Source organism: Lysobacter silvisoli (assembly GCF_003382365.1).
GTDB lineage: Bacteria > Pseudomonadota > Gammaproteobacteria > Xanthomonadales > Xanthomonadaceae > Lysobacter > Lysobacter silvisoli.
Window position 1 is genome coordinate 111593 of record NZ_QTSU01000005.1, and the last position, 57077, is coordinate 168669.

49 protein-coding genes (2 of these 49 running past the window's edge) are annotated in these 57077 nt (G+C 68.7%); 30 read left to right on the top strand and 19 right to left on the bottom strand.

The window, feature by feature from the left end; translation table 11 throughout:
- From DX914_RS19330 to DX914_RS20795, 4 genes are all read left to right on the top strand, one after another.
- On the top strand, positions 1 to 597 hold the 3' portion of the coding sequence (locus tag DX914_RS19330) for a phosphoribosyltransferase-like protein (RefSeq protein WP_115861907.1). The gene continues 504 nt to the left of window position 1, outside the view; the window shows 597 of its 1101 coding nt (coding positions 505-1101); its start codon lies off the left edge, out of view; its stop codon occupies positions 595 to 597.
- 44 nt (positions 598 to 641) lie between these two features.
- Positions 642 to 2525 carry an ORC-CDC6 family AAA ATPase gene (locus DX914_RS19335; protein ID WP_147300738.1) on the top strand — a complete coding sequence of 628 codons (1884 nt, stop codon included), beginning with the start codon at positions 642 to 644 and terminating at the stop codon, positions 2523 to 2525.
- A gap of 2 nt (positions 2526 to 2527) precedes the next feature.
- A complete protein-coding gene (locus DX914_RS19340) occupies positions 2528 to 3730 on the top strand; it encodes a hypothetical protein (protein ID WP_115861911.1) in 1203 nt (400 codons plus the stop codon).
- 163 nt (positions 3731 to 3893) lie between these two features.
- On the top strand, positions 3894 to 4007 hold the full coding sequence (locus tag DX914_RS20795) for an NAD(P)-binding protein (RefSeq protein WP_425480710.1): 114 nt from the start codon (positions 3894 to 3896) through the stop codon (positions 4005 to 4007).
- Positions 4008 to 4063: 56 nt separating this feature from the next.
- On the opposite strand, the gene DX914_RS19350 is transcribed toward DX914_RS20795, so the two are convergent.
- The 6 genes from DX914_RS19350 to DX914_RS19375 all read right to left on the bottom strand — a co-directional run bounded on the left by DX914_RS19350 (position 4064) and on the right by DX914_RS19375 (position 9022).
- Positions 4064 to 4660 (bottom strand): hypothetical protein, encoded by a 597-nt coding sequence (locus tag DX914_RS19350; RefSeq protein WP_115861913.1) that lies wholly within the window; start codon positions 4658 to 4660, stop codon positions 4064 to 4066.
- An 83-nt stretch (positions 4661 to 4743) separates the two neighbouring features.
- Positions 4744 to 5064, bottom strand: a complete 321-nt coding sequence (locus DX914_RS19355) for an antibiotic biosynthesis monooxygenase family protein (protein WP_115861915.1) — start codon at positions 5062 to 5064, stop codon at positions 4744 to 4746.
- 60 nt (positions 5065 to 5124) lie between these two features.
- On the bottom strand, positions 5125 to 5715 hold the full coding sequence (locus DX914_RS19360; protein ID WP_115861917.1) for a DUF1294 domain-containing protein: 591 nt from the start codon (positions 5713 to 5715) through the stop codon (positions 5125 to 5127).
- A 98-nt stretch (positions 5716 to 5813) separates the two neighbouring features.
- Positions 5814 to 6305 carry a LuxR family transcriptional regulator gene (locus DX914_RS20320; RefSeq protein WP_115861919.1) on the bottom strand — a complete coding sequence of 164 codons (492 nt, stop codon included), beginning with the start codon at positions 6303 to 6305 and terminating at the stop codon, positions 5814 to 5816.
- A gap of 233 nt (positions 6306 to 6538) precedes the next feature.
- Complete coding sequence (locus DX914_RS19370) at positions 6539 to 7174, bottom strand: hypothetical protein (RefSeq protein ID WP_115861921.1); 636 nt, start codon at positions 7172 to 7174, stop codon at positions 6539 to 6541.
- 183 nt (positions 7175 to 7357) lie between these two features.
- On the bottom strand, positions 7358 to 9022 hold the full coding sequence (locus DX914_RS19375) for a GGDEF domain-containing protein (protein WP_158549407.1): 1665 nt from the start codon (positions 9020 to 9022) through the stop codon (positions 7358 to 7360).
- Between the two features lie 105 nt (positions 9023 to 9127).
- Between DX914_RS19375 and DX914_RS20325 the strand changes: the two genes are divergently transcribed.
- From DX914_RS20325 to DX914_RS19400, 6 genes are all read left to right on the top strand, one after another.
- On the top strand, positions 9128 to 9829 hold the full coding sequence (locus DX914_RS20325) for a hypothetical protein (protein ID WP_158549408.1): 702 nt from the start codon (positions 9128 to 9130) through the stop codon (positions 9827 to 9829).
- 28 nt (positions 9830 to 9857) lie between these two features.
- Positions 9858 to 10262, top strand: a complete 405-nt coding sequence (locus DX914_RS19380; RefSeq protein ID WP_115861925.1) for a DUF1761 domain-containing protein — start codon at positions 9858 to 9860, stop codon at positions 10260 to 10262.
- 10 nt (positions 10263 to 10272) lie between these two features.
- Positions 10273 to 10899, top strand: a complete 627-nt coding sequence (locus tag DX914_RS19385) for a 2-hydroxychromene-2-carboxylate isomerase (RefSeq protein WP_115861927.1) — start codon at positions 10273 to 10275, stop codon at positions 10897 to 10899.
- A 108-nt stretch (positions 10900 to 11007) separates the two neighbouring features.
- The gene (locus tag DX914_RS19390; RefSeq protein WP_115861929.1) at positions 11008 to 11955 is read left to right on the top strand and encodes a DegV family protein; all 948 of its coding nucleotides are present in this window, start codon (positions 11008 to 11010) and stop codon (positions 11953 to 11955) included.
- A gap of 251 nt (positions 11956 to 12206) precedes the next feature.
- Complete coding sequence (locus DX914_RS19395; protein ID WP_115861931.1) at positions 12207 to 15686, top strand: amidohydrolase family protein; 3480 nt, start codon at positions 12207 to 12209, stop codon at positions 15684 to 15686.
- Between the two features lie 179 nt (positions 15687 to 15865).
- Positions 15866 to 16210 carry a hypothetical protein gene (locus DX914_RS19400; protein WP_115862102.1) on the top strand — a complete coding sequence of 115 codons (345 nt, stop codon included), beginning with the start codon at positions 15866 to 15868 and terminating at the stop codon, positions 16208 to 16210.
- Positions 16211 to 16392: 182 nt separating this feature from the next.
- Here DX914_RS19400 and fghA read toward each other — a convergent pair whose 3' ends face one another.
- The 5 genes from fghA to ppc all read right to left on the bottom strand — a co-directional run bounded on the left by fghA (position 16393) and on the right by ppc (position 21967).
- Entirely contained in the window at positions 16393 to 17223 is an 831-nt protein-coding gene (gene fghA, locus DX914_RS19405) for an S-formylglutathione hydrolase (RefSeq protein WP_115861933.1), read from the bottom strand.
- A 2-nt stretch (positions 17224 to 17225) separates the two neighbouring features.
- Positions 17226 to 17543, bottom strand: a complete 318-nt coding sequence (locus DX914_RS19410) for a hypothetical protein (RefSeq protein WP_196778969.1) — start codon at positions 17541 to 17543, stop codon at positions 17226 to 17228.
- 1 nt (position 17544) lies between these two features.
- The gene (locus DX914_RS19415) at positions 17545 to 18654 is read right to left on the bottom strand and encodes an S-(hydroxymethyl)glutathione dehydrogenase/class III alcohol dehydrogenase (protein WP_115862104.1); all 1110 of its coding nucleotides are present in this window, start codon (positions 18652 to 18654) and stop codon (positions 17545 to 17547) included.
- An 80-nt stretch (positions 18655 to 18734) separates the two neighbouring features.
- Entirely contained in the window at positions 18735 to 19010 is a 276-nt protein-coding gene (frmR, locus tag DX914_RS19420; protein WP_115861937.1) for a formaldehyde-responsive transcriptional repressor FrmR, read from the bottom strand.
- 218 nt (positions 19011 to 19228) lie between these two features.
- The gene (ppc, locus tag DX914_RS19425) at positions 19229 to 21967 is read right to left on the bottom strand and encodes a phosphoenolpyruvate carboxylase (RefSeq protein ID WP_196778970.1); all 2739 of its coding nucleotides are present in this window, start codon (positions 21965 to 21967) and stop codon (positions 19229 to 19231) included.
- A gap of 178 nt (positions 21968 to 22145) precedes the next feature.
- Between ppc and DX914_RS19430 the strand changes: the two genes are divergently transcribed.
- Positions 22146 to 22913, top strand: a complete 768-nt coding sequence (locus DX914_RS19430; RefSeq protein ID WP_158549409.1) for a tetratricopeptide repeat protein — start codon at positions 22146 to 22148, stop codon at positions 22911 to 22913.
- 283 nt (positions 22914 to 23196) lie between these two features.
- On the opposite strand, the gene DX914_RS19435 is transcribed toward DX914_RS19430, so the two are convergent.
- Positions 23197 to 24576, bottom strand: a complete 1380-nt coding sequence (locus tag DX914_RS19435; protein WP_425480707.1) for a glutamate--cysteine ligase — start codon at positions 24574 to 24576, stop codon at positions 23197 to 23199.
- Between the two features lie 135 nt (positions 24577 to 24711).
- Here DX914_RS19435 and DX914_RS19440 point away from each other — a divergent pair, with 135 nt between their 5' ends.
- From DX914_RS19440 to DX914_RS19450, 3 genes are read left to right on the top strand one after another with little or no spacing between them, the layout of a single operon-like run.
- Positions 24712 to 26307 (top strand): peptide ABC transporter substrate-binding protein, encoded by a 1596-nt coding sequence (locus DX914_RS19440; RefSeq protein ID WP_147300740.1) that lies wholly within the window; start codon positions 24712 to 24714, stop codon positions 26305 to 26307.
- Positions 26304 to 27221 carry an ABC transporter permease gene (locus tag DX914_RS19445; protein ID WP_115861947.1) on the top strand — a complete coding sequence of 306 codons (918 nt, stop codon included), beginning with the start codon at positions 26304 to 26306 and terminating at the stop codon, positions 27219 to 27221. The genes DX914_RS19440 and DX914_RS19445 overlap by 4 nt, the downstream gene beginning before the upstream one ends.
- 51 nt (positions 27222 to 27272) lie before the next feature.
- The gene (locus tag DX914_RS19450) at positions 27273 to 28304 is read left to right on the top strand and encodes a LacI family DNA-binding transcriptional regulator (protein ID WP_115861949.1); all 1032 of its coding nucleotides are present in this window, start codon (positions 27273 to 27275) and stop codon (positions 28302 to 28304) included.
- Here the strand turns inward: DX914_RS19450 and DX914_RS19455 are convergent.
- From DX914_RS19455 to DX914_RS19465, 3 genes are all read right to left on the bottom strand, one after another.
- Entirely contained in the window at positions 28301 to 29986 is a 1686-nt protein-coding gene (locus DX914_RS19455; RefSeq protein WP_231118338.1) for an alpha-amylase family glycosyl hydrolase, read from the bottom strand. The two genes, DX914_RS19450 and DX914_RS19455, sit on opposite strands and share 4 nt — an antisense overlap.
- On the bottom strand, positions 29983 to 31461 hold the full coding sequence (locus DX914_RS19460) for an MFS transporter (RefSeq protein WP_115861953.1): 1479 nt from the start codon (positions 31459 to 31461) through the stop codon (positions 29983 to 29985). Before DX914_RS19460 ends, DX914_RS19455 begins: the two co-directional genes overlap by 4 nt.
- An 85-nt stretch (positions 31462 to 31546) precedes the next feature.
- Positions 31547 to 34312: a TonB-dependent receptor gene (locus tag DX914_RS19465; protein ID WP_115861955.1), complete on the bottom strand. Its 2766-nt coding sequence runs from the start codon at positions 34310 to 34312 to the stop codon at positions 31547 to 31549.
- 334 nt (positions 34313 to 34646) lie between these two features.
- On the opposite strand from DX914_RS19465, the gene DX914_RS19470 reads away from it, so the two are divergent.
- Positions 34647 to 36263: an alpha-glucosidase family protein gene (locus DX914_RS19470; protein ID WP_115862106.1), complete on the top strand. Its 1617-nt coding sequence runs from the start codon at positions 34647 to 34649 to the stop codon at positions 36261 to 36263.
- Positions 36264 to 36269: 6 nt separating this feature from the next.
- On the opposite strand, the gene yihA is transcribed toward DX914_RS19470, so the two are convergent.
- On the bottom strand, positions 36270 to 36875 hold the full coding sequence (yihA, locus tag DX914_RS19475; protein WP_115861957.1) for a ribosome biogenesis GTP-binding protein YihA/YsxC: 606 nt from the start codon (positions 36873 to 36875) through the stop codon (positions 36270 to 36272).
- Positions 36876 to 37028: 153 nt separating this feature from the next.
- On the opposite strand from yihA, the gene DX914_RS19480 reads away from it, so the two are divergent.
- From DX914_RS19480 to DX914_RS19495, 4 genes are all read left to right on the top strand, one after another.
- Positions 37029 to 37892 (top strand): c-type cytochrome, encoded by an 864-nt coding sequence (locus tag DX914_RS19480; RefSeq protein WP_115861959.1) that lies wholly within the window; start codon positions 37029 to 37031, stop codon positions 37890 to 37892.
- Positions 37893 to 38104: 212 nt separating this feature from the next.
- Positions 38105 to 38782: a thiol:disulfide interchange protein DsbA/DsbL gene (locus DX914_RS19485; RefSeq protein ID WP_115861961.1), complete on the top strand. Its 678-nt coding sequence runs from the start codon at positions 38105 to 38107 to the stop codon at positions 38780 to 38782.
- Positions 38783 to 38915: 133 nt separating this feature from the next.
- Complete coding sequence (locus tag DX914_RS19490; protein WP_115862107.1) at positions 38916 to 39773, top strand: thiol:disulfide interchange protein DsbA/DsbL; 858 nt, start codon at positions 38916 to 38918, stop codon at positions 39771 to 39773.
- Between the two features lie 48 nt (positions 39774 to 39821).
- Positions 39822 to 40559: an endonuclease/exonuclease/phosphatase family protein gene (locus DX914_RS19495; RefSeq protein WP_196778979.1), complete on the top strand. Its 738-nt coding sequence runs from the start codon at positions 39822 to 39824 to the stop codon at positions 40557 to 40559.
- A gap of 24 nt (positions 40560 to 40583) precedes the next feature.
- On the opposite strand, the gene DX914_RS19500 is transcribed toward DX914_RS19495, so the two are convergent.
- Positions 40584 to 41603 carry a sugar kinase gene (locus DX914_RS19500; RefSeq protein ID WP_115861965.1) on the bottom strand — a complete coding sequence of 340 codons (1020 nt, stop codon included), beginning with the start codon at positions 41601 to 41603 and terminating at the stop codon, positions 40584 to 40586.
- Between the two features lie 191 nt (positions 41604 to 41794).
- Here DX914_RS19500 and DX914_RS19505 point away from each other — a divergent pair, with 191 nt between their 5' ends.
- Genes DX914_RS19505 through DX914_RS19515 form a run of 3 tightly spaced genes read left to right on the top strand, consistent with a single transcriptional unit; the run spans position 41795 to position 46507 of the window.
- Positions 41795 to 44599, top strand: a complete 2805-nt coding sequence (locus DX914_RS19505; protein ID WP_115861967.1) for a TonB-dependent receptor — start codon at positions 41795 to 41797, stop codon at positions 44597 to 44599.
- 22 nt (positions 44600 to 44621) lie between these two features.
- Positions 44622 to 45758 (top strand): pectinesterase family protein, encoded by a 1137-nt coding sequence (locus DX914_RS19510; protein ID WP_115861969.1) that lies wholly within the window; start codon positions 44622 to 44624, stop codon positions 45756 to 45758.
- On the top strand, positions 45755 to 46507 hold the full coding sequence (locus tag DX914_RS19515) for a rhamnogalacturonan acetylesterase (protein WP_115861971.1): 753 nt from the start codon (positions 45755 to 45757) through the stop codon (positions 46505 to 46507). The genes DX914_RS19510 and DX914_RS19515 overlap by 4 nt, the downstream gene beginning before the upstream one ends.
- A 7-nt stretch (positions 46508 to 46514) precedes the next feature.
- On the opposite strand, the gene DX914_RS19520 is transcribed toward DX914_RS19515, so the two are convergent.
- Positions 46515 to 47840 carry a pectate lyase family protein gene (locus DX914_RS19520; RefSeq protein WP_147300741.1) on the bottom strand — a complete coding sequence of 442 codons (1326 nt, stop codon included), beginning with the start codon at positions 47838 to 47840 and terminating at the stop codon, positions 46515 to 46517.
- Positions 47841 to 48009: 169 nt separating this feature from the next.
- Between DX914_RS19520 and DX914_RS19525 the strand changes: the two genes are divergently transcribed.
- From DX914_RS19525 to DX914_RS20650, 8 genes are all read left to right on the top strand, one after another.
- The gene (locus tag DX914_RS19525) at positions 48010 to 48834 is read left to right on the top strand and encodes a 2-keto-4-pentenoate hydratase (RefSeq protein WP_115861975.1); all 825 of its coding nucleotides are present in this window, start codon (positions 48010 to 48012) and stop codon (positions 48832 to 48834) included.
- Complete coding sequence (locus DX914_RS19530) at positions 48831 to 49823, top strand: TRAP transporter substrate-binding protein (RefSeq protein ID WP_115861977.1); 993 nt, start codon at positions 48831 to 48833, stop codon at positions 49821 to 49823. Before DX914_RS19525 ends, DX914_RS19530 begins: the two co-directional genes overlap by 4 nt.
- Positions 49824 to 49832: 9 nt before the next feature.
- Positions 49833 to 50387, top strand: coding sequence for a TRAP transporter small permease (locus DX914_RS19535; protein ID WP_115861979.1), 555 nt, complete (start codon positions 49833 to 49835; stop codon positions 50385 to 50387).
- Entirely contained in the window at positions 50387 to 51667 is a 1281-nt protein-coding gene (locus tag DX914_RS19540) for a TRAP transporter large permease (protein WP_115861981.1), read from the top strand. The genes DX914_RS19535 and DX914_RS19540 overlap by 1 nt, the downstream gene beginning before the upstream one ends.
- Positions 51668 to 51836: 169 nt before the next feature.
- The gene (locus DX914_RS19545; RefSeq protein ID WP_115862109.1) at positions 51837 to 52859 is read left to right on the top strand and encodes a LacI family DNA-binding transcriptional regulator; all 1023 of its coding nucleotides are present in this window, start codon (positions 51837 to 51839) and stop codon (positions 52857 to 52859) included.
- Between the two features lie 173 nt (positions 52860 to 53032).
- Positions 53033 to 53878, top strand: a complete 846-nt coding sequence (gene kduI, locus DX914_RS19550) for a 5-dehydro-4-deoxy-D-glucuronate isomerase (RefSeq protein WP_115861983.1) — start codon at positions 53033 to 53035, stop codon at positions 53876 to 53878.
- Positions 53879 to 53888: 10 nt separating this feature from the next.
- On the top strand, positions 53889 to 54647 hold the full coding sequence (gene kduD / locus DX914_RS19555; RefSeq protein WP_115861985.1) for a 2-dehydro-3-deoxy-D-gluconate 5-dehydrogenase KduD: 759 nt from the start codon (positions 53889 to 53891) through the stop codon (positions 54645 to 54647).
- Positions 54648 to 54684: 37 nt separating this feature from the next.
- Positions 54685 to 55125 carry a cupin domain-containing protein gene (locus tag DX914_RS20650; protein ID WP_331250659.1) on the top strand — a complete coding sequence of 147 codons (441 nt, stop codon included), beginning with the start codon at positions 54685 to 54687 and terminating at the stop codon, positions 55123 to 55125.
- An 800-nt stretch (positions 55126 to 55925) separates the two neighbouring features.
- Here DX914_RS20650 and DX914_RS19565 read toward each other — a convergent pair.
- Positions 55926 to 57077, bottom strand: the end of a protein-coding gene (locus tag DX914_RS19565) for a TonB-dependent receptor plug domain-containing protein (protein ID WP_115861989.1). 1755 nt of this gene lie beyond the right edge of the window; 1152 of the gene's 2907 nt are visible here — the last part of the coding sequence; the start codon falls outside the window, past its right edge — the gene reads right to left on this strand; the stop codon is at positions 55926 to 55928.

The window sequence follows — 57077 nt, forward strand, 5'->3', positions numbered from 1 at the left end:
GACATGCTTGAAGAGCTCAAAGACGCTCTAGAACAAGCAGGATCGAATAGCGAGCAATCGCGATTCAACCTAATCTGGCTCTTGGACGACTTCTCTGGTAGCGGAAACACGTACATTCGCTATGACACCAAGAACCGCAGGTTCAAGGGAAAGCTTCAGAAAATATACTCGCGACTGCATCGTGGCGATCTGGTTGATAGAAGCAACTATGAAGTCTATTTGCTCCTTTACGTTGCCACACGACAGGCTATTGACCACATCGAGTATTGGGCTGAACGATTTACCTCGGAAAAGGGCTACAAGCCGCTGCAGTTGCGCGTGTTGTGCCCAATCGAGAACGAAGTCCGCTTGGTTGACAGCATGAGCGCCCCGTTACTGAAGCTGATCCACGCACAGAAGAACTATGACGAACGAGCGCACGATAAACACACGCTCGTCGGCGGAACTGAAGACGCCAGACTGGGCTTTGCTGGATGCGCGCTCCCGGTCGTGCTAGCGCACAACACGCCCAATAACTCCATATATCTGCTCTGGGGGCCTGAATTGCTTAAGCCGTTCGGGCTCTTTCCGCGCGTAAGCAGACACCGCGAATTCTGATGGCCTATCGAGCAAACCCCTTCCTAGAGCGCATGTCGGAGCGAATGACCTCCGACAACGATTTTGTTCGGCTGTTCTCGCCAAAGATTGTTGAAAGGCTCGAAGACGACACATTCGAAGGAGGCGTACACATTCTTCGCAGTTCGCCCGGCGGCGGTAAAACCACACTGTTGCGCGCCTTCACACCACCAGCACTCAATGCGTTCTGGAGCGCTAGGAAGACGCCGGATCTTGCAGATTCTTACCAGCGACTAGTCGCCAGGGGAGTGCTCGACCAAAGCCATGGCCCTCAGCTGCTCGGCGTGCTGCTCTCATGCGCTGCGGGCTATGCAGACCTTCCGCCAGGTGCCGACATCGAACAAGACACGCTGTTCCGGGCCTTGTTGGACTGCCGCGTCGTCCTTCGCGCCGTCAGGAGTATCGGGCTACTAGCCGGGCTCGGGCCCGACGATGATCTCGCCCAGATCACCCTCAGCTACGACCCTAGCGTGGCGGATCTTCGGGGCATACCCCTCTTGCGTGACGCAGCACAAATGGCGCGTTGGGCTGAGGAAGTGGAGCAGAACGTCTACACATCGCTCGACTCGTTCCGGAAGCCCGATGACAGCAGCATGCCAGCGCACTTTCGCTTTGAGAGCGTGCTGTGGCTCCAGGCGGTCGCTTTCGAATTTCAGGGGCGGGCACTCGCACCAAAGCGGCTTCTGATGATTGATGACGTACAACGACTTCGAAAGAAGCAGCGGGACCTACTGATCGATGAGTTGACCGTGCTACGCCCAAGCATCCCGGTCTGGCTTTCCGAGCGCACGATTGCAATGGGCGATGACGACTTACTTTCACAAGGAGTCAGAGACGGAAGGGAAATTCGACACTACAACCTTGAGGAGATGTGGTCGCTCTCCAAGGGCGGCGCGCAGTCCTTCGTCGGGTTCGCACAGAACATCCTAGATCGGCGCATGAAGCGCCAGGACACGGTCGCCTCCAGCGCATTCTCGCAATGCCTCCGCACTGAATTCAATGCGCAGGAAATACGCTCTATTTTCGACAAAGCCGTTTCTCAGTACACCGAGAGCTCAAGTCGGCTCCGTGGGCGCGCGCGCTACGAGGGATGGTTGGCGAAGGCAGACAGGTTGACCGAGGATCCCAGCTGGGAATCCCTACTGGATCTCTACTCGATACAGATCCTGCTCTCTCGCGATGAGAAACGACGTCAGATGACCTTGGATCTATCCTTATCCGACGAGGAATTGGAAGAGCGCGATAGCTCACAAGTCCGAGGCGCGGCCGAACTGTTTGCTAGCCAGGGCGCAGGGCTGCCCTACTATTTTGGGCTTGATCGCCTATGCGCGATGGCATCGAGCAACGTTGATGAACTGCTGTTCCTCGCCTCCGAACTCTATGTCGGCCTTCAGGCCCGCCAGGCAGTCAGAAAACCCGATCTCATTCTATCGCCGTCCGACCAGGAGAAGCTACTTAAGGCTGCGGCAAAGAAGAAGCGAAACTTTATCCCAAGGAACCACAGCCGAGGCTCCAACGCTCAACGCCTATTGGACGCGGTGGGTGCATTCTGCAAAGACAAGACCTTCGCACCTAACGCTCCGTATGCCCCTGGCGTCACTGGCGTTCGTTTGAGCCAACAAGAGCTGCATCGACTCAACAATCCGCGACCATCAGTGGGACAGAGCGGCATGGCTCTTCGTAAAGTTATCGCCGAGTGCGTCGCAGAGAACTTGCTGATCATCCGCAATAGTTCGGCAAGCACCTCGCGGGATAGCGGCCAGGTGTTTTACCTGAATCGCACCTTGTGCGCACATTACGACCTTCCACTTCAGTTCGGCGGATGGCAGGACGTGACGGTGGTGAATCTGGAGGAATGGATGAACCTGGGCGTGGTACAAACCAGACGCCGACGGCTGGAGAGCCTATGAGAATGCTTTGGGAACAGTACGTCTATCGGCGGGGAAACGAAGTGTTCGAGCTCTGGGACGGCCTGTTCTCTGGCAGAGACATCAAACCGCTTTACATCGGCGGCCGTGGTTTCGACGTCCGATCGCAAGCGGTTCTGGCTGCGTTTGTCGCGAGTGTGAAAGGATCCGCTGTGTCCGTACAGGATGCGAAGCAACTGCTGATCGGTTTTAGCGGTTATCGTTTAGACGACGATATCAAAGCACTAACCGAGACCAACACCACCGAACTTACTCGGATTTTTTCGGAGATCGGCACAACCGAAGAACTTCCCTTCGGCGGCCCGACAGAAGGCGACGAGGAAATCAGCACAAGCAATGCGCTCCGTGCTGGCGTCGCGAAAGTGCAGGCGCAGCTTGACGGCTATACCGATGTGATACTCGACATTAGCTCTCTTCCTCGGATTGTGTACTTGACGCTTCTGACAAGCCTCTTGAATCACTTCATTCCCAACAAAGAGATTGATCCAGAGCGTGAACATCCCTTGGTGGCCAGCGGAGTGAACTTTCAAGTCCTGGTGGGCGAGGACGCGGCGCTAGATGCGCACATTCGTGCGGAAGACCCTAGCAACGAACTGGTCCTTATCCCCGGTTATTCCGCGGTGCTGCAGCTCGGAAGCCTTTTGGAACTGCCGCTCGTGTGGTTCCCGATCCTCGGCGAGAATCGAGTGAACCAGCTTGAGAAGGTCCTCAACTCCGACTACATCCCCGCCAGGGCAGAGGTGTGCCCAGTGGTACCCCATCCGTCGAAGGACCCTCGACGAGCTGACCGTCTACTGGTGGAGTATAGCGGCCCGCTTTTCGACACGGGCCTGACCACGACATCAAGCGTTCTGTATGCGCATGAGTCTCACCCATTCGAGGCCTATCGGCAGTTGTTGAGTGCGATGCGTCGCTATCGAGACAGCATGTTGATTCTTGGAGGGTGCCGACTTGTGGTAACACCACTTGGCAGCAAACTCATTACCTTAGGTGCCGGCCTGGCTTGCTTTGAGATGCACCCGGAAAACCTAAGCAAGAAGTACGGCGTCGGCATCCCATACGCCGAACCAACGCGCTATGTCGCGTCTGCCGAAAAGCTGACCCGATCGTCGCCCATAATTTCTGCGCTGGTACTGACGGGTGAGGCGTATGGAATTACTCCGGCCACGGCCAGTACGCCTGCTTGAGGCAACTGCATCAAGAACAGTGATGAGAGCGTGCTTTTCTGAAGGCTCGCGCGAAAGGGCCGTGCTCTGTTCGAGGGGAAGCAGGGGTCAGCGCGCACCTTTCTAGAGTACTCTGCGAAAGTTCACTCGGCCCACAGAGAACACGCACCGATGAAAAATCGCCATCAACGGCGCCGGCATCGCCGGCACGGCACTCGCCTACTGGCTGAGCAAGCAAGGCCACGACGTGCTGTTGTGGAGCGGGCGCCCGCGCTGCGCCCCCGCGGGTTCGTGGTGAACCTGTGGGGCATCGGTTACGACGCGCTGGAACGGATGTAGGAAACGGGGTCAGAGTCATTTTTCAGCTAACTGCTGAAAGGCCACCATCGCCGGAGCCGCACAGCTCTCCAACTTGTCCAGCGACCGCGCCACCGCATCCTGCAGCGGGTGATCCAGCCCAACGAAGGACCAATCGGTCTGGTTCCCCTGGCCATCCGTAACGCTCAGGGCATGGATGGTCCCGTGCATGACGGTAAAGGCCGTCGGATCGTCGAACGCGAAACCGATGGGAATGCTTTGGGAGGCCAAATGGGCGTAGACCTCTTGTGCTGCGGGGCAGGCGCTGTGCTGGATGAGGACGGCGCAAGTCCTCTTCCAATCGCCCACCGCCAAAAAGAGTTCCGGCGGCGCGGTGGATTGACCGAAAGGCCCGTCTAAGCGACGACGGAAGTGGGCCAGCATACCGGGCCCCTGCCCCGTGTCCGGAAGGCGCCCGATACGGATGTCCGTGAGGCCGATTTCTAAGGAGCGATCCGGCCAGAAGAGCACCTCGGACAGTCCCCGGTCGTAGCAACCCGTCCCCAATGAGGACCATTCCAAAGGGCGACGCTCTTCGCTGAGGCTCGCACAGCTCGATAGCGTCAACGCGAGTAGGGCAATACCAGTCTTCATGAGGTCACAGCACCTGTGTTGATGGACTGGCGATGGGCTCGATCTGATGGAGACGGGACGCGGAACGACCTGTTGCGGGGCCCCTAACGAAGCGGCGCCAGAAAGTCCGCGACAGGCTCTAGGATCACCTCAGGCAGACTCTCTGCGATGCACGACCGCATCCGGTCCCAGGCGTCCGCATCCACCGAAGGACGCGCCAGCCCTTCGGCCTTCGCCGCCGCCGACGGCCACTGCGTGTAGCTGTACCAAACCTCGTCCGGCCCGCGGTGCAGTCGCGAGCCGAGCGAGCCGCGTTCGGCGCGCAGCAACTGCGTCACCCGCGACCAGGCGTCGATGAAGGTCTGTTCGGTGCCGGGATGCAGGCGCCAGCGGTAGAGGGCGCAGAACGGAGTTGGGTTGCTCATGCTCGTGTCTCGCGGGAATGGCGCGGTTTCACCTTAAGCCGCTTCATAGCCGGCGCCCACTCAGCCGCCACCCAAGGTGCCGCTGTGCAGCAGCCAAGCGACCGCGGCCAGGTTGAGGATTACGGTGAACCAAAACACCGACTGAAACGACGCCTTTACGGTCTTGTGCCGCGAGCGTTGCTGCGCGATGAGCGCGCCGGGCCAGCCGCCCAGCAGGTCGATCAGGTGCAGGGTGCTTTCGGGGGTGCGCTGCGCGCCTCGGCCGGCGGCGCTTTTGTCGGCGGTGTACGCGAAGTACGACACCACGCTGACTACTCCGTAGCCCGCGGCGATCAGGATGGGGATGAGCCCGACGTAGGCGCAGGCCGCTACCGCCAGCAGGAAGGCCACGCCGATCGCCAGCCTGGGGATGGGCAGCGGCGCTTTGCGCACTTCGATCTTCTGGCCCGCGTAGCGCACGTCCACCGCATTGGCGCGGCCGCGGTCGTCGGTGGTGACGGCGTAGGAGATCAGGTCGCCGTCGACCGGGCGGCGCGAGCCGTACTGGAAGGCCTTGATGTGGACGAAGGCACGGGTGCCGCCGCCGTGCGGCACGACGAAGCCGTAGCCTTTGTCTTCGTTCCAGTCCGAGATGCGGCCGACCCACCTCATGCGTCGCAATGCCCCCTGCCCCGCGACCCGGCTTTCGGGCCGACTTTACACCTGCGGGCGGGCGATGGTGGGCACGGCGCCCTGGTCGGGCGGCGCGGTCAGGGCGCGGCGGCCGCGCGCGAGAAATGCGCGATGCGCATCTTCGGGGTGCCGTCGGAGGTGAAGTAGGTTTCGGTTTCGGTGAGCACGTTGCCGTCGTCGCTGACGGTGTAGACGCGGGTGGAGCGGGGGATTTTTTCGTAGACGAACTGCATGACCAGGACGTCGGGTTTGGGCATGTAGGCGGCGAGGACGTCGACCCAGTAGGTGCCGGTGGCGCGGCCGGGGGTGCCGTCGAGGGCGAGGGTGGATTCGGAGTGCATCTTGGCGCCGGCCTGGTCGACGATGTCGACGCGGGTGGTCCATTGGTGGTTGGCGGCGGTGCGGAATTCGAGGTCTACGCGCTGGGGGCGTACGGCCGCGGGCATGGGGAGGGTGGTGACGTCCAGGGACCAGCGGCCGATGAGGGGGGACTGGGTGGACGGGGCGGCGAAGGCGGGGGCGGCTGCTAGTAGGGCGGTGAGGGCCAGTAGGGGGGCGAATCGGTGCATGGGGGGTGCCTCGCGATTTGGCGGTGAGTCTGGGGGGACTTTACTGGTCGCGGTGGGGTGGCGGTGTTGAGGGTGGTGCGGTGCGGCTCAAGGGGGTACCGGTTTGTCGCAGGGTGAGGCTAGGTGGGTGCTTCGTAAGTGGCGACGCAATGGGGTCAGTTCGCGTGCCCTCACCCCAACCCCTCTCCCGCGAAGCGGGGGAGGGGCTCAATAGCGCTAGGGGCTTGGTGCTGTTACTTGCCCTTCATGGCGAAGGTGCTCAGCACCTTGCGGTAGGCGGCGGAGTAAGTGCCCAGGTAATCGGGGCAGCGGGCCTGGGGGTCGTTGCGTTTTTGTTCGGCGCAGGCGGCCGATTCTTCGGCCACGCGGTCGATGGACTTCATGGCCAGGATCAAGGAGCGCCAGGAGATGCCGACTTCGTAGACGGCGCGCGAGCGCTGGTCGATGCACACGGCCAGGAAGGTGTACATGCGGCCGTCCAGGGCGAAGGGCTTGTCCGTGGGTGTGGTGGCGCAGGCGGGGTTGAGGTCGGTGAGGGCGAAGTCGGCGCTGGGGTAGCGCTGTGTGGCGGCGTCGAGCGCGGTTTGGCCGGCGTCGGCCTGGCCTTTGTAGAGCACGCTCAGGGCGTAGGTGTCGTAGCCGCTCAGGCCGATGACCATGACGGTGTTGCGCTTTTCTTTCTTGTCGCGGTACTGCTCCCACTCGATATCGCTGTAGGTGTTGCTGGGGGCGAGGTAGGAGAAGCTGTAGTGGTCTTTGTCGAGCTGGCCGGCGGATTCGAGCGAGCCGACGTGTTTGTAGTTTTCGGTTTGCGCCGTGGCGGTGGCCGATGCGGCCAGTAGCGCCAGGGCGCAGAGGTGCTTCCCCATTGTTGTGTTTCCCCTGTGTGCCGGCTGCGGTGCGGGCGGTGGGCAGTATGTGGGGTGGGTGGGGGAGACGGGTAGCGGGGGAGCGTCGTGGGTGCGCAGTCGCGGTCGCAGCTTGCGCAGCTCCTACAGCGGGCAGCGTGGTGTTCGGCGGGCGCGGGGGCGTGGTCGCGGCTTACGCCGCCCCTACCCCAAGGCGGTGGGGGTGAGTTGGGTGTCGAGCAGGACGACGCGGTTGCGGCCTTCGTGTTTGGCGGTGTACATGGCGGCGTCGGCGCGTTGGATCAGGCTGGCGGCGCTGTCGTCGGGGCCGCTTTCGACCACGCCTATGCTCAGGGTCAGGGCGACGGGCATGCCTTTGACTTCGCCGCAGCGGCGTTCGACCTTGCGGCGGATCTGTTCGGCGGTGTCGCGCGCGGCCAGGCGGCCGATGCCGGGGAGCAGCAGCAGGAATTCCTCGCCGCCGATGCGGCCCAGCTGGTAGGCGGGCATGGTTTCGGAGTGGATGCTTTCGGTGACGGCGCACAGGCAGGCGTCGCCCACGGGGTGGCCGTAGCGGTCGTTGATGGCCTTGAAGTGGTCCAGGTCCAGGAACAGCACGGACAGGGGCTGGCGCTTGCGGCGCGCGTCGGCCACGGCGCGGTCCAGGCGGTTGATGATGCCGGCGCGGTTGAGCACGCCGGTGAGGGCGTCGTGTTCGGCGTGCAGCTGGGCCACGTCGCGTTCGCGGCGGAAGGTGAGCATGCGGTCGGCCAGGCCCAGCACCAGCACCACGGCGGCGAAGGCCTGCATCATCGGCAGGCCGTATTCCAGCAACGGGGTGAGCGGCACGCCGGCGCTGAGCTGCATGGCGCGCGCGGTGGACACGGTGACCAGCGGCACCCAGGCGATCAGCACGAAGCCGGCGTGGCGGCCGCCGCGCAGCCAGACCAGGAACAGGGCGATCACCGCCAGCAGGTTGGCCAGCATGAGCAGGCCGTTGCCCAGCGGCGGGAACCAGGCCTTGTTCGCGGGCCAGGGCGATACCAGCAACGCCAGCATGAGCAACGGCAGCCAGGCGCCGACGACCAGCAGCGCGCGGGTGAGCCAGGGCGCGCGCGGGCGCAGGTCGGCGAATTCGATCAGGAACAGCACGGTGACGATGGTGGAGGACGTGGCCACGAACCAGATGCCGGCCACGCCGAAGCGGCCCAGCCAGGCCAGCGCCGGCAGGGTGTAGGCGTCGCCGTAGGCGCACAGCACGTACAGCAGTTGCAGCAGCATGCTGGCGGAGAACAGCAGGTAGACGCGCTCGCGCAGCTGGGTCCAGAACAGCAGCACCACCAGCGACACGGCGATCAGCACGCCCATGCTCAGCCACAGCACGCGTACGTGGGCGTGGTCTTCCACGGCGTAGTCGGCGCTGGTGCGCACGGCCACCTGCAGCGGGTAGCGCGCGCCTTGCACGCTCACGTAGACGGGCCCGGCGGCGGTCAGCGGGAAGGCCAGCGCGCGGCGCGAATGGGCGGGGCTGGGGTCGGCGTCGAAGATGGTGGCGGTGCGCGGCAGGTAGTCCGGCGGCGCGGCCACGGTCACCTGGGCGCTGAAGGGGTGGTAGACCAGCAGCACGCGCGACTCTTCGGAGGACTCCGGGCGCAGGCGCCAGGCGCCGCGGCCGTCGCGGGCGCTGCGCAGCTGGCGGGCGTCGGGTTCGGCGGTGAACGCGCTGTCGGGCAGGTCGCGCAGTCGTTCGGGCGAGGTCAGCGGCTGGGGCTGGGCCAGGCGCTCCACGCGCACGATGCCGTCGGCCCACGCCGGCAGGCAGGGGAGACACAGCAACAGCCAGCACGCCGCGATCCAGACTGGTTTCATCGGCCCCCCGCGTCGCTGCCAGTGTCGGCCCGGGCCCGGCCCGCCACAAGCCCCCGCCCGCCGCCGTATGCTGTGCGCTCCCGCCCCGCCGCCAGGACCCACGCCATGCCCGCTGCGCTGACGCCGCTGCTGATGGCCGCCGCCCTGGCGCTGCAACCGCCGGGGCAGTTCCATGGCGACGAGCCGGTGGGCCGCGATGGCGAGACCTGGCTGGCGCTGCGCGTGGCCGACGGCCGGGCGTCGCTGACCCAGACCCGGCTGCGGGTGGAGGCGGTGGAAGACCCGATCGGCGACGAGCCCGGCGAGCGCACGGGCAAACGGGTGGCCTCGGCGCTGGAGCCGGACCCGGACGCCGAGGGCGCCCAGGTGGTGGCCTACCTGCGCGGCGGCGGCCTGGGCGCCGGGCCGGTGAGCGCGGCGCGCATGCTGCAGCGCGGCGAAGCCGGCCATGCGCCGGACGACCGCTTCGAATTTGCCGGCGCTGCCTACCGCATCCGCAGCGAGTGCTCGCCCGACGACGATGGGGCCTTCGCGCGCTCCTGCACGATCCGGCTGGTGGCGCCGGGCACCGAACAGGTGCTGGCGCACATGCCGGGCCTGCGCGAGCAGGGCGTCCTGCGGCTGGGCGACGACGCCTCGCCGACGTTGATCTTCGCCGGCGACCTGGACCGCGACGGCAAGCTCGACCTGATCTTCGATCTCACCGACCATTACAACGTGTCGCGACCGACGCTGCTGCTGTCGTCGCAAGCCAGGGAAGGCGAACTGCTGCACGCGGTATCCACTTACGAATCCGTCGGCTGCTGACGCCGGCCCGCCCTGGAGAGCGCCACCCATGACCCTGCCCCCGATGGAATTCAACTGGCTGGCGGTGATCGCCGCCGCCGCGTCCGCGTTCCTGCTGGGCGGGATCTGGTACGGCCCCTTGTTCAAGAAGGCCTGGTGCCGCGAGGCCGGCATGGACCCGGACAGCAAGCCGGGGCACCCGGCGCGCATCTTCGCCATCGCCTTCGGCTGCAGCCTGCTGTCGGCGCTGATCTTCGCGCTGATGCTGCCGACGAACGCGCGCGCGGCCGACGGCTTCGGCCTGGGCTTCGTGGTCGGCCTGTTCTTCGTGGCGATGAGCTTCGGCATCAATTACGCCTTCGCCCAGCGCAGCCTGAAGCTGTGGATGATCGATTCGGGCTACCACATCCTGCAGTTCATCGCCTACGGCACCATCCTGGCCGCGTGGCGCTGAGGCCATCGCCATGCATATCGACTGGTACTTCGATTTCATCTCGCCCTTCTCCTATTTGCAGTGGCAGAAGGTGAAGCCGCTGACGCGCAGCGCGCATACGCTGCGGCCGGTGCCGATCGTGTTCGGCGCGGTGCTGCATGCGCTGGGGCAGAAGGGGCCGGCCGAGATACCGGGCAAGCGCGAGTTCACCTACCGCCACGTGCTGTGGCAGTCGCGGCAGGAAGGGGTGACGCTGCGCTTCCCGCCCGCGCACCCGTTCAATCCGCTGGCGGCGCTGCGCCTGTGCCTGGCCGCGGGCGCCACGCCCGAGGCGGTGGACGCGGTGTTCGACTGGATCTGGGGCCAGGGCCGCGCCGGCGACAGCGTGGAAGCGCTGGCGCCGCTGGCGGCGGCCTTGGGCGTGGCGCCCGAGGCGATCGGCGGCGAGGCGGCCAAGGCCGCGCTGCGCGCCAACACCGAGGCGGCGATCGCCGCCGGCGTGTACGGCGTGCCCACCCTGGCCTTCGACGGCGCCATGTTCTGGGGCAACGACGCGCACGCCTTCGCCCTGGCCGCACTGGCCGACCCCGGCGTGCTCGAGGATGCGGAAATGCGCAGAGTCAGCACATTGCCGGTGGCGGTGCAGCGCCAAGCCTGAACGCCGTCCCCCGAGGCGATTCCGGCTCTAGACACGGCCTTGCCGCCCTGCAGGTATGCTGGCTGTCACAATTCGAAACGTCTTGGCGCCAACACCCGGGGGGGGACTATGCGCATCGGACTCGTGGTCGACTCGGCCTGTGACCTGCCGTCGGAATACCTGCAAGCGCACGATATCCACCTGTTGCCGGTCACGGTCCGCATCGGCGAGGCCGTGCTGACCGACCACCGCAACCCCGAAGCCACCCTGCACTTCCTGCAGACCCACCTGGCCGAACGCGGCTTCGAGGCCGAGACCACGCCGTTCACGGTGCAACAGGTGCGCGACCTGTTCGTGAGCCAGCTGGCGATCGACTACGACTACGTGTTCTGCATGACGATCACCAAGACGCGCAGTCCGATCTACGACAACGCCAACCAGGCCAGCTTCGCGATCCTCAACGACTACAAGCCGGTGCGCATGGCCGCCGGCAACAACACCCCGTTCGCGCTGCGGGTGATCGATTCGCAGAACCTGTTCGCCGCGCAGGGCATCCTGCCGGTGGAGGCCGTGCGCCTGCGCGACGCCGGCGAGGGCGCGCCCAAGATCCGCGCGCGGCTGGAGAACCTGGCGCTGCACACCCAGGGCTATCTGATTCCGCGCGATCTGAACTACATCCGCGCGCGTACCCGGGTGCGCGGCGACCGCAGCGTGAGCCTGCTCAGCGCCACGCTGGGCACCATGCTCGACATCAAGCCGGTGTTGCACTGCAACCGCGGCGAGACCGGGCCGGTGGCCAAGATCAAGGGCTTCGAGACCGCGGCGCAGAAGCTGTTCGAGCATTGCGGCAAGCGCGTGCGCGGCGGGCTGATGACGCCGACGATGTGCCTGAGCTACGGCGGCGAGCTCGAGGAGATGCGCGCCCTGCCCGGCTACGAGCGCCTGCGCGACACCTGCCGCGAGCACAACGTGGAGTTGTTCGAGGCGGTGATGAGCCTGACCAGCATGGTCAACATCGGCAAGGGCGGTGTGGCGGCGGGGTTTGCGGCGGAGGGTGGGAGCAAGTTCGAGGATTGAGGGGGATGGTGCTGCGGGGGTAGGAGCAAATCCCCCCCTAGCCCCCTTTTTTCAAAGGGGGGGGAACTGCTGGCGTGGTGAATCGAAACCACCTTGCAGCCCGCCTTTTGCTTTTGGCTTTCCTCGTTTGGAAAAGGGGGATTGAGGGGGATTGGCTTTAGTGCCCCGTCACACCCGCACACGACTTTCGACCCGGGGCCGGCGCCTCCGCTGCGGTTAGGCTCAGCCTTCGTCCGCACACCACCGACCCGATGCCCAACCACCGTCTGCTCGCCCTGGCGCTCGCCAGCGCCCTCGCCGCCACCCCGGCCCTCGCCCAGAACCCGCCCGCGCCGCAGCCGGCACCGCCTGCACCGCAGGACAAGGACCAGGCCGACAAAGCGCAGCTCGAACAGGACGCGCTGGAACCGGCCGGCAACGATCCGGCGCGCGCCTCGGCGCAGACCGCCAAGGGCGCCAGCAAGCCCGGCGACGGCAAGGACGACAAGAAGTGGGACGTGTCGGCCGCGCACGGCCCGACCAAGAGCGTGCGCTTCGACACCGACGAAGGCACCTGGATGGACGTGGACGTGTCGCCCGACGGCCGCGAGATCGCGTTCTCGCTGCTGGGCGACCTGTACCGCCTGCCCATCGCCGGCGGCAGCGCCCAGCGCGTGACCAGCGGCCCGGCCTGGGACGTGCAGCCGCGCTGGTCGCCCGACGGCCGCGAACTGGCCTTCACTTCCGACCGCGGCGGCGGCAACAACCTGTGGCGCATCCGCGCCGACGGCAGCCAGCCGGTGCAGGTGACCAAGGAAGACTTCCGCCTGCTCAACAACCCGGCCTGGACGCCCGACGGCCAGTACCTGGTCGGCCGCAAGCACTTCACCGGCGAGCGTTCGCTCGGCGCCGGCGAGCTGTGGCTGTATCACGCCGCCGGCGGCGGCGGCGGTCTGCAGCTGACCAAGCAGAAGAACGACCAGCAGGACCTGGGCGAACCGGCGGTCTCGCCCGACGGCCGCTACGTCTACTACTCCGAGGACGTGAGCGGCGGCCCGACCTTCCAGTACAACAAGAACGTCCACGACACCGTCTACGCGATCAAGCGCCTGGACCGCCAGACCGGCAAGAGCCAGACCCTGGTGGCCACGGCCGGCGGCGCGGTGCGGCCGCAGCCTTCGCCGGACGGCAAGTCGCTGGCGTTCGTCAAGCGCATCCGCGACAAGAGCGTGCTGCACGTGCTGGACCTGGACAGCGGCCTGGTGCGCCCGGTCTGGGACGGCCTGTCGCACGATCAGCAGGAGGCGTGGGCGATCTTCGGCCCCTACGCCAATTTCGATTGGACGCCGGACTCGCGCGCGGTGGTGATCTGGGCGCAGGGCAAGCTGTGGCGCGTGGACATGGCCAGCGGCCAGGCGCGCAACCTGCCCTTCAGCGCGCAGGTCGAACAGACCGTGACCGCGCCGCTGCGCTTCGAGCAGACGCTGGACGAAGGCCGCTTCACGCCGAAGATGATCCGCGACGTGGCCACCAGCGCCGACGGCAAGACCCTGATCTTCCACGCCGTGGGCCACCTTTGGCGCAAGCGCCTGCCCGACGGCGCGCCCGAGCGCATCAGCCGCGACGACAGCCGCTACGAGTACCAGCCCAGCTTCAGCGCCGACGGCCGCAAGCTGCTGTACACCACCTGGTCCGATCAAGACCTCAGCGCGATCATGGTGGCCGACGCCAGCGGCGGCGGCGCGCGCAAGATCACCCGCGAGCCGGGCTTCTACTACGGCGCGCGCTTCTCGCCCGACGGCCGCCGCATCGTCTACGCCAAGACCGGCGGCAGCGGCCTGACCGGCAGCCTGTGGTCGCGCGAGCAGGGCATCTACGTGATGCCGGCCGACGGCGGCGCGGCGGTGCGCGTGGCCGAGAGCGGCGAGGCGCCGCAGTTCAGCGCCGACGGCAGCCGCGTGTACTACCTCACCGGCGGCGGCCTGAAGAAGAAGCTGATGTCGGTGGGCCTGCACGGCGAGGAGCCGCGCGAGGTCTACAGCCTGAAGTACGTGGACTCGGTGAGCCTGAGCCCCGACGGCAAGTGGATCGCCTTCACCGAACTGTTCAACGCCTACGTCGCGCCGCTGGTGGCCACCGGCACCGCGGTGGAGCTGTCCAAGGACAGCAAGGCCATGCCGGTCACCCAGGTCAGCGCCGACGTGGGCAGCTACCTGCACTGGAGCGCGGATTCGCAATCGCTGCATTGGATGGTGGGCGACCGCTATTACTCGCGCGATCTGCGCCAGAGCTTCGCCTTCCTGCCGGGCGCGCCGAAAGAGTTGCCCAAGCCCAGCAACGACGGCGGCATCGCCGTGGGCCTGAGCGTGCCGGTCAACGCGCCGGCCGATACGGTGGCCTTCACCCACGCGCGCATCGTGACCATGCGCGATGCCGAGCGCGGGCAGGAGGTGATCGAAGACGGTACGGTGGTGGTGCGCGGCGACACCATCGTGGCCGTGGGCCCGTCGGCCTCGGTGGCCGTGCCGGCCGGCGCGCGCAGCATCGACGCCAGCGGCAAGACCATCGTGCCCGGCTACGTGGACGTGCATGCGCATGCCGCGCATTTCGGCCAGGGCGTGGTGCCGCAGCAGAACTGGGCCTACTACACCAACCTGGCCTTCGGCGTGACCACCATGCACGACCCCTCGGCCACCACCGAGTTCGTGTTCTCCGAGGCCGAGCTGGTCAAGGCCGGCAAGATGGTCGGCCCGCGCGTGTTCTCCACCGGCACCATCCTGTACGGCGCCGACGGCGACTTCAAAGCCGTGGTCAATTCTTTGGAAGACGCGCGCAGCCACCTGCGCCGGATGAAGGCCAACGGCGCGTTCTCGGTCAAGAGCTACAACCAGCCGCGCCGCGAGCAGCGCCAGCAGATCGATCAGGCGGCGCGCGAGCTGGGCATGCTGGTGGTGGAGGAAGGCGGTTCCACCTTCCACCACAACATGACCATGGTGCTGGACGGCGTGACCAGCATCGAGCACAACCTGCCGGTGGCGCCGCTGTACAAGGACGTGGTGGAGCTGTGGCGGCAGACCGACGTGCGCAACACGCCGACCCTGGTGGTGAGCTACGGCGGCCTGTCGGGCGAGTACTGGTGGTACGCGCGCGACAACGTGTGGGAAGACAAGAAGCTCAACCGCTACTTCCCGCGCGAGACCCTGGACGCGCGCTCGATCCGCCGCGAGACCGCGCCGGATTGGGATTACTGGCATATCGAGGTGGCCAAGTCGGCCAAGAAGCTGCGCGACGCCGGCATCAAGATCCAGGTGGGCGGCCACGGCCAGTTGCAGGGCCTGTCGCCGAATTGGGAAATCTGGATGCTGACCCAGGGCGGCTTCAGCAACTTCGAGGCGCTGCGCGCGGCGACCATCGACGGCGCCGACCTGCTCGGCCTGTCCAAGCAGCTGGGTTCGCTGGAGGTGGGCAAGCAGGCCGACCTGGTGGTGCTCAACGACAATCCGCTGCAGAACATCCGCGCCACCATCGACACGCGCTACGTGATGGTCGACGGCCGCCTGTTCGACGTGGACGCGGACATGGCCGAGATCGGCAACCAGGGCGAGAAGGCGCCGAACTTCTATTGGCAGCGCCACCGCGACGGCCAGACCTTCGGCGTGGAGTTCGGCCCCACCGCGATCTGCCACTGCCCCAAGGGCCATGGCGCGCATGCGCCGCATAGCCTGCTGGACGAGGCCGGGCACGAGGATTGAGGCAGGGCGGGCGCGGCGGAAGGGGTGCCGCCGCGCCTGTTGCCAGGACCGGCCCTCGTCCGGGGCTCGGGCCCGGCCGGCCGGCGACCGAACGGCGGTCGCCGTACGACGCGCCCCGTTCACAATCCAAGAAGGTTTGCCGTCCTAGGCTTAGGACAGTTCCCGCACGAGACGCCATGATGGCCACCCGCTACTACCTCAGCCTTCCCGACGCCCAACGCGCACGCGGCAGCGAGCCCGCGTTGTCGTTCACCGCGGTCAGCGCCGAAGGCTTCGCCGAGCAACTGCAGGACGCGTTGCGCAGCGACCGCCTGTTCGAACGCTGGCGCGCGATGCAGCCCGACCCGGACGAGGTCGATGCCTCGCTGGGCGCGACCGATCCCGGGGCCACCGTGGACGGGCAGCAGGACGATCTGCATATCGATCTGGTGCTGACTTCGTCGATCCCGGGGACGGTGCTGAAGCACCGGATGCGCCTGCTGGCGGGCGCGGGGTGGGAGCTGCGGGACGTTACGGCGGCTTGAGGGCAAGGCAAATCCCCCCTAGCCCCCCTTTTTCAAAGGGGGGAACCGCAGCAAAGGGGGCGCACCCTGGTTTTCCCCTTGCTTGTCTTCCCCCTTTGAAAAAGGGGCACTGAGGGGGATTTGCTTTCGCGATGCCGGCAGCGAATCGCAGGTTCAAATCCTGCCCCCGCTACCAGCTTCGCCTACCCTCGCAACGCCGCCGCATGATGCGCCACATGCTCGCCGATGAAACTGGCGATGAAGTAGTAGCTGTGATCGTACCCGGCCCGCATCCGTAGCCGCAGCGGATGCCCCGCCGCCTCGCATGCGGCGCGCAGCCGCTCAGGCTGCAGCTGGCTGGCGAGAAACTCGTCGCCTTCGCCTTGATCGACCAGCAGGGGCAGCCGCTCGCTCGCGCCGGCGACCAACTCGCTGGCGTCCCATTCGCGCCATGCCGCGCGATCCTCGCCCAGATACGCAGCGAACGCCTTCTCGCCCCACGGCACGCGCGAGGGCGCGACGATGGGCGCGAACGCCGACACGCTGCGGTAGCGCCCCGGGTTGCGCAGCGCCAGCACCAGCGCGCCGTGGCCGCCCATGGAATGGCCGCTGATGCCGCGCGCATCGGTCGCTGGGAACTGCGCTTCGATCAGGGCCGGCAGCTCCTGCGCCACGTAGTCGTGCATGCGGTAGTGCGCGGCCCAAGGCGCCTGGGTGGCGTTGAGGTAGAAGCCCGCACCCTGGCCCAGGTCGTAAGCCTGCGCATCGGCCACATCGGCGCCGCGCGGGCTGGTGTCCGGCGTGACCAGGATTAGCCCGTGCTCGGCGGCGTAACGCTGCGCGCCGGCCTTGGTGATGAAGTTCTGCTCGCTGCAGGTCAGGCCCGACAGCCAGTACAGCACCGGGCAGCGGCCCTGCTGCGCCTGCGGCGGCAGGTAGACGCCCAGGCGCATCGTGCAGTCCAGCACCGCCGATTCGTGCTGCCAGACGTCCTGGATGCCGCCGTGGCTGGCGTGGGATTCGATTCGTTGCATGATCAGGGTCGCAGCTTGGATCCGTTCGGATTGATCGCCAGTTCGTCCACGCGCTGCGGGTAGAACGGCTTTTTGTGTTCCATGTCGTAGTACAGCAGTCCGTGCAGGCCGACCACGTCGCGCTTGGGCACGCGGTGGCGCCACATGCGCTCGAAAACGGGTTTGAGCGCCTGGGGTGGATGCCGCTTCAGTACCTCATCGACAAAGGCGACATCCTGCCCGGGCGGGAACAGCAGATCGAAGTCTGCGTCCTCCACGGCGAATATGTCGTAGACGCAGTTGATGGCGTTGTCGACGACCTGAACGTTCTTCATCGCCACGTCAGTAATGGATCACGGTGCGGATGGACTTGCCTTCGTGCATCAGATCGAAGGCTTCGTTGATGCGCTCCAGCGGCAGGGTGTGGGTGATGAAGGGGTCCAGGTCGATCTCGCCCTTCATCGCCTGCTCGACCATGCCGGGCAGCTGGGTGCGGCCCTTGACGCCGCCGAAGGCCGAACCGCGCCAGACCCGGCCGGTGACCAGCTGGAACGGGCGGGTGCTGATTTCCTGGCCGGCGCCGGCCACGCCGATGATCACCGACTCGCCCCAGCCCTTGTGGCAGCACTCCAGCGCGGCGCGCATGACCTGCACGTTGCCGATGCATTCGAAGCTGAAGTCGACGCCGCCGTCGGTCATCTCCACCAGTACGTCCTGGATCGGGCGTTCGTGGTCCTTGGGGTTCACGCAGTCGGTGGCGCCCATCTGTTTGGCCAGTTCGAACTTGCCCGGGTTGGTGTCGATGCCGATGATGCGGCCGGCCTTGGCCTGCACCGCGCCCTGGATCACTGCCAGACCGATGCCGCCCAGGCCGAACACCGCGACGGTGTCGCCGGCCTTGACCTTGGCGGTGTTGTGCACCGCGCCGATGCCGGTGGTCACGCCGCAGCCGAGCAGGCAGACCTTCTCGAGTTCGGCTTCGGGATTCACCACCGCGAGCGAGATTTCGGGCACGACGGTGTACTCGCTGAAGGTGCTGCAGCCCATGTAGTGATGGATGGGCTGGCCCTGGTAGCTGAAGCGGCTGCTGCCGTCGGGCATCAGGCCCTTGCCCTGGGTGGCGCGCACGGCCTGGCACAGGTTGGTCTTGCCCGACAGGCAGAACTTGCACTGCCGGCATTCGGCCGTGTACAGCGGAATCACGTGGTCGCCGGGCTTGACGCTGGTGACGCCCTCGCCCACTTCGACCACCACGCCACCGCCCTCGTGGCCCAGCACCACCGGGAACAGGCCTTCCGGGTCGTCGCCGCTGAGGGTGAACGCGTCGGTGTGGCAGACGCCGGTGGCGTGGATGCGCACCAGCACCTCTCCCTTGCGCGGCGGCTCGACGTCGATCTCGACGACCTGCAACGGCTGGCCGGCGGCGAAGGCGACGGCGGCGCGGCTCTTGATGACGCGGTTCATGGCAAGACTCTCCTGCGATTGCGGCTGCGGCGCGCGAGGGCGACGCGGCGGTGGACGGTGCGGCGGAACTATTTGAGGTACGAACGCACCAGCGCGGCGACTTCGTCGATGCTGGCGCTGCGGTGTTGCGGCGAGGACACGGCCTGGCCGAATTCCTCGCGGATATGGCTTTCCAACACTTCCGACATCAGCCCGTTGATGGCGCCGCGGATGGCGGCGATCTGCTGCAGCACGGCCGCGCATTCGCTGCCCTGCTCCAGCGCGCGCTCCAGGGCCTCGGTCTGGCCCTTGATGCGGCGGACGCGAGTGAGGACGCGTTTTTTTTCTTCCGGGGAGTGCGGCATGGGGCTCCGAGCGGGGTCGGGCTGGATACTGGGGGATAGTATCAGAGTGTGCCGCGAGTGCGGGGCAAATCCCCCGCGCTCAGGTATGACCCGACCACGTGCAGCGCTATGCGCCCGCCCCCTTTTGCAAAGGGGGCGCCGATTGGCTGCGCTGCTCCGTAGTACGTTCCCCCCTTTGAAAAAAAAGGGGGGGGTTAGGGGGCTTTGCTCTTACCGCCCTACCCCGTGTTCTGCACGCCTGCCGCAATGCCATTGACCGTCGCCACCAACGCCTGCTGCAGCGCATCGTCCGGCCGCCCCGCCGCGCGCCAGCGCGCCAGCAGATCCACCTGCAACAAACTGATCGGATCGACGTAGGGATTGCGCAGGCGGATCGACTGGCGCAGGCGGTGGTCGCCGGCCAGCAGTTCGCTACTGCCCTTGATCGCCAGCACCGCCTCGCGCGTGCGCTGGAACTCGGCGGCGATGCCGGGGTGGAAGCGCGCGTGCAGGTCGCCCTCGGGCAGGCCGGCGGCGAGCAAGGAGTAGCGTTCGAAGATGGCCGGGTCGGACTTGGCCAACACCATCTCCAGGTCGTCGATCAGGGTGTTGAAGAACGGCCAGTCGCGCGCCATCTCGGCCAACGCCTCGCGGCCGTGGCGCTGCAGTGCGCGCTCCAGCGCGGTGCCCACGCCGTACCAGGCGGTGAGCCCGGCGCGGTTCTGCGACCAGGCGAACACCCAGGGGATCGCGCGCAGCGAGCCGATGTCGCCGCTGCCGGCGCGCTTGGCCGGACGCGAGCCGATGCGCAGCCGCTCGATCACATCGATGGGCGTGGCGGCGCGGAAGTAGACCGGGAACGACGCGTCCTCGTGCACCAGCGCGCGGTAGTGCGCGCGTGCATCGGCCGACAGCTCCGAGGCGATCTCGCGCCAGGCCGCCTCGCGCGGTTCCGGCGGGCGCGGCCGCAAGGTGGCGCGCAGCACCGCGCCGGCGGTCTGCTCCAGGTTGCGCAACGCGATCGCGCGGATACCGTACTTGCGGTGGATGACCTCGCCCTGCTCGGTCAAACGCAGGAAGCCGTCGACCGACCCGCGCGGCGCGGCGATCACCGCGCGCTCGGTCTTGCCGCCGCCGCGGCTGATCGAACCGCCGCGGCCGTGGAAGAAGGCGATGCGCACGCCGCTGTCGGCGGCCAGCGCGGTCAGCGCCACCTGCGTCTGCTGCAACGCCCAGCGCGAGGCCAGCATGCCGCCGTCCTTGGCACTGTCGGAGTAACCCAGCATCACCACCTGACGGCCGCCGCGCGCGTCCAGATGGGCGCGGTAGACGGGGTCGGCGAACAAGGCGCGCAAGGTGTCGGCGGCGGCGTCGAGGTCGTCCACGGTTTCGAACAGCGGCGCCACGTCCAGCGGCACGCGGCCGTGGGCGTCGGCGCAACCGGCCGCGCGCGCCAGCGCGAGCACTACCAGCGCATCGGCGGCGCTGCGGCTCATGCTGACGATGTAGGGGCCGAAGGCGCGTTCGCCGTAGCGCGGGCGCAGGCGCGCCACCGCGCGGAACACGTCCAGGCTGGGCTTGGCCGCGCCGTTGCCGTCGGTCTTCACCGGCGCGCTGCCATCGAGCAGCGCGTGCAGGCGGCGCGCGCGCTCGTCGGCGGAGCGGCGCTCCCAGTCGGCGTCGCCGAGCAGGGCGGCGAGTGCGGCGTCGTGCGTGGCCGAGTCCTGGCGCAGGTCCAGGCTCGCCAGTTGGAAGCCGAAGCATTCCGCGCGCCGACGCAGACGCCGCACCGCGAAGCCGCCGGCGTGACCGCCCTGGTTCGCGGCCAGGCTGCGCTCGATCGCGTCGATGTCGGCGATGAATTCAACCACGTCTCCGTAGCCGTGCACGCTCTCGTCGGCGGTGGCCTGCAGGCGCGCCGACATCAGGCTGAGCAGGTTGCGGTAAGGCATGTCGGCGTGGCGCGGCTTGAGCGCGGCGGCGGCCTTGGGCAGCTGGTAGCGGTAGTCCTCTACCCGCGCCAGCACCGCTTCGTCCACGTTCACGCGCGTGATCGACTGGCTCAGCAGTTCGCCCAGCGCGTCCAGGTCGCGGCGATAGGCGCGCAGCACCAGCGCGCGTTGCCCCGCCAGCGTGGCGGCGATGGTGTCGGCGCCCACGTTGGGGTTGCCGTCCATGTCGCCGCCGACCCAGGTGCCGAAGCCCAGCACTTCGGGCAGCGCGGGCGCGTCGCCATAGGCTTCGCGCAGCGCTTCCTCGAACATTTCGTAGAATACCGGTAGCACGCGGTAGAGCACGTCGGACAGGTAGAAGCCCACGTGCTCGAATTCGTCGGCCACGCTGGGCTTGGCCGCGGGCGCCTCGGCGGTCTGCCAGCTCGCGGTCAGGGCCAGGCGGATGCGTTCGCGGTCGGCGCGGCGCTCGGGCGGGGTGCGGCCGCGGTCGATGTCGGCGACCAGGCAGCCGACGATCTGGCGCTCCTTCTCCAGCAAGGCGCGGCGCACGGCCTCGGTGGGGTGGGCGGTGAACACCGGTTCGATGCGCAGGCGCGGCAGCAGTTGGGCCAGTTCGTCGGCACCCACGCCTTCGTGGGCGAGCGTGAGCAGCACGTCGCGCAGGCCGCCGGGCTGGGCGCCGGCGCCGCTGCGCTCGTAATCGCGGCGGCGGCGGATGCGGTGCACGCGCTCGGCCAGATTGACCGCCTGGAAGTAGGTCGCGAACGCGCGCACGAGGTCGGCGGCCTGATCCAGGTCGATGTCGGCCAGGGCGTCGGCGAGCGCGGCGATGGGACGGTCGGATTCGCGCCGGCGGATCGCGGCGCGGCGCAGGCGCTCGACCGCGTCCAGGAACGCCGGACCGCGCTGCTCGGCCAGGATCTCACCGACCAGCGCGCCCAGGGTTTTCACGTCTTCGCGCAGCAGGGCGTCGGTGGGCGCGAAGTCGATCGCACGCAAGGGTTCGTCGCTGGAGTCGTTCATGACGTTCATCCGGCTAGCTATAGCAGCAACTTGTGCGTTGCAGCAAATCCGGAGCACGGATTTGGTTGCATTCGTAACAAAATCCGCCACACATTCGATGCGCCGAGACGAGCTAGCCAGCGCAACGCCGGCAGCCGACACTAGCGATCTGCGCGAATCGCGCCAAGGGGAAAACCGTATGCCGTTTTTGGGTTTGGGCGCCCACGTCCTGGTGGCGCTGTTCTTCGCCGTCCACGCCGTGCGCAGCGGGCAGGAGCGCTACTGGCTCGGGATCCTCTTCATGTTCCCTCTGCTGGGCAGCGTGATCTACGCGCTGACCATCTGGCTGCCGGAGATGCGCTACACCCGCCAGGGCCGCGCCCTGGTCGGCGGGGTCAAGCGCGCGCTGGATCCCAGCCGCGAACTGCGCGAGGCGCAGGAGGCCTTCGCCGACGCCGCCACCACCGACCGCCGCCTGCGCCTGGCCGATGCGCTGCTGATCAGCGGCCGAGCGTCGGAGGCGGCCACTCACTACGAATCCGCGCTCAAGGGCATCCATGCCGACGACGCCGACATCCAGGTCAAGCTGGCGCAGGCGCTGCTGGAATGCGGCCATGCGCCGCGCGCGCGCGAACTGCTCGACGATCTGATCAAGCGCAAGCCCGACTACCGTTCGCCCGAGGGTCATCTGACCTATGCGCGCGCGGTCGCAGCCGAAGGCGACCGCGCCAAGGCGCGCGAGGAGTTCGACGCGCTGGTGGGCTACAGCAGCGGCTTCGAGGCCCACGCCTACTATGCGCAGGCGCTGGCGGATTGGGACGAACGCGAACGCGCGAGCGAGTTGTGCGCGAGCGCGCTGGCCAAGGCCAAGCGCCTGCCGGCGTATGCGCGGCGGATGAACAAGCCGGCGCTGGATCGGATCGGGCAGCTGGCCAAGCGGTTGGCGGCGGGCGAGGCTGGGCGGTGATGTTTGGTCGGGAGCGAGGTTCACGCACGCCCGCACCGCCTCGATACGTCATCCCCGCCAAGGCGGGGATCCAGGGACTTTAGAGTCATGCCTGGATGAAGCCCTGGGTTCCCGCGTTCGCGGGAACGACGGTGGGCGGGTTCGCAGCGAACTCCGAGCCGTCATCCCCGCGAAGGCGGGGATCCAGGGACTTCAGAGTCATGCCTGGATGAAGCGCTGGATCCCCGCGTACGCGGGGATGACGAGCAAAAGAAGTGACGCGGCCGCCAGCGAGCGAGGCCGCTCAGTAAGCAAACTCTTTGAACACCGGATCCACGCTGCCCCCCCAGGCGCCGTGGAACAGCTCCAGCTTGCGCTCGGCCGGCGTCTGGCCGCGGTCGGCGAACTCCAGCAGCGGTTCCAGGTAGATCGACTCGTCGGCGCCGTTGTGGTTGAGCTGGCCGCGCCGCTTCAGGCCGTGCGCGGAAATCTCCAGCGCGCGCTTGGCCAGGTCGAGCACGGTGCCGTCGCGGAACGGCAGCTTGAGCGCGTGCTTGGGCACGCCGTCGCGCAGCGCGTGGCGCTCTTCGGGGGTGAAATCCAGGACCAGGTCCCAGGCCGCGTCCAGCGCGCTGCTGTCGTACAGCAGGCCGACCCAGAACGCCGACAGGGCGCAGATGCGGTTCCAGGGGCCGGAGTCGGCGCCGCGCATTTCCAGGTACTTTTTCAGCCGCACTTCCGGAAACGCAGTGGTGGTGTGGTCGGCCCAGTCCTTCAGCGTGGGGCGCTGGTCCGGGTACGCCGGCAGCTTGGCGTCCAGGAAGTCGCGGAACGACTGCCCGGCGGCGTCGATGTACTGGCCGTCGCGGTAGACGAAGTACATGGGCACGTCGAGCAGATAGTCGACATAACGCTCGTAGCCGAAACCGTCCTCGAACACGAAGTCGAGCAGGCCGGTGCGGTCGCGGTCGGTGTCGGTCCAGATGTGCGACCGGTAGGACAGGTAGCCGTTGGGCTTGCCCTCGGTGAAGGGCGAGTCGGCGAACAGCGCGGTGGCGATGGGCTGCAGCGCCAGCGACACGCGGAACTTCTTCACCATGTCCACTTCGTTGCGCACGTCCAGATTGACCTGCACGGTGCTGGTGCGGGTCATCATGTCCAGGCCCAGGCTGCCGACCTTGGGCATGTACTCGCGCATGATCTTGTAGCGGCCCTTGGGCATCCACGGCATTTCGTCGCGGCGCCACTTGGGCTGGAAGCCCATGCCCAAAAAGCCCAGGCCCATGGGTTCGGCCACGGTGCGCACTTCGCGCAGGTGGGTGGCCGCTTCCACGCAGGTCTCGTGCAGCGTCGCCAGCGGCGCGCCCGACAGTTCCAGCTGCCCCGCCGGTTCCAGCGATACCGAGGCCTGGTCGCGGCTGAGCGCGATCACCCGGCCGTGTTCTTCCACCGGCGTCCAGCCGAACTGGGTCAGGCCTTTGAGCAGGGCTTCGATGCCGCGCTCGCCGTCGAAGGCGGGCGGGCGCAGGTCGTCGGTGCGGAAGCCGAACTTCTCGTGCTCGGTGCCGATCTTCCAGTCGCTGTCGGGACGCGCGCCGGAGACGAGGTACTCGATCAGCGCGGCGCGACCGCCGCTGGCCATCGGCGGAATGGGGACATCCTTGACCTGGCTGGGACCGGACACGCGCACCTCTCATAGAGCCGCGGCGGGGCGGGATGCCCAGCTCGCACGCCGGCCGCGTCCTGGAACGCCCCCGGTTGCCGGCGATATGCGGGCGCTCGCCTACAATCACCAGACCCCGGCAGTGTAGCCCTCGCCTTGGCCCGAACAACGTCCGTCCTGCAACGCTATGGTTCGGCCCTGCTACTGGCGCTGCTGCCGTGGGCCGTGCCTGCGCGCACGCTGGAGCGCGGCAACGGCCCCGAGCCCAGCACCCTGGACGCGCACCGCTGCCAGGAGGTGGCCTGCGGCAACGTGCTGCGCGACCTGTACGAAGGCCTGGTCACCGAAGACGCGCACGGCCGCCTGATTCCGGGCATGGCCCAGCGCTGGACGCTGTCGCCCGACGGCCGCACCTGGACCTTCCACCTGCGCGACGGCCTGCGCTGGAGCAACGGCGAAGCCCTGGATGCGCCGCAGATCGTGGCCAGTTTCCGCCGCGCGTTCGCGCCGGCCACCGCGGCGCCGTTCGGCGAACTGTTCGATGCGCTGCTCAACGCGCAAGCGGTGCAGGCCGGCAAACTGCCGCTCACCGCGCTGGGCGTGTCCGCGCCGGATGCGCGCACCGTGGTGTTCCGCCTGCAGCGCAGCGCCTCGCTGCCGGCGCTGCTGACCCTGCCGATCGCGTTCCCGGTGTACCTGCCGGCGGTGCAGCGCTACGGCGCCCAGCACACCCGGCCGGGGCGGCTGGTGTCCAACGGGGCGTACCGATTGGCCGCGTGGACGCCGCAGGCGAATCTGCTGGTGGAGAAGAACCCGCGCTTCCATGACGCCAGCGGAGTCGCGATCGCGCAGGTGCGCTTCCACGTCACCGAAGATGCCGCGGCCGAACTGCAGCGTTACGCCGCCGGCGATCTGGACCTGACCGAAGTGGTGCCGCCGCAGCCGCTGACCGCGCTGCGCGCGCGCTTCGGCACGCAACTGCGCCTGTCGCCCTACCTGGGCGCGTTCTGGCTGGGCATGAACCTGGAACGCGAGCCGCTGCGCGATACGCCGCAGCTGCGCCGCGCGCTGGCGCTGGCGATCGACCGCGACCTGCTCGCGCGCCACGTCACCGGCCTGGGCGAAACCCCGGCCTACGGCATCGTGCCGCCAGGCATCGAAGGCTATACGCCCGCGGCCACGCCGTGGTCCAAGGCCACGCAGGCGCAACGCGAGGCGCAGGCGCGCGCGCTGTACCGCGCCGCGGGTTATTCGAGCGAGCGCCCGCTGGTGATCGAGCTGCGCTACAACACCTCCACTCCGCATAGGCGTCTGGCGCTGGCGGTGGCGGCGATGTGGCGGCAGACCCTGGGCGTGCAGGTGCGCCTGCGCAACGAGGAATGGAAGGTGTTCGTGCAGAACCGCCGCCAGCGCGCGATCACCCAGGTGTTCCGCGGCGGCTGGATCGGCGACGTGCCCGACGCGCGCAACTTCCTGGCCGCGTTCGGCAGCGACGGTCCGTTGAACTGGACCGGCTACGACGACGCAGGCTTCCGCCAGCGCCTGGCGCGCGCCGATGCGGCGGCCACCGAGGCCGCGCGCAACGCCTGGCTGCATGCGGCGGAGACGCGGCTGTTGAATGCCGATGCGGTGATCCCGCTCTACTACTACACCTCCAAGCACCTGGTCAGCGACGAGCTGCGCGGCTACGAAGCCAACGCGCTGGACCGCCACGCCAGCCGCTGGCTGTCGTTCGGCGAGGGCGCGCGATGAAGCGCTGGGCCGGGCGCCTGGCCGAAGCGCTGATCACGCTGTGGCTGCTGGCCACGCTGTGCTTCGTGCTGCTGCGCGCCGCGCCGGGCGGCCCGTTCGACACCGAGAAGGCCGCGCCGCCGGAAGTGCAGGCCGCGCTGGCCGCGCAGTACCGCCTGGACCGACCGCTGCCCGCGCAGTACGCGGCCTGGCTGGGCGACGTGGCGCGCGGCGACCTGGGGCCCTCGTTCCAGTACCCCGACTACCGTGTGACCCAGCTGATCGCCGGCGCGCTGCCGGTGTCGGCGCTCAACGGTGGCCTGGCCCTGCTGCTGGCGCTGGCGCTGGGCATCCCGCTGGGCGTGTGGGCGGCGCTGCGCGCCGAACGCTGGAGCGACCGCGTGCTGATGTTCGGCGCCGGCCTGGGCCTGGCGGTTCCCAAGTTCGTGGCCGCGCCGCTGCTGGTGCTGCTGTTCGCGGTCACCCTGCACTGGCTGCCCGCGGGCGGCTGGGGCGATTGGCGTCACGTCGCGCTGCCGGTGATCGCACTGGCCCTGCCCAACATCGCCTACTGCGCGCGGCTGACCCGCGCTTCGATGCTGGAAACGCTGTCGGCCGATTACCTGAAGGCCGCACGCGCGCGCGGCCTGTCGGAAACCCGATTGCTGCTGGCCCACGCGCTGCGCCCGGCGCTGCTGCCGGTCGCGGCCTGGCTGTCGCCGGCGCTGATCAACGTGGTCACCGGCTCGGCCGTGGTCGAGCAGGTGTTCGGCATCCCCGGCATGGGCCGCTACTTCGTGCAGGGCGCGCTCAACCGCGACTACACCCTGGTGCTGGGCGTGGTGCTGGTGGTGGGCGCGCTGATCGTGGCGATCAACACCGCGGTGGACGCGCTGCGCGCCTGGCTGGACCCGCGCCTGCGCGAGGCCGGCTGACCTGCCGCGCTGCGGCGTGCCCGGCGCGCGCGCGGCCACTACACTCGGGCCATGCGCAACAAACGACTCAAGGCGACCTCGCTGGACATCGCCCACCGCGCCGGCGTCTCGCAGGCCACGGTCTCGCGCGTGCTCAGCGGCAGCCCGCTGGTCAACGCCGAAACGCGCAAGCGCGTGGAAGCGCTGGTGCGCGAGCTCAACTACAAGGTCGACCGCAACGCCTCCAGCCTGCGCACCCAGCGCTCGGGCACCCTGGCGCTGCTGCTGTTCGAAGACCCCACGCCCGACGAGTCGCACATCAACCCGTTCTTCCTGTCCATGCTGGGCTCGATCACCCGCGCCTGCGCGCGCGCCGGGCAGGATCTGCTGATCTCGTTTCAGCAGCTCTCCGACGATTGGCACGCCGACTACGAGGACAGCATGAAGGCCGACGGCCTGATCCTGCTCGGCTACGGCGACTACCTGGCCTACGAGGGCAAGCTGGAGAAGCTGGTCGCGCAGGGCACCCGCTTCGTGCGCTGGGGCGCGGTGCTGCCCGGCCAGCCCGGCGTGTCGATCGGCTGCGACAACTTCCACGGCGGCCGCCTGGCCGGCGAGCACCTGGTGGGTCTGGGCCACCGCCGCATCGCCTTCCTCGGCGGCGCCTCCAGCCATTGCCCGGAGTTCTTCGACCGCTTCCGCGGCTGCGATGCGGCGCTGCGCGAGGTCGGCGGCGCGATGGAGGCGATCCTGCAGGTCGACGCCGAGAGCTTCGAGGAAGACGGCTACGCCGCGGCGCGCGAGCTGCTGGCGCGCGGCGGCCGCTTCGAGGCGGTGTTCGCCGCCAGCGACCTGATCGCCATCGGCGCGCTGCGCGCCTTCGCCGAAGCCGGCCTGCGCGTGCCCGAAGACGTGGCCGTGGTCGGTTTCGACGACATCCCGATGGCGCGCTTCGCCAGCCCGCCGCTGACCACGGTGTTCCAGGACACCAAGCGCGCCGGCGAACTGCTGGTCGAGACCCTGTTGCGGCAGGTGCAGGGCGAGGCCACCGACAGCATCACCCTGCCCGCTTCGTTAGTGGTCAGGCGCTCCAGCGGCGCCTAGCGCACGACGGCGCGCCGCATCAGCCGGTCCAGCTGCCGCGCCAGATCGGCGCGCGTAACGGGTGCGTCCAGCACGAAGACCTTGGCGCCGTGCGCGGGCACGGTGGTGGTGAGTCGACCGCGCTCGGGCACCTCGACGACCTCACCGTCCAGCGCCTCGCGCCACTGGCCGGGCTGCAGGTAGCGGCGCACCGCGAATTCGGCAGGTGCATCGCCCTTGTTCAACAGCACCAGGGCGATCTGCTGCTGGCCATCGTGCTGGTAGACGCGGTAGAACGTGGCGCGGTTGCCGCGCAATTCCAGGTCCAGCTGCAGGCCGCGCTGCAACGCCGGCGTGGCCGCGCGCGCGCGGGCGATGCGCCGCAGCTGGCGGTAAATGGGGCTGTCGGCGGCGGCGTCGATGCGCGTCTGGCCGTAGTAGTTGCGGTTGCCCGCGTGCTCGGCGCGGCCGCGCATGAAGCCGGTTTCCGAACCGTAGTAGATCACCGGGATGCCGCGCGCGGTGAACAGCCAGTGGTGCGCGTCGATGAAGCCTTCGTCGCTGGCGTCCAGGCGCGGCATGTCGTGGTTGTCGTAAAAAGTCATCAGCTCGTACGGGTTCGCGTACGGACCGCGCCGCAGGTACAGGCGGTCGCGCAGGCGCTGGTAGCCGGCGCCGCTGCGGCCGAACACCTCGGCCATGCGCTGCTTGAGCGGAAAGTCGAGCACGCTGACGCCACCGTTCTCGGCCCAGGTGAACGGCGCGATCTTGCCGGCGTCGTAATCGAAGGCTTCGCCGAACATGAACATGCCCGGGCGCTGGGCGCGAATACGATCGCTGAAGGCTTTCCAGAACGGCAGCTGCATGTGCCGGATGGTGTCGATGCGCAGCGCGTCCACGCCCTGCGCGATCCATTGCGAGTAGGCGCCGACCAGGTAGTCCATGACCTCGGGGTTGCCGTCGTCCAGGTTGGACAGCTGGACCAGATCGGGTTCGGCGTGGAAGTAGCGGTGCAGCCGATTGCGCGCCGGATCGAGTTGCGCGGGCGCCAGGTTCTGATGGTCGGCCACCAGCACGCCATCGCGATAGAGCTCGCCGAACCCGGACTGGTCGCGCGGCATGGTGAACGAGGGCGAGCCGTGGTTGGCGACGATGTCGAGCACGGTCTTCAAACCGTGCCGGCGCAGGCCCGCGGTCAGCGCGGCGAAATCCAGGCCGGGGCTGGGCAGGTGCTCGTCCAGCCGGTAGAAGTCCACGCCCCAATAACCGTGATAACCGGTCTTGCCGCGGTCCTGGAAGGCGCCGCCCCAGGTCACCGCTTCGCCGCCGGTGAAGGCCTGATCCGGGTTGTCGACGATGGGGGTGAGCCAGACCGCGCCGAAGCCCAGGTCGCGGATGTAGCCGGCGTTGGCTAGCAGGCCTTTGAAGTCGCCGCCCAGGTAGCCGACGTTGTCGCTTTCGCCCACCGGCGCGCCCGGCACGGGACGGTCGAAACTGCGCGTGGCCGGATCGGGGCCGCCCTGATCGCGCTGGTCGTTGCCCGGATCGCCGTTGACGTAGCGGTCGGTGAGCACGAAGTAGACCGCGTCGCTGGCGAACGGCTCCAGCGTGCCGTAGTAGTCGCGCGTCTGCGCCGCTGCGACCGCGCTCAGCGCCAGCAGCGCAGTCCCGATGGTCCACGCCTGCAGCCGCGCGGCTTTCATCGTGCCGCCTCCGCGCCCGGCTCGCGCACCCATAGCACGCACAGCCCGGCGATCATCAGGCTGACGCCGCCGATGGCCAGCGCGGCCATCGGTCGGCCGTCGAAGGCCAGCTTGAGCAGAAAGCCCAGCAGACTGGCCGCGACCAGCTGCGGGATCACGATGAAGAAATTGAAGATGCCCATGAACACGCCCATCTTCTCCGCTGGCACGCTGTCGGCCAGCAGCGCATAGGGCAGCGACAGGATCGAGGCCCAGGCGAAGCCCACGCCGAGCATGGACAGCAGCAGCCACTGCGGGTCGCGGATCAGCAGGAACGATAGCAGGCCCAAGCCGCCCAGGGCGAGATTGATCAGATGGCTCCAGCGCAGGCCCAGGCGCCGCGCCATCCACGGGATCGCGATGGCCGCCAGCGCAGCGAAACCGTTATAGGCGGCGAACAGCACGCCCACCCAGTTCGCGCCTTCGTTGTACGCGGCCGAGGCCGGATCGCTGCTGCCGTAGTGGACCTGGGTGACGGCCGCGGTGGTGTAGATCCACATCGCGAACAGGGCGAACCAGGAAAAAAACTGGACCACGGCCAGGCGCCGCATCTGCGCGGGCATGCCGTGCAGGTCGCCGACGATGCGGGCGAAGGCGCTGTCGCGGTGCAGCTGCGTCACCGTCAGCAACGCCAGCCCATAACCGCCGATCAGCGCGGCCAGCAGATACAGTTGCGGGTCCAGGGCGCGCAGGTACACCAGCAGCGCCGCGGCGATGCCCACGATCAGCCAGATCAGGCCGCTGCGGCGCACGCGTGCGCCGTCCAGCTCGCGCACCGGCGGCCGCGGCGCGCTGTCGTGCGCACGCAGCACCTCCGGCGGGTACTCGCGCGTGCGCAGTACGGTCCAGCCCACCGACAGCAGCAGCACCGCGCCACCGAAATAGAACGCGTAGCGCACGGTGTCGGGCACCTGCCCGGCGGCGGCGGTGTTGGCCACGCCGTAGTGGGCCAGCAGGTAAGGCAGCAGGCTGGCGATCACCGAGCCCACGCCGATGAAGAAACTCTGCATGGCATAGCCGCCCGCGCGCTGCCGGGTCGGCAGCTGGTCGCCGACGAAGGCGCGGAACGGTTCCATCGAGATGTTGATCGACGCGTCCAGCATCCACAGCAGGCCGGCGGCGATCCACAGCGTGGGCGAGTTGGGCATGGCGAACAGCGCCAGCGTGGCCAGCACCGCGCCGATCAGGAAATAGGGGCGGCGCCGGCCCAGCGGGGTCCAGGTGCGGTCGGACAGATAGCCGACGATGGGCTGCACGATCAGCCCGGTCAGCGGCGCGGCGATCCACAGCATGGGGATCGCCTCCATGCTCGCGCCCAGGGTCTGGAAGATGCGGCTGACGTTGGCGTTCTGCAGGGCGAAACCGAACTGGATGCCCAGGAAGCCGAAACACATGTTCCAGATCTGCCAGAACGACAGCGGCGGTTTGGACGTCATCGGATCGGGCCCGTCGTGGCAGGGTGGCCGCTACGGTAACCGCCGCCCGCGCCTGGCGGAACGGCGGCACCGCGGCCGGCGGCGGTCAGAACTTGGCGGAGAAGCGCACGCCGTACATCCGCGGCGTATTGAGATAGCGGATGTTGACCGAGTTGTTGATGAAGCCCTTGCCCGAATAGACCTCGTCGGTGAGGTTGGAGACGAAGCCGTCCACGCGGAAACGCTCGTCCTCACCGAAGTTCAAGCCTGCCGACAGGTTGAGCACGGTGTAGCCGTCGACCTTGTCGTTCATGGCCAGGCCGTTGGCGGCCGGCCCGGCACCGGCCGGATTGGAGCCGTTATTGAAGGCCATCTGCGACAGCGGGATCTCGATCACGTTGCCGTTGGCATCCAGGCCGAAACCGCGGCTGTTGTAGGCGGTGAGGTAGTAGTCCGAACGGTAGGCCAGGCTCAGGGTCCAGTCGAACGAAGTCACCGGGCCCCAGTCCACACCCAGGTTCTGCGACAGATTCAGATTGACGTTGTATTTGGAGGTGTTGGGCAGGCGGTTGCCGTCCAGCGGCACCACCAGGCTGGAGCGCGTGTCCAGCACATCCGAATCCTTGAACTCGGTGTCCAGGTAGGTGAAGTTGTAGCCCAGGCTGAAGCCGTGGTTGAAGCCGAAGCGCCCTTCCAGCTCCAGGCCCAGCACGCTGGCGTTGGCGGCGTTGTCGTTGAGCACCTGGCGGGTGACCGCGTTCGGGTTGTCCGGCGTGGGCGCCGGCACGTCGATCATGTTCTGCAGCACCTTGTCCTGGTAGTCGTAATAGAACAGGGCCGCGTTCAAGCGCACCGGCATCTCGCCCCAGGTCAGATCGCTCTTGTAGCCGATCTCGTAGGAGGTCAGCTGCTCGGGCTTGAACTGCACCGACAGCACGCGGCCGTCGGCCAGGGTCATGGGCCGGTTGAGGCCGCCGGAGCGGGTGCCGGTGGAAACCGTGGCGTACAGCATCTGGCTGTCGCTGAGGTCGTACTCGGCGCCCACGCGCCAGTCCACGTAGTCGTCCTCGTAGGTGCTGACGTTGGTCGCGCCGGGGCCGTAGTCCGAGCGCATGATGACCTGGATCTGGTCGCGGTAACGGTTGAGGAACTCGTCCCAGTTGTCCTGGTAGCCCAGGCTCTGGAAGCCGTTGAGGAAGTAGTCGATGCCCTGGTTGCAGCCGGCGGTCGCGGCCGGGGTCCAGTCGTTGTTGGTGCACACCGTGGGCACCGGCATGCGCGCGCCCGGATCGCGCAGGCGGAAGCCCGGCGACAGGATCGTCAGGCCGGTGGCCCAGGGGTTGGTGGAGGTGTTGGGCGCGGTGCCGAAGAACTGCTGGAACAGCGCGTCGGGCACCACGAACTGGTACTTGACGTGGCGCTCGCGCGCGACCTTCTTGTCGTCGGTGTAGCGTATGCCGGCGAGCAGGCGCAGGTCGTCGTTGACCGAGAAAGTGAAGTCGCCGTAGACCGCGTTGGAGCGCACCTTGGAGCCGTCGCCGCGGTTCTCGCCGCCCAGTCCGTCCTGCCAGCCGCAGGTGGTGCCGGGCGCGAACCATTCGCAGTCGCCCCAGTAGCCGTTGCCCACGTCCCAGGACACGTAGTCGTACTTCTCTTCGTAGTTGAACACGCCCGCCGACCAGATCAGGCGGCCGGTGTCGCCGTAGAAGCGCAGCTCGTTGATCGTGGTGCTGGACTTGTCGGCCTGCATGAAGGTGTCGTACCACTGCAGGCGTTCGGGGTTGTGGTAGGCCTCGACCTCGCTGCCGGGGTACACCGGGCCCAGCTGCCATTCGCGCGAGGCGTTGCGGTTGTAGAAGTCGTACTTGCGGTAGGCGCTGTTGAACTCCACCGCGAAGGCGTCGCTGAAGCGGTAGGTGAAGGTGCCGGAGAGGCCTTCGATGTCGTTGGTGGTCTCGCCCTGGGTGCGGAAGTACTGGCGGAACGGGTCGTCCAGGTCGTCCACGTCGATGCCGCGCGCCTGCGCGCGCTCGGTGAACATGCCCGGATCGCCGGTGCCTTCTTCCTTGACCTTGTCGGCCATGATGAAGGCGCTGAACCGATCGTTGGGCTGCCACAGCAGGCTCAGCCGCGCGGCCGAGTTGTCGATCGCGCCCGGGCCTTCCAGGTCGAAGGGGTAGCCGTTGCTGATGTAGGAGTCGCGCGACTCGTCGAACAGCGCCACGCGCGCGGCGAAGGTCTCGCCCAGCGGCAGGTTGAGCACGCCTTCGTAGGTGCGGAAGTCGTAGTTGCCCGCGCCGATCTTGAGGTTGCCGTCGAAGGTGCCCAGTTCGGGGCGCTTGGAGATCACATTGATCGAGCCGGCCGCGGCGTTGCGGCCGCGCACCGTGCCCTGCGGGCCCTTGTGCACCTCCACCCGCTCCACGTCGAAGAACATCGGGCCGATGGAGCGCGGGCGCGGCAGGTAGATGCCGTTGTAATAGGTGGCCACGGCCGGGTCGGAGGAGAAGTCCGAGTCCGAGGCGCCGATGCCGCGCAGGTACATCTCGTACTTGCCTTCCTGCTTGGTGATCTGCAGCGCCGGCACCACGTTCTGCAGGTTGCGGATGTCGGCGTTGATCGCCAGCTTGTCCAGTTCGTCGCCGGTGAAGGCCTGGATCGAGCCGGAGTATTTCTGGATCGACTGTTCGCGCCGGTTGCCGGTGACGGTGACCGCATCGAGCTCGTGCGCCTGCGCGGGCTCGGCTTGGGCGGGCGCGGGTTCGGCCGGCGCGGCTTGCGCCCAGACGGCATAAGGCGCGCACAGGCCCAGCGAGGCCAGCGCGACGGTCAGCAGGTTGGGCTTCAACGAAGCCGACTTCAATTTCGACATGCCCCCTCCCAGAAGCAGTGTGCGTGTGCGGCTGCGCGTGTCCGGCGCCGCTGCGTAGGTCCGGCGCGGGGCCGGAGCGTGCGGCCAATCTTAGGCAGGCCAACCGGCTTGCAGCGCACCTTGCATACGTATTCATAGGCTTGCATCGCCGCGATCGCGCCTTCGCGCGAATCGCTGCATCGCAGCATCGCGCTGAATACGTATGCAGGCGCGCGCAGCCGTCGCCGCGCCCGGTAAGCTCGCCACACTCCGCGGCCGCAGCGCGCGCCGCACGCAACCGTTCGAGGTGGTTTTGAACCAGCAGGCCCCAGCGCAAACCGCCGCCGTGGATGCGATCGACGCTGCCGAATGGTGGCGCGGCGCGGTGATCTATCAGATCTATCCGCGCAGCTTCCGCGACGCCAGCGGCGACGGCGTGGGCGACCTGCGCGGCATCATCGAACGCCTGGACTACGTGGCCGGCCTGGGCGTGGACGCGATCTGGATCTCGCCGTTCTTCAAATCGCCCATGGCCGACTTCGGCTACGACATCGCCGACTACCGCGACGTCGATCCGCTGTTCGGCACGCTGGCCGATTTCGACGCGCTGCTGGCCAAGGCCCACGGCCTGGGCTTGAAGGTGATGATCGACCAGGTGCTCAGCCACACCTCGGCCGAGCACGCCTGGTTCAAGGAGAGCCGCGCCAGCCGCGACAACGCCAAGGCCGACTGGTACGTGTGGGCCGATGCGCGCGAGGACGGCACGCCGCCCAACAACTGGCTGTCGCTGTTCGGCGGCGTGGCCTGGAAGTGGGAGCCGCGGCGCGGGCAGTACTACCTGCACAACTTCCTGGCCTCGCAGCCCGACCTGAATTTCCACCATCCGCAGGTGCGCGCGGCGGTGCTGGACAACGTGCGCTTCTGGCTGGACCGCGGCGTGGACGGCCTGCGCCTGGACGCGATCAACTTCTGCTTCCACGACGCGCGCCTGCGCGACAACCCGCCCAAGCCCAAGGAACGGCGCGTGGGCCGCGGCTTCAGCCCCGACAACCCTTACGCCTTCCAGTACCACCACTACAACAATACCCAGCCGGAGAATCTGGCCTTCCTGGCCGAACTGCGCGCGCTGCTGGACCGCTACCCGGGCGCGGTGGCGCTGGGCGAGATCTCGTCCGAGGACTCGCTGGCGACCATGGACGAATACACCCGCGCCGGCCGACTGCACATGGGCTACAGCTTTGAGCTGCTGACCCACGAGCACGGCGCGGATTTCCTGCGCGCCACCGTACAGACGCTGGAAGCGCAGATGCGCGAAGGCTGGCCGTGCTGGGCGATCTCCAACCACGACGTGGAACGTGTGGTCACGCGCTGGGGGCGCGGCGACGAGCCGCCGCATTACGCCACCCAGCTCAGCGCGCTGGCCTGTTCGCTGCGCGGCTCGGTGTGCGTGTACCAGGGCGAGGAGCTGGGCCTGCCGGAAGCGCAGCTGCCGTTCGAGGCGCTGCGCGATCCCTATGGCATCGCGTTCTGGCCCAGCTTCAAGGGCCGCGACGGCTGCCGCACGCCGCTGCCCTGGGACGGCAGCGCCGGCGCGGGCTTCAGCGAAGCCGCCCCCTGGTTGCCGATCCCCGAGGCGCACCGCGCGCTGTCGGTGGCCGCGCAGGAGGCCGACCCCACCTCGCCGCTGCACGGCTTCCGACGCTTCCTGGCTTGGCGGCGCCAGCAGCCGGCCTTGCTGCGCGGCGCGATCGCGTTCCGCGACATCGCCGCGCCGTTGCTGGCCTTCACCCGCTGCCTGGACGACGAGCAACTGCTGCTGGTGTTCAACCTGTCGCCGCAGCCGCAGACCGCCGACCTATCCGCCGACGAAGGCTGGCAGACGCTTTCAGGTCATGGCCTGGCCGCGGGCGAGTGGGACGGCGCACGGCTCGCGCTGCCCGCGCACGGCGCCTTCGTCGCCCGGCGCGGCTGAGCGCGCTTACAGCTGCAGCCAGCCGCCGACCACCGCGCGCGCTTCGTCCACGCCCTGCTTGGACTCGCCGGAGAAGGTCTGCACGCTGACGGTGTCGCCGTAGGCGGAGAACAGCTCCTTGCGCACCGCCAGCAGCGCCTGCGACTGCTGGCCGCGGCCGAGCTTGTCGGCCTTGGTCAGCAACGCGTGCGCGGGCAGGCCGCGGCTGACCGCGTAACCCAGCATCTGCCGGTCGTAGTCCTTGAGCGGATGGCGGATGTCCATCACCACCACCAGCCCGCGCAGGGCCTGGCGGGTCTGGAAATAGCCGTCGATGAAGGCCTGCCAGTGCGCCTGCAGGTCCTGCGGCACCTTGGCGTAGCCGTAGCCGGGCAGGTCGACCAGGTAGCGGTCGGTGCTGGGCGGAATGTCGAAGTACACCAGCTGCTGGGTGCGGCCCGGGGTCTTGGACACGCGCGCCAGGGCGTTCTGCTGGCACAGGGCGTTGAGGGCGCTGGACTTGCCGGCATTGGAGCGGCCGGCGAAGGCCACCTCGAAGCCGCCGTCGGGCGGCAGCTGGCGCGGGGTATGGGCCGCCAGCAGGTAGCGGGCGCGGGCTAGGGGATTGTGCATGGGCGCTAGGATCGCATGCCGGGCCCGCCGGCAGCGGCCCGCGCCGGGCCGAACGCCCGGCCCGCGTTGACCGGCCCAGGCCCCGCGACGATAATTCCGAGGTTCCGGCGCCCGCATGCGGACGCCTTCTTATGCGTTTCGGAGCCCAGCTACATGAGCCAAGCCCGCGTCCTAGGCACTGTCGGCCTCGCCGTCCTGGCGGTCGTCGCCGTCGCTTACGCCCAGCCGACGATCACGCCGATTCCCGACAAGGAGCCGGTCCAGGCCGCGCCGCTGGTCGAAAAGCCGGCCAGCTGGGGCGACGTCAAGGCCGGCGCCACCAAGGCCGGCACCTGCGCCGCCTGCCATGGCCTGGACGGCAATCCGACCGATCCGCAGTACCCGCGCCTCGCCGGCCAGAGCGAGCGCTACATCGCCCACCAGATCGCGCTGTTCAAGAGCGGCGAGCGCAACACCGGCATGGCCGCGGCCATGAAGCCCTACGCCGACGCGCTGACCGCGCAGGACGCGCGCGACCTGGGCGCCTACTTCGCCACCCAGAAGTCGGGCGCCGGCGTGGCCGACGACACCGTGATCGCGACTGGCCCGAACAAGGACAAGAAGTTCTTCGAAGTCGGCCAGCAGCTGTTCCTGTCCGGCGACAAGGCGCGCGGCATCCCGGCCTGCATGGCCTGCCACGGCCCCACCGGCGCCGGCAACCCGGGCCCGGCTTACCCGCACATCGCCGGCCAGCAGGCCGTGTACTCGCAGCGCCGCCTGGAGGAGTACCGCGCCGGCACCACCACCCAGCGCGACCCGCACCTGTTCAACGTGATGGCGGCGGTGGCCAAGAACCTCAGCGACGAGGAAATCGGCGCGCTGGCCAGCTACCTGCAGGGCCTGCACGACCGCGCCGACGACGCCGACGTGGCCAGCGCTCCGGCCGCGGCGCCCGCCGCCCCGGCGGCCGCTCCGGCTCCGGCCGCGCCTGCCGCGGCTCCCGCCGCCGCGCCGGCCAAGCCCGCGACCGACGCCTGAGTCCCAAGCCTCAGTCGCAAGCGAAACGCCGGCCCCGAGCCGGCGTTTTCGTTTCCGGCCCCGCCCTGGGGCCGCTTAAAGGGAACTTCGGTATCGCGCGCCCGGTCACATCTGCGGCTACGGGGGATAGCCGCGGGCCGGTATGCTTGGCGCCGCGCCGCCGTCGGCGCCTGCCCCCGTCCCTCCGACCCGCTCCGCCGCGAGACCTTGCGATGACCCCACGCTTCCGTGCGCTCCGACCGATTCCGACCCTGGCCGCGCTGGCGCTGGTCGCGCTGCTGCCGCTGGCCGCCATGGCCGCCAAGGCGCCGCCGCCGCCGCAAGCCGGCGTGGACTACGTCGAGATCGAGGGCGGCCAGCCCTACGCGCCGGTGCGCGGCAAGATCGAAGTGGTCGAGGCCTTCGGCTACACCTGCCCGCACTGCGCGCACGCCCAGCCAGCGGTGGACGCGTGGAAGGCCAAGCAGGGCAAGGACGTGAACTTCGTGCCCGTGGCCGCGCCGTTCGGCGGTTACTGGAACCCCTACGCCCAGGCCTACTACACCGCCCAGTCCATGGGGCTGGTCGCCAAGACCCACAACGCGGTGTTCAACGCCGTGCACGAAGAGCGCAGCCTGCCGATCAACAACGCCTCGCCCGAGGAGATCGCCGGTTTCTACGCGCGCTACGGCGCCGACGCGGCCAAGTTCGCCGCCACCATGCGCAGCCCGGCCATCCAGGCGCAGATGGACCGCGCCCGCGACTTCCTGATCCGCAGCGGCGTGGACGCCACGCCGATGTTCGTGGTCGCCGGCAAGTACCGCGTGACCGGCCACAGCCTGGAAGACATCCTGCGCACCACCGATGCCCTGGTCGCGCGCGAGCGCGCCCAGGCCAAGGGCCGGCGCTGAGGCGCCCGCACGCCTACACTCCGCGTTCAGCGCATCGGCGGCTATGCTGGCCGCCCGCGCCCATTCCGGCGCCGCGGCGGCCCCGCCGTCCGCGCGCCTCACCCGATCCGATCCGTTTGTGGAGACCCGATCCATGATTTCGCGCCTGGCCCCGTCCTACCGCCACACCTTCCTGTTCGCGGCCGTATTCGCGCTGGCCGCCTGCTCGCAGCAGCAGGACGCCGCCACGCCGGCCGCCGACAGCGCCACCCCGGCAGCCAGCAGCGACGTCGCCGCGCCCGCCGCCACCACCGAGGCCCCGGCCGAAGCCGCGCCGATCGCCCCGGCCGCCGTCGCCACCCCGCCCAGCGGCCCCGAGCCCGTCGCCGGCACCGACTACGTCGAGATCCCGGGCGGCACGCCGTACGCGCCGGGCACCGGCAAGATCGAAGTGGTCGAAGTGTTCGGCTACACCTGCCCGCACTGCGCCGAGTTCGAGCCGCTGATCACCTCCTGGCGCGGCAAGCAGACCGCCGACGTGAACTTCGTTCCGGTGGCCGCGCCGTTCGGCGGTTACTGGGTGCCCTACGCCAAGGCCTTCTACACCGCCGAGTCCATGGGCCTGGCCGCCAAGAGCCACGACGCCATGTTCCGCGCCGTGCACCTGGAGCGCAGCCTGCCGGTCAACGGCGTCAAGCCGGTCGACTTCGCCGAGTTCTACGCCAAGTTCGGCGGCAACAAGCAGCAGTTCGAAAGCACCTACGCCAGCTTCGCCATCGACGCCAAGCTCAAGCGCGCCGAGACCTTCATCAGCCGCAGCGGCGTGGAGTCCACCCCGAACATCGTGGTCGACGGCAAGTACCGCGTGATCGGCAAGAACTTCGAAGACATGCTGCGCATCACCGACCACCTGATCGCACGCGAGCGCGCCGCGCGCGGCGGCGCCGCTCCGGCGGCCGAGCCGGCTCCGGCTCCGGGCGCGGCCCCGGGCGCTCCGGCCGCGGCGCAGTAAGTTCGATACGGAAGGACCCGGCCCGGCATGAATCCGCGGCGACTGCGCCTGCTCAGCGCCAACATCCAGGCCGGGTCCAGCACGCGCCGTTACAGCGACTACGCCACGCGCAGCTGGTCGCACGTGCTGCCCGCGGGCAACAAACGCGGCAGCCTGGACGCGATCGCGCAACTGGCCGGCGAACACGACATCGTCGGCCTCAACGAAAGCGACCCGGGCAGCCTGCGCTCGGGCTTCACCAACCAGACCCACTACCTGGCCCAGGCCGGCGGCTTCGACTACTGGAGCCACCAGCCCAACCGCCGCGTGGCCAACGTCGCCTCCAGCGCCAACGGCCTGCTCAGCCGGCTGGAACCGCGCGAGGTCATCGACCACCCGCTGCCCGGCCGCGTGCGCGGTCGCGGCGTGCTCATGGCCCGCTTCGGCGACGGCGACGATGCCCTGACCGTGGCCGTGGCCCACTTGTCCCTGGGCGCGGGCTCGCGCGCCTCGCAGCTGGCCTTCATCGCCGAACTGCTGCACGACCACCCGCACGCGGTACTCATGGGCGACTTCAACTGCCCCATCGACCGGCCCGAGATGAGCACGCTGTTCCAGCGCACCCGCCTGCAGCCGCCTTCGTTCAACGTCCCCACCTTCCCCAGCTGGCGCCCGCAGCGCGCCATCGACCACATCCTGATCGGCGACGGCCTCAGCGGCTTCAATGCGCGCGCGGTGCCGGCGGCGCAGTCGGATCATCTGGCGCTGTCGCTGGAGCTGGATGTGCCGGATCACGCGCTGCGTTGAGGCTCGGCGGAAACCGCGGCCCCCTCAGCGCCGCACGTGATAACCCTCCTGGGCGACGAAGGCTTCGATCTCCGTCGCATCGACCAAGTTGAAATCGCCCGGCACCGAGTGCTTGAGGCAGGCGGCGGCCCAGCCGTAGCGCAGGCTCGCGGCGTCGTCGCAGCCGTCGAGCAGGCCGTGCAGGACGCCGGCGGCGAAGGCGTCGCCGGCGCCGATGCGGTCGACGATGGCGCTGAGTTCGCACACCGGGGTTTCGAGCACGCTGCCTTCGCGCCGGCGCAGCAGCGCCGATAGCGACTGGCGGTCGACGCTATGTTGCAGGCGCACGGTGCTGGCCAGCCGCTGCAGGCGCGGGAACGCGGCGAAGGCGGCATCGGCGGCGGCGGCGTAGCGCTCGGCCGCGCTCGCGCCTTCGGCCTGCACGCCCAGCACCACCGCGATGTCGCGATGGTCGGCGAAGATCAGCTCGGCTTCGGACATGAGTTCGCGCAGGATCGCCGCGGCGTCGCCGTCCCAGGCCTGCCACAGTTTGCTGCGGTAGTTGCCGTCGAAGCTCACGCGCACACCCGCCGCGCGCGCGGCGCGTGCGGCGGCGATGGCGGCCCCGGCCGCGGCCGCGCCCAGTGCCGGGGTTACGCCGGACAGGTGCAGCCAGGCCGCGCCTTCCAGTAGGGCCGGCCAGTCGTAGGCTTGCGCGCCGGCGCGGGCGAAGGCCGAGTCGGCGCGGTCGTAGAGCACGGTGCTGGGCCGGTGGCCGGCGCCGGCCTCCAGGAAATACAGCCCCATGCGGCCGGGCGCGGGCTGCACGCCGGCGGTGTCGACGCCGTGGCGGCGCAGTTCGGCGGTGGCCGCCGCGCCCAGGGCGTTGTCGGCGACCCGGCCGACCAGGACCGCGCGGTGGCCGTGGCGGGCCAGCGCCACGGCCACGTTGGCCTCGGCGCCGCCGACCTGGACCTGCAGGGCCGGCGACTGCAGCAGGCGCTCGTGCCCAGGCGCGGCCAGGCGCAGCAGCAGTTCGCCGTAACACACGATGCGTTGAGTCATTACACGCTCCCCCAGCCATGGCCGCCGGCGACTCCCGCCGCCCGTTGCGCACCGCAGCATGATGTTGGTCCGGGCTTTTGTTAGGGTTTTGGCCAGCGGTGTCATTTTGCCGTCCTGGACACCATAGCAAGCGCTACGAGCTAGTCAACAAGCGCTCTACAGCCGTCGGACCACTTTGGGAGGGGATCCTGATGCAATCGCAACGCGCGGCAAAAAAGACACCGGTTACCGTTCTCGCTGGCGCCATCGCCCTGGCGCTGCAGATCGCGCCGGTGGCGGGCCATGCGCAACAAGCCGCGCCGGCGCCCGCCGCGCCACAGGACGCCAGCGCTGACGCCGACGCGCAGGCCAAGGACCTGGAGACGGTCACCGTCACCGGTTTCCGCGGCAGCCTGGAACGCGCGCTGGACATCAAGCGCAGCGAAACCGGCGTGGTCGACGCGATCGTGGCCGAGGACATCGCCGACTTCCCCGACCTCAACCTGGCCGAATCCCTGCAGCGCATTCCGGGCGTGTCGATCGCGCGCGATGCCGGCGAGGGCCGGCAGATCTCGGTGCGCGGCCTGGGCCCGGACTTCACCCGCGTGCGCATCAACGGCATGGAGGCGCTGACCACCACCGGCGGCACCGACAGCTCCGGCGGCGCCAACCGCGGCCGCGGCTTCGACTTCAACGTGTTCGCCTCGGAGCTGTTCAACAGTCTGAAGGTGCGCAAGACCGCGTCGGCCGATGTCGAGGAGGGCTCGCTGGGCGCCACCGTCGATTTGCAGACCGCGCGCCCGTTCGACTACGACGGCTTCACCTTCGTCGCTGGCGGCCAGCTGGGCTACAACGATCTGTCCGGCGACACCGACCCGCGCGCGTCGGCGCTGATCAGCAATACCTGGGCCGACGGCCGCTTCGGGGCGCTGCTGTCGGTGGCCTACACCGACCGCCGCCTGGTCGAGGAAGGGCACAGCACCGTGCGCTGGGACAACGGGCCCAGCAGCGGCGGCTTCAGCGCCAGCTCGCCGTTCGCGGCCGCGCGCGGCGCCGGCGTGTTCCACCCGCGCATTCCGCGTTACGGCGTGATGGAGCACGACCAGCAACGCCTGGGCGTGACCGCGGCACTGCAGTGGAAAGTCAGCGACCGCACCGACGTGGGCCTGGACCTGCTGTACGCCAAGTTCGACGCCACCCGCAGCGAGAATTTCATCGAGGCGGTGTCCTTCAGCCGCACCGGTACCGGCAAGCCGCAGACCGTGGTGCTGGACGGCGAAGTGGACGCGAACGGCAACCTGGTCTACGGCCGCTTCAACAACGTGGACGTGCGCTCGGAAGCGCGCTACGACGAGCTGACCACCAAGTTCACCCAGTTCAGCCTGTACGGCGACCACGAACTCACCGAAGACTTCACTCTGCACGTCCAGGCCGGGCGGGCCAAGTCGGAATTCGAGAATCCGATCCAGACCACCATCACCCTGGATCGGCAGAACGTGCAGGGCTACAGCTACGACTACCGCGGCAACGACCGCCTGCCGGTGATCGACAACGGTTTCGACGTTACCGATCCCAGCCAGTGGACCTTCGTCAACGGCGTGTCGGAAATCCGCCTGCGCCCGCAGTTCGCCACCAACACCTACGACACCGCGCAGCTGGACTTCGCCTGGCGCCTGGCCGACGGCTTCAAGCTCAAGGGCGGCGCGCAGTTCAAGGAATACAGCTTCAAAAGCCGCGAGTTCCGCCGCGCCTCCGAACTGGCGGTGCCGGGGCTGCCGGCCGGCACCACCCTGGCCGACCTGACTACGCGCATCGGCCTGGAGAACACGCGCGTGGGCGGCGGCAACGACTCGGTCTGGCTGATTCCCGATATCGACGCGTTCAACCGCGTGTTCGGCCTGTACGGCAACACCGGCACCTTCGCCGTCAGCGACAAGGTCGCCGCGGTGCTGGGCAACAACCGCAGCGTGACCGAGCGCGACCACGGCTTCTACCTGCAGGCCGATTTCAGCACCGAGCTGGGCTCGATTCCGATCAACGGCAACATCGGCGTGCGCCAGGTCGACACCCAGCAGACCTCCACCGGCTATGCCATCGTCGCCGGCACGCCGGTGCAGACCACGGTGCAGCGCACCTACGACGACACCCTGCCCTCGCTGAACCTGGTGGCCGACCTGACACCGGATTTCCTGGTGCGCTTCGGCGCGGCCAAGGTGATGTCGCGCCCGGGCCTGGGCAACCTCACCCCGGGCGTCACCGTCAACGTCAGCGGCGGCGCGCGCACGGTCAACGGCGGCAACCCGCTGCTGGAGCCGTTCCGCGCCAAGACCTACGACCTGAGCCTGGAGTGGTACTTCGCCGACGAGGCGCTGCTGGGCCTGGGCCTGTTCTACAAGGACATCGACACCTTCGTGCAGACCTCGCGCGAGACGCGGCCGTACAACACCTCCGGCCTGCCCGACAGCCTGCTGGCCGGCACCGGCGCGCAGCCCACCGACGATTTCCAGTTCAACATTCCGGTCAACACGCCAGGCGGCTCGCTGCAGGGCTTCGAGCTGAGCTACCAGCAGCCCTTCACTTTCCTGCCCGAGGGTTTCTGGCAGGACTTCGGCGTGCAGCTCAACTACACCTACGTGGATTCCAAAATCCAGTACGTGACCTCCACCGGCGCGGCTTCGCTGAAGACCGATCTGGTCGGCCTTTCCAAGAACGCCTACAACGCCACGCTCTACTACGAAGGCGAGCGCTTCGGCGCGCGCGTGTCGGCCTCGTACCGCGACGACTACCTGACCACGGTGCCGGGCCGCAACAACAACGACGTCGAGGGCACCAAGGCCACCACCACGATCGACATGTCGGCGTCGTGGAAGCTCAACGACCGCATCGAGCTGACCCTGGAAGGCCTGAACCTGACCGACGAATACAACGACCAGTGGGTGGATTCGATCGGCGATCGCGCTTCGGTCTACCACCACACCGGGCGCCAGTACTTCCTGGGCATCCGCTACAAGCTCTGAGCGCGACATCGGGGATCCGGCCATGATCGTGGATGCCGCGGGCCGGCGCCGCTTCCTGCAAGCCGCATGCGCGACCGGCGCCGCGGCCATGACGGCGCGCGCCGGCGCCGTGTTCGCCGGCGCGAATGAGGCGGCGTTCGACGCATGGGTGACTCGGGACGCCCGGGCGACATCCTCGGCCCCGGTATTCGCCAGCGTTCAAGCCGCGCTCGACGCCGCTCCGGCCGATGGGCGGCGACCGTATCGCATCCGCATCGGCCGTGGCCGGTGGCGCGAGAAGCTGGTCATCGACAAGCCCAACATCCAGCTGATCGGCGAAGACCGCAGCGGCAGCGTGCTCAGCTACGACGCGGCCGCCGGCCAGTTGCGGCCGGATGGCGAACCCTGGGGCACCTGGGGCTGCGCCAGCCTGATCGTGCGCGCGGCGGATTTTCGCGCCGAACGACTGACGATCGAGAACGCATTCGACTACCTGGGTCACTTGGCTTCCCCGAAGCTGGAGACCACCGGGCCCAACGGCGCGCAAGCGGTGGCCTTGATGCTCGACGCCGGCGCCGAGCGCAGCTTGCTGCAGCAGGTCGATCTGCTCGGGCATCAGGACACGTTGTTCGCCGATGCCGGCCGCAGCCTGTTCCGGCGCTGCCGCATCGCCGGCAGCGTGGATTTCGTGTTCGGCGGCGGCAACGCCTGGTTCGAGGAGTGCGAGTTGCATTCGCGCTACCGTCCCGGCAAGCCGCGCCAGGGCTATGTGGCGGTGCCGTGCACGCCCAGCGCGCAGGCGTACGGCTTGAGCTTCCTGCGTTGCCGGCTGACGCGCGATGCGCAGGTCGCCGACGGCAGCGTGGCGTTGGGCCGGGCCTGGCGCCCAGGGCGCCGTTTCGCCGACGGCCAGTACGGCGACCCCGACGCACTGGGCGTGGCGGTCTTCCTGTCGTGCTGGATGGACGCGCACATCGATCGCAACGGCTGGGACGCGATGGGCTATACGGCGCGCGACGGCAGCCGCAGGCAATTGCAGCCGGACGCGGCACGGCTGTACGAGCACGACAGTCGCGGCCCCGGCGCGGCGCGCACTCCGCAGCGGCGCCAACTGGACCGTGCCGCAGCGGCGCGCCACCGCCGCGATCTGGCGCTGGCCGGTTGGGATCCCATGTCATGAAGCGAACCGTCGCAGGCCTGTGGCTGCTGTGGCTGCTGGCGCTGGCATCCAACGCGACCGCAGCGCCGCCGATCACGCTGCACCTGGCCGGCGACTCGACCATGGCCGCCAAACGCCCGGAGAAGCGGCCGGAAACCGGCTGGGGCGAGTACCTGGAGGCTCACTTCCGCAAAGGCGCGGTGCGCGTGGACAACCGAGCCATGAACGGCCGCAGCACCCGCAGCTTCATCGCCGAGGGCCGCTGGCAGGCGCTGCTGAATACGGTGCGCGCGGGCGACTACGTGCTGATCCAGTTCGGCCACAACGACCAGTCGCAGGACAAGCCCGACCGATACACGCCGCCGGAGGATTACCAACGCAACCTGGCGCGTTTCGTCGCCGACGTGCGCGCCCGCGGCGCCACGCCCATGCTGCTGACGCCGGTGGCGCGTCGGCGCTTCGATGCGCAGGGGCGGGTGCTCGACAACCATGGCGAGTACCCGGACCGCATGCGCGCGCTGGCCGCGCGCGAGCGGATCGCCCTAATCGATCTGGAACGCCGCACCCAGGCGATCCTGCAGGAGGCCGGCATGGACGAATCGCGGCGGCTGTTCCTGCAACTCGCGCCGGGGCAGCACCCCAACTATCCGCAAGGCATCGAGGACAACACCCACTACTCGCCGCTGGGTGCGCAACGCACGGCGCAGGAGTTCGCCGCCGCGCTGCGCGCCTCGGCACTGCCGCTGGCGGCGAAGCTACGCGAGCGGTGAGCGCGCACTACTTCAACGGCGCGCGCCGCGGCAGCGGCTTCAGCGGCTCCATCGTCGCCAAGTCCCAGTCCCCGGGCACGAAGATCTGACGCGTAGGCTCAGGGCGCGGGTATCCGCCGACCTCGTTCTCGCTGTCGATGATGCGGCCGCGGCCCTCGATGGTGTCGGCCAGGATGCGCCGGTCCACGTCGTCGCGGTCCCAGGGCCGCGCGCCCGCGTTGGCGATCACCGCGTCCTGCACTTGCGCCGAGGGCAGCAGGCTCACGCCGAACGGCAGCGGCGGCGGTTGCCGCATCCGTTCCGACTTCAGCGGCGCGGTGGTGTAGCGGCCCTGCTGCGGCAGCGGCCGGCCCAGCCGGTCCACGGCCAGGTTGTCTTCCAGGAACAGTTCGACATCGCCGGAACCGCCGATCATGAACAAGGCCAGCTCCTGGGTGGACGGCCCGGCGCGCATCACGTTGCCGCGCGCGACCATCTGCCCCGTGGAATAGGGGTGGCCCAGCCATTCCTCGGCGATCAGGTTGTAATGCAGCGCGCGCTGGCCGGGGTCGTAGATCAGGTTGTTGAGGACCTGGCCGCGCGCGCCGCCCTTGAACAGCGGATTGCGTTCGTAATTGTGCGCATACAGGTTGCCCACGATCAGTACGTCGTTGACGTGGTCGTGGATCAGCGAGCCCTTGGAATGCTCGCCCTTGGCGTGGGTGGCGTTGGCCAGGCCCTCGGCGATCAGGTTGTTGCTGAAGGTGATGCGGCGCGAGGCGTTGGCCATCCACTCGCGCTCGCTCTCGCCCAGGAAGCGCGTGCTCGATGCCGACAGGTTTTCGTCGGTGGCCCAGGTCAGCGAGCAATGGTCCACGATCACGTCGCGCGCGCCGCGCACGGTGGTGATGGCGTCGAAGTCCAGGCCGGCCATCTTGGCCGCACCGGCCTCGCCCGGTCGCACGCGGATATGGCGGATCACCACGTCGTGCGCGGCCACCACCAGGCCGCCGCGGATGAAGCTGATGCCCGGCTGCGGCGCGGTCTGGCCGGCGATGGTCAGGTAGGGCTCGGTGATGCGCAGTTCGCGGCGCTGCAGGTCGATCACGCCGCCGACCTCGAACACCACGATGCGCGGCCCCCGCGTGGCGATCGCTTCGGCGAACGAACCCGGCCCGTCGACCGCCAGCGTGGTCACGCGCAAGATGCGGCCGCCGCGGCCGCCGGGCGTGTGCGCGGCCCAACCCTGCGCGCCCGGGAACGCCAATGCCGGCGCTGCGGCGGGCGTCTGCGCGCCGGGTGTTTCGACGGCCGGCGCCTGCGCCGCCGCCAGACACAGTCCAGCACCCAGCACGAGCGCGCGCTGCGCCCGGTTGCAGATACGGCGAAACGCGCCGCCCCCACCCCTGATTCCGCTCATCGGCTCCTCCCTCCGGCGCCCGAGTCTAGTCCCGGATTGTCAATGACACCGGTTTCCTATACAACAGCCACGACCAGCCACGCGCCAGGGGACCCGATCCGGCATGGATACAGCGAGCAACCACGATGCGGCCGCCATCGCCCAGCGCCTGGTCGCGGCCCGTCGCGGCGCGCAGGCGCTGCCGGACTACCCCGGGCCGGAGCCGCGCACGCTCGATGAAGGCTATGCGGTGCAGGACCGGGCGATCACGCTGTGGCGGCGGCCCATCGCCGGCTGGAAGGTCGGCCGCATCCCGCCGGCCTGGGAGAGCCGGCTGGGCGAGGAGCGCCTGGTCGGACCCATCTTCGCCGACGCGGTGCAGCACGCTACCGGTGGACAAATCGGCCGCTTCGAGGTGATCGAGGGCGGCTTCGCCGCGGTCGAGGCCGAATTCGTGTTCCGCCTGCGCGCCGACGCGCCGATCGGACGCACGGCGTACAGCGCCGACGAGGCGGCCGCCCTGGTCGACGCGCTGCTGGTCGGCATCGAGCTGGCCGGCAGTCCGCTGCCGCAGATCAACGTGCTGGGGCCGTCGGTGGTGGTGTCGGACTTCGGCAACAACGCCGGCCTGATCGTGGGTCCGGAAATCGCGGACTGGCGCGCGCTGGACGAGGCGGCGCTGACCTGCCAGACCGAGATCGACGGCGCCCTGGTCGGCCGCGGCGGCGCGGGCACCATCGCCGGCGGGCTGCTGTCCGCGCTGGCCTTCGCCCTGTCGCGCTGCGCGCGCCGCGGCTACCCGCTCAAGGCCGGCATGCTGGTGACCACCGGCGCGGCCACCGGCATCCACGACATACTGGCCGGACAAGGTTCGACGATTTCGTTCGGGCGTTGGGGCCAGCTGCATTGCCAAGCGGTGCGCGCGCAGCCCCAAGGGGAGCAGGCATGAACCCGCGTCGCCGGCTGTTGCGCGGACTGGGCGCGGCCTGCGCGCTGGCGGCGGCGCCCGGCGCCTTGCGCGCCGGCGCGGGCGGCCGCGTGCTGACCGCCACCGATGTGCACGTCAAGGACTACCCCACCGTGGCCGCGGTGGAATGGCTGGGCCGCGAGATCGAGCGCGGCAGCGACGGTCGCCTGCGCCTGCGCCTGTACCACTCCGGGCAGTTGGGCCGCGAAGCCGAAGCCATCGACATGGCACGCTTCGGCGCCATCGACATCACCCGCGTCTACAGCGGCGCGCTCAACAACGCCTTTCCGCTGACCCAGGCGCTGTCGCTGCCTTACGTGTTCGATTCGGTCGCGCACCTGCGCCGCGCGCTGGACGGCGCGGTCGGCGCCACGGTGCTGCGCGACTTCGCCCGCCGCGACCTGGTCGGGCTGGCTATCTACGATTGCGGAGCGCGCTGCTTCTACAACGTGCGCCGGCCGATCCGCACGCCGGCCGACATGCACGGCCTGAAGTTCCGCGTGCCGGCCTCGGACATCTTCATGCGCATGATCCGCCTGCTCGGCGGCAACCCCACGCCGCTGGCCTACGGCGAGGTGTTCTCGGCGCTGCAGACCCACCTGATCGACGGCGCCGAGAACAACCTGCGCAGCTACCACTCCAGCCGCCAGTTCGAAGCGGCGCGTTACTGGTCGCAGACCCAACACTCCTACGCGCCCGACGTGCTGCTGATGTCGCGACGCAGCTTCGACTCCCTGCGCGCGGACGACCGCGAACTGCTGCTGGACGCGGCGCGGCGCTCGGTGACGGTGATGCGCCGCCTGTGGGACCAGTCCGAAGCCGACGCGCGCGCGGCGGTGCTGGCCGCCGGCGTGCAGAGCAACGACTGCGACCTGGCCGCGTTCCGCGCCGCGGTGCAGCCGCTGCTGGACGACTACCACCGCGACCCGGCGATCGAATCGCTGTACCGCGGCATCCGCTCCCTGGCCTGAGGACCGCGCATGGCCCACGCCGACGCACACGACGACCATCCCGCCGCGCTCGCCCACGAAAGCGCCGGCGCGGCGCCGCCAGGCGCCCTGGACCGCCTGGCCGCCGCCGCCATCGCCGTGGCAGGCGCAGCTTTGCTCGGCATGGTCGCGGTGCAGGCGCTGCAGGTGTTCGCGCGCTACGTGCTCAACGACTCGCCGGGCTGGACCGAGCCGGTGGCGCTGCTGCTGCTCAACACCGCGATGAGCTTCGGCGCGGCCGCGGGCGTGCACCGCGGCAGCCACTTCGGCTTCTTCATCCTGGTCCACCGCGCCGCGCCGCGGCTGCGGCGCTGGCTGCAGGCCTTTTCCAACGCGGTCATCGCCAGCATCGGCGCGGCGCTGGCGTTGTGGGGCGGCGAACTGTTGCTCGACGGCCTGGACGTGCCCATGGCCGGCGCGCCGCTGCCGCAGAGCGCGACCTTCGCGCCCATGGCCGTCGGCGGCGCACTGATGGCCGTGTTCGCCTTGCAACGCCTGTTCGCGGCCCTGGCCGCGCCGGCGCCCGCCCCCCAACGGAGCGAATGATGGAAGTCGCGATCCTGTTCGGCGTGTTCGCCGTGCTGCTGGTGGTGGGCGTGCCGGTGGCCTATGCGCTGTCATCGGCCGCACTGGCCACCCTGGTCTACATCGGCCTGCCGCCGATCGTGGTGGTGCAGCAGACCGCCGCGGGCGCGGGCTCGGCGTCGCTGATCGCGATTCCGTTGTTCATCTTCGCCGGCGAAATCATGATGCGCGGCGGCATCTCCGAACGGCTGATCGGGCTGGCGTCGGCGCTGGTGGGCCACCTGCGCGGCGGCCTGGGCCAGGTCAGCGTGGTGTCTTCGCTGTTCTTCGGCGGCGTGTCCGGCTCGGCCATCGCCGACGTGTCGGCGATCGGCGGAGCGATGATTCCGCAGATGGTGCGGCGCGGCTTCGACCGCGACTTCGCCGTCAACGTGACCATGACCGCGGCCATGGTGGCGCTGCTGGTGCCGCCGTCGCACAACCTGATCCTGTATTCGGCCTCGGCCGGCGGCAGCATTTCCATCGCCGACCTGTTCGCCGCGGGCATCGTGCCGGCGCTGCTGATGACGCTCACGCTGATGGTCACGTGCTGGGTGATCGCGCGCCGGCGCGGCTACGCCACCGAGCCGTTCCCCGGTTTCGGCATCGTGCTGCGCCGCCTGATCGCCGCGCTGCCCGGGCTGGCGCTGGTGGCGTTGATCTTCGTCGGCATCCGCGCCGGTATCTTCACCGCGGTGGAAAGCGCGGCCATCGCCGTGGTCTACGCCTTGCTCGTCACCGTCCTGGTCTACCGCAGCCTGCGCTGGCGCGACTTCCTGGAGACCGTGGCCGGCGCGGCGCGCACCACCGGCACGATCCTGTTCGTGATCGCCTCGGCGGCCTCCTTCGGCTGGCTGCTGGCCTATCTGCAGGTGCCGGCGGCCGCGGTGGACGGCCTGACCTCGCTGACCACCGACAAAAACCTGCTGCTGTTGCTGATGATCCTGATCCTGCTGGTGCTGGGCACCTTCATGGATCTGGCGCCGATGATCATCATCTGCACGCCGATCTTCCTGCCGCTGGCCAAGGCCATCGGCGTGGACCCGGTGCACTTCGGCGTGATCCTGATCCTCAAGGGCGGCATCAGCCTGATCTCGCCGCCGCTGGGCTCGGTGCTGTTCGTGGGCACGGCCATCGGCAAGATCGGTATAGGCGAAACCCTGCGCACGATCTGGCCGTTCTGGCTGGCCTCGCTGGCGGTGCTGCTGGTGGTGACCTTCGTGCCGCAGCTGTCGCTGTGGCTGCCGTCGCTGCTGAAGTAGCCGCGGCCGGCGCCGGACGGATGTCCGGCGGCCCGGATGTCCACCGGGGACATGCACGGCTAGGATATGCCTATCCCGCCACCGGCCCCCGCCGCCCGCCATGACCGACTCCCCCTCCAGCGGCACCCGCCGCGCCCCGCGCCCGGCCAAGGCCGGCGACCCGGCGCGCATGCCCGCGCCGGGCAAGGCCACCATCAACGACATCGCGCGCCTGGCGGCGGTGTCGAAGAAGACCGTGTCGCGGGTGATCAACAACTCTCCGCTGGTGCGGCCGGACACGCGCGAGAAGATCCAGACGCTGATGAAGCAGCTGGGCTACGCGCCCGATCCGCAGGCGCGCGGCCTGGCGTTCCGGCGCTCGTTCCTGATCGGCCTGGTCTACGACAACCCAACCGCGCAGTACATCGTCAACATGCAGTACGGCGCGCTGGACGCGTTGCGCGACTCGGGCTACGAGCTGGTCGTGCACCCCTGCGACAGCAACCGCGACGACTACATCGACGGCATCCGCCGCTTCGCCCTGCAGCAGAAACTGCACGGCGTGATCCTGATCCCGCGCGTGTCCGAGGACGATCAGCTGGCGCGGGCGTTGCGCGAGATCGACGTGCGCTACGTACGCATCGCCTCGATCCCGCTGGACGATCCGGCGCATATGCTGCACACGCAGGAGCGCCAGGCCGGCGTGGAAGCGGCCAACTACCTGCAGTCGCTGGGCCACCGCCAGCTGGGCCTGATCACCGGCCCGCACCGTTACCGTTCCTCGATCGAACGCGGCGGCGGCTTCGCCCACGGCCTGGCGCAACGCGGCATCGAGCTGACGCCGGACTACGTGTTCGAGGGCGGCTACACCTTCGAATCCGGCGTGGCCGGCGCCGAGTATCTGCTGGCCAAGTCGCCGCGCCCCACCGCGATCTTCGCCTGCAACGACGAGATGGCCGCCGGCGTATACAAGGCGGCCATGCGCCGCGGCCTGAGCATTCCCGGCGACCTGTCGGTGGTGGGTTACGACGACAGTCCGCTGGCGACCCAGTTGTGGCCGGCGCTGACCACGATCCACTCGCCGATCCGCGACCTCGGCCGCCAGGCCGCGCAGATGTTGCTGGCGCCCGAACACGCCCCGGCCCCGACCCAACCGCTGTCGGTGACCCCGCACCTGGTGGTGCGCGATTCCAGCCAACCGCCGCCGGTCTGATCCGGCCGCGCTAAATCCGGCTGCCGCGCGCGGCCCCCGCTTTCCGCCCGATGTCCCCGGTCCGTCCCGCACCGACGGCCCGTTCGGGCGTCTTTTTGACACCGGTTACCAAAACCCCGCTATGATCGCCGCATGCGCCGCTCAGGGCGGCCGCGCCACTCCCGGAGGCCCCGATGTTCCGCAAGACCTACCACGCCACCCATCCGGACATGATGGCCGGCGCCAGCAACGAGCAACTGCGCCAGCGCTACCTGATCGATGGCCTGTTCGCACCCGGCGAAATCCGTCTGAACTACTCGCACAACGAACGCTTCGTGATCGGCGGGGCCGCCCCCACCGACGCGCCGCTGGCGCTGCCCGCGCAGAGCGAACCGGCCTCGGCCGCGGGCCAGCCGTTCCTGCAGCGGCGCGAACTGGGCGTGGTCAACGTGGGTGCGGGCGCCGGCAGCGTGACCGTGGACGGCCAGCGCCATGCGCTGCAGCCCAAGGACGCCCTGTACGTGCCCATGGGCAGCGCCCAGGTCGAGTTCGCCTCCGACGATCCGGCCGCGCCGGCCAAGTTCTACCTGGCGTCCACCCCTGCGCATGCGCGCTTTGAGACCGTGCACATCTCGATCGAGCGCGCGGTGCCGCTGGAGCGCGGCGCGCTGGAGACCTCGAACGAACGCACGATCTACCAGTACATCGTGCCGGCCACCTGCCAGTCCTGCCAGCTGCTGCTGGGCCTGACCGTGCTCAAGCCCGGCAGCGTGTGGAACACCATGCCGCCGCACCTGCACGACCGCCGCTCCGAGGTCTACTTCTATTTCGACCTGGGCGACCAGAGCGTGATGCATTTCATGGGCGAGCCCAGCGACATGCGCCACCTGGTGATCGGCAACGACGAGGCGGTGGTGTCGCCGCCGTGGTCGATCCACATGGGCTCCGGCACGCGCAACTACTGCTTCATCTGGGCCATGGGCGGCGAGAACCTGGATTACACCGACATGCACCAACTCGATCTGTGCCAGCTCAAGTGAGGCCGCGCGCATGACCGCTTCGCCGTTCGATCTCAGCGGCCGCGTCGCGTTGGTGACCGGCGGCAACCGCGGACTGGGCCAGGGCCTGGCCCTGGCGCTGGCCGCGGCCGGCGCCGACATCGCCGTGGTCGCCACCGGCCCGGCGATCGACACGGGCCGGCACGTGCGCGCGCTGGGGCGCCGCTTCCACGCTATCGAGGCGAACCTGTCCACGCTGGCGCCCATCGCGCGCATCGTCGAGGAGACGGTGACGCAATTGGGTTCGGTGGACATCCTGATCAACAACGCCGGCCTGATCCGGCGCGCGGACGCGGTCGATTTCACCGAGGCCGATTGGGACGCGGTGGTCGACGTGAACCTCAAGAGCGCGTTCTTCCTGGCCCAGGCCGCCGGACGTCGCATGATCGCCGCCGGCAGCGGCAAGATCGTCAACGTGGCCTCGATGCTGTCGTTCCAGGGCGGTATCCGGGTGCCCTCGTACACCGCCAGCAAGTCCGGCCTGGCCGGCATCACCCGCCTGCTCGCCAACGAGTGGGCCGGCAAGGGCGTGAACGTCAACGCGATCGCGCCGGGCTACATGGCCACCGACAACACCGCCCAGCTGCGCGCCGACGAAAACCGCAACCGCGACATCCTGGCGCGTATTCCCGCCGGCCGCTGGGGCGAGCCCTCCGACCTGGCCGGCGCCGTGGTGTTTTTGTCCAGCGCGGCCTCGGACTATGTGCACGGCGCGATCCTGCCGGTGGATGGCGGCTGGCTGGCGCGTTGATCCCATCGAATTGATCCGCCGACTCAGGAGGTCGACGATGCGCAGCGGCCCGATGCTCCGCGTTCTACTCGCTGCCTGGGTCATCGGCGGGTTCGCTCACACCGCGCAGGCGCAATGCCGCCGCGACTCCTACGTGGAAACAGCCAGCGCCGTAGCGATCGCCCAGCCCGGTCCGCACGAAGGCCGCGGCACCACCACCGCCTACCCGTTCTTCGAGCACGCCGCCGGCTTCGACCTCGCCTTCCGCCAGCGCGCCCTGCACCGCGGTTCCAGCATCGGCGAGCACCGCAACGACAAGGACGAAATCTATTACGTGCTCAGCGGCCAGGGCCGACTGATGCTGGACGGCGCCTACCGCGACGTGACGGCAGGCGACGCCATCCTCACGCGCAAAGGCAGCACCCATGGCTTGCAGCAGCGCGGGCGCGAGGATCTGGTGATCCTGGTGGTATATCCCCGGCAGGCTAAGTCCTGTTGAGGTCGATGAGGTGGGTGGACGCGCGCCCCTCACTCCAACCCGCCCCCCGGCCCGCCCGCATAGGGGGCGGGCGTTCTGTACAGCGCGAGCCAATGGCTCGCAAGCGCTGCCCCTCACCGCGCGAGCGGGAGAGGGGCTAAAAGCAGACATCATCATCGCCGACTTCAATCGGCACCCCGGCCCGACCGCACAGCGGTCGGGCGTTCGGTGCGGCGCGAGCCAGTGGCTCGCAAGCGCCGCCCCTCACCCCGCTTGCGGGAGAGGGTTAGGGTGAGGGGGTGAGCGCAGCGAATGCTCTTGCTCCTCGCTCGGGCCCCGAACTCGCCATACCAATAGAAGACCCGGAGGGCGGCGCACAGGACGTGCGCCGTTTTCCGCTCGGGCAGGATGCCCGATCGGAAAATCCCCGCGCGCGCATCGATCTCGCAGGGGAGCTCTGGCGAAGCGTTTTTCTTGGGTTACTTTCTTTTGACGCTTATCAAAAGAAAGTGACCCGGCCGCTTGCGGACGGAAGCTGTTGCTGTTGCTTGAAGGCAAGAGCTAAAGAGCAAATCCCCCTCAATCCCCTTTGTCAAAGGGGGACGACAAGCAAAGGCGGAAGCAGGGGAGACGAGGTTGCGGCGTAGGTGCGGATTCGCGGTCGCAGCTTGCGCAGCTCCTACAGGGGACGCCGCAACGCTCGACGTAGCTGCGGATTCGCGGTCGCGGCTTACGCCGCTCCTACCCCAAAGCGGGGCGCGCACAAACGAAACGGCCGGCGATTCGCATCGCCGGCCGTCGTTTTTCGCATCAGCTACGTATCAGAAGCGGTAGTCGGCGCTCACGTACCAGAACGAACCCGGCAGATCGTAGGTGCCCGCGTCGTAGCCGTTGAGCGAGCAGGTCACGCACACCGGCGGCTCCTTGCCGAAGATGTTGTTGGCGCCCACCGACAGCTTCAGCCCGTCCACCGTCAGCGCGTTCTTCCAGCCGAACTGCACGTCGTGATAGGTGACCGAGCCCAGGGTGTTGACGTTCTGCGGGTTCAAGCAGCCCGGCTTGGGACCGGCGAACACCGAGTTGCCGCAGTCTTCCTCGACCGCGCTGATGTAGCGCACGTTCCAGCTCAGGTCCAGATCGCCCTTGGTCCAGCCCAACTGCAGGTTGGTCTGCCATTCCGGAATCGCGCTGTCGGACACTTCCACGCCGACCTTGCGCTGCGACACGTTGCCGTCGATGTCCACGGCCTTGTAGTCGTTGACGAAGGTCGACTGCAGGTTCGCGGTCAGGCGGCCCCAGCTCCAATCCGGGCTGGCCCAGTTGACCTTGATGTCGACGCCGTCGGTCTCGACGCTGCCCAGGTTGCTGAGGAAGTTGTTGGGCGGGTTGAGGTTGCCGCTGGCCGCGCGCGAGAACGGCGAGCACACGGCCGGGTTGGTGCCGCCGCCGGCCAGACAGGCGTTGAGCAGGGCCTGCAGATCGCGGGCCTGGATCGCCCCTTCGATCTCGTGGTGGTAGTAGTTCAGCTCGAAGTCCAGCTTGCTCGACCAGGACAGGTCCTCCGCCCAGCCCGGGCTGTAGACCACGCCGAAGGTGTAGCTGTCGGACTCTTCCGGCTCCAGGTTCGGATTGCCGCCGGTGAAGGTGGTGATCTGGGTGTTGGCCTGTTCGAAGCCGGGCGGCACGCCCTGCGCGTTACAGCCGGCCACGTACTGCGGAGCCGGGCCGCCGCCGCCGGTCGGGCCGCAGGGGTCGACCAGGCTGGCGCCGAACTGGGTCAGGCCGTACAGCTCGCCCAGGTTCGGCGCGCGGAAGCCCTGCGAGTAGGTGCCGCGGAACACCAGGTCCTCGATCGGCTGCCAGCGGAAGCCGGCCTTGCCGGTGGTGGCGCCGCCGAAGGTGGAGTAATCCGAGTAGCGGATCGCCGCGGTCAGGTCCAGGGTGGACAGCACCGGGAAGTTGAACTCGGTGTA

What these genes read in the sequence shown, in the direction of transcription:
- DX914_RS19335 (WP_147300738.1), top strand. Translation starts at nt 642, where the DNA reads ATGACCTCCGACAACGATTTTGTTCGGCTGTTCTCGCCAAAGATTGTT.
- DX914_RS19340 (WP_115861911.1), top strand. Translation starts at nt 2,528, where the DNA reads ATGCTTTGGGAACAGTACGTCTATCGGCGGGGAAACGAAGTGTTCGAG.
- DX914_RS19350 (WP_115861913.1), bottom strand. Translation starts at nt 4,660, where the DNA reads ATGAAGACTGGTATTGCCCTACTCGCGTTGACGCTATCGAGCTGTGCG.
- DX914_RS19355 (WP_115861915.1), bottom strand. Translation starts at nt 5,064, where the DNA reads ATGAGCAACCCAACTCCGTTCTGCGCCCTCTACCGCTGGCGCCTGCAT.
- DX914_RS19360 (WP_115861917.1), bottom strand. Translation starts at nt 5,715, where the DNA reads ATGAGGTGGGTCGGCCGCATCTCGGACTGGAACGAAGACAAAGGCTAC.
- DX914_RS20320 (WP_115861919.1), bottom strand. Translation starts at nt 6,305, where the DNA reads ATGCACCGATTCGCCCCCCTACTGGCCCTCACCGCCCTACTAGCAGCC.
- DX914_RS19370 (WP_115861921.1), bottom strand. Translation starts at nt 7,174, where the DNA reads ATGGGGAAGCACCTCTGCGCCCTGGCGCTACTGGCCGCATCGGCCACC.
- DX914_RS19375 (WP_158549407.1), bottom strand. Translation starts at nt 9,022, where the DNA reads ATGAAACCAGTCTGGATCGCGGCGTGCTGGCTGTTGCTGTGTCTCCCC.
- DX914_RS20325 (WP_158549408.1), top strand. Translation starts at nt 9,128, where the DNA reads ATGCCCGCTGCGCTGACGCCGCTGCTGATGGCCGCCGCCCTGGCGCTG.
- DX914_RS19380 (WP_115861925.1), top strand. Translation starts at nt 9,858, where the DNA reads ATGACCCTGCCCCCGATGGAATTCAACTGGCTGGCGGTGATCGCCGCC.
- DX914_RS19385 (WP_115861927.1), top strand. Translation starts at nt 10,273, where the DNA reads ATGCATATCGACTGGTACTTCGATTTCATCTCGCCCTTCTCCTATTTG.
- DX914_RS19390 (WP_115861929.1), top strand. Translation starts at nt 11,008, where the DNA reads ATGCGCATCGGACTCGTGGTCGACTCGGCCTGTGACCTGCCGTCGGAA.
- DX914_RS19395 (WP_115861931.1), top strand. Translation starts at nt 12,207, where the DNA reads ATGCCCAACCACCGTCTGCTCGCCCTGGCGCTCGCCAGCGCCCTCGCC.
- DX914_RS19400 (WP_115862102.1), top strand. Translation starts at nt 15,866, where the DNA reads ATGGCCACCCGCTACTACCTCAGCCTTCCCGACGCCCAACGCGCACGC.
- fghA (WP_115861933.1), bottom strand. Translation starts at nt 17,223, where the DNA reads ATGCAACGAATCGAATCCCACGCCAGCCACGGCGGCATCCAGGACGTC.
- frmR (WP_115861937.1), bottom strand. Translation starts at nt 19,010, where the DNA reads ATGCCGCACTCCCCGGAAGAAAAAAAACGCGTCCTCACTCGCGTCCGC.
- ppc (WP_196778970.1), bottom strand. Translation starts at nt 21,967, where the DNA reads ATGAACGACTCCAGCGACGAACCCTTGCGTGCGATCGACTTCGCGCCC.
- DX914_RS19430 (WP_158549409.1), top strand. Translation starts at nt 22,146, where the DNA reads ATGCCGTTTTTGGGTTTGGGCGCCCACGTCCTGGTGGCGCTGTTCTTC.
- DX914_RS19445 (WP_115861947.1), top strand. Translation starts at nt 26,304, where the DNA reads ATGAAGCGCTGGGCCGGGCGCCTGGCCGAAGCGCTGATCACGCTGTGG.
- DX914_RS19450 (WP_115861949.1), top strand. Translation starts at nt 27,273, where the DNA reads ATGCGCAACAAACGACTCAAGGCGACCTCGCTGGACATCGCCCACCGC.
- DX914_RS19455 (WP_231118338.1), bottom strand. Translation starts at nt 29,986, where the DNA reads ATGAAAGCCGCGCGGCTGCAGGCGTGGACCATCGGGACTGCGCTGCTG.
- DX914_RS19460 (WP_115861953.1), bottom strand. Translation starts at nt 31,461, where the DNA reads ATGACGTCCAAACCGCCGCTGTCGTTCTGGCAGATCTGGAACATGTGT.
- DX914_RS19465 (WP_115861955.1), bottom strand. Translation starts at nt 34,312, where the DNA reads ATGTCGAAATTGAAGTCGGCTTCGTTGAAGCCCAACCTGCTGACCGTC.
- yihA (WP_115861957.1), bottom strand. Translation starts at nt 36,875, where the DNA reads ATGCACAATCCCCTAGCCCGCGCCCGCTACCTGCTGGCGGCCCATACC.
- DX914_RS19480 (WP_115861959.1), top strand. Translation starts at nt 37,029, where the DNA reads ATGAGCCAAGCCCGCGTCCTAGGCACTGTCGGCCTCGCCGTCCTGGCG.
- DX914_RS19485 (WP_115861961.1), top strand. Translation starts at nt 38,105, where the DNA reads ATGACCCCACGCTTCCGTGCGCTCCGACCGATTCCGACCCTGGCCGCG.
- DX914_RS19490 (WP_115862107.1), top strand. Translation starts at nt 38,916, where the DNA reads ATGATTTCGCGCCTGGCCCCGTCCTACCGCCACACCTTCCTGTTCGCG.
- DX914_RS19500 (WP_115861965.1), bottom strand. Translation starts at nt 41,603, where the DNA reads ATGACTCAACGCATCGTGTGTTACGGCGAACTGCTGCTGCGCCTGGCC.
- DX914_RS19505 (WP_115861967.1), top strand. Translation starts at nt 41,795, where the DNA reads ATGCAATCGCAACGCGCGGCAAAAAAGACACCGGTTACCGTTCTCGCT.
- DX914_RS19510 (WP_115861969.1), top strand. Translation starts at nt 44,622, where the DNA reads ATGATCGTGGATGCCGCGGGCCGGCGCCGCTTCCTGCAAGCCGCATGC.
- DX914_RS19515 (WP_115861971.1), top strand. Translation starts at nt 45,755, where the DNA reads ATGAAGCGAACCGTCGCAGGCCTGTGGCTGCTGTGGCTGCTGGCGCTG.
- DX914_RS19525 (WP_115861975.1), top strand. Translation starts at nt 48,010, where the DNA reads ATGGATACAGCGAGCAACCACGATGCGGCCGCCATCGCCCAGCGCCTG.
- DX914_RS19530 (WP_115861977.1), top strand. Translation starts at nt 48,831, where the DNA reads ATGAACCCGCGTCGCCGGCTGTTGCGCGGACTGGGCGCGGCCTGCGCG.
- DX914_RS19535 (WP_115861979.1), top strand. Translation starts at nt 49,833, where the DNA reads ATGGCCCACGCCGACGCACACGACGACCATCCCGCCGCGCTCGCCCAC.
- DX914_RS19540 (WP_115861981.1), top strand. Translation starts at nt 50,387, where the DNA reads ATGGAAGTCGCGATCCTGTTCGGCGTGTTCGCCGTGCTGCTGGTGGTG.
- DX914_RS19545 (WP_115862109.1), top strand. Translation starts at nt 51,837, where the DNA reads ATGCCCGCGCCGGGCAAGGCCACCATCAACGACATCGCGCGCCTGGCG.
- kduI (WP_115861983.1), top strand. Translation starts at nt 53,033, where the DNA reads ATGTTCCGCAAGACCTACCACGCCACCCATCCGGACATGATGGCCGGC.
- kduD (WP_115861985.1), top strand. Translation starts at nt 53,889, where the DNA reads ATGACCGCTTCGCCGTTCGATCTCAGCGGCCGCGTCGCGTTGGTGACC.
- DX914_RS20650 (WP_331250659.1), top strand. Translation starts at nt 54,685, where the DNA reads ATGCGCAGCGGCCCGATGCTCCGCGTTCTACTCGCTGCCTGGGTCATC.